Below are 42,674 nucleotides of genomic sequence, written 5' to 3' on the forward strand. Positions count from 1 at the left end.
TCGAGACCATCTCACCCTGGCTGACCCGCTCGAAATAGGGTTGGGGAAAACGCAGGGCGCGGCTGATCAACTGATAGCGAAAGCGGCGCAACATACGCTCGCTCAGGACACCTTTCATTGTGTTGATGCGCATTTTCATCAGGCCGTGGGCCAGCACCGCCGCCAGAAAGGCAAAGCAGAGAATGATCAGGAAATTCGTCTGCTGCAGGCTGTAGCCCCAAACCTGAACCACGCTGCTCGAGGCACCAATCGCGTCATTAATAATGCGCTTGGGCAGCTCAAGCGTGAGATAGAGCAGCGGAAACAACGTCGAGGTCACGGCCAGCAGGATTAACTGGTCGCGTTTGGAGTATTTCCAGATGAAGCGGAAAATCGTGCGTTCTATGGAACCTGTCCCTGCTTTTGATCAATGATCCGGTTTCGAAACGATGCACGGAAAATTAACAGTCTGAATTTACAGTAATCTTGCTTTGCTAGGCAAATAGTTTCCGACAAAGTGCCAATCTTTGCGCATGTGTGAACTAGTTCATTTGCCTACACGCATTTTAGCGCCTAGAGTTCCCTTTAGGACGATATCGGGAGGATACGTTTGCCCGAAAGCTATGGTGCCGTGTTGCTGTTGCTCTGCTTGTTGCAGATCAAACATATGTTCGCGGACTTCTATCTACAGACGCCCAAGATGCTGACCGGGCGTGGAGAGTATTTTCATTTGGGACGCGCGCAACATGCAGGGGTGCATGTTGTGGGCTCGGCCCTTATTTTTTTGCTGTTTGGTGCACCGATCAGCTTTATCCTGATCATATCGGCCCTGGAATGGATCATTCATTTCAACATTGATTTTGCCAAGGCCAGCTATTCTGACAAGAAAAAGCTACAGCCCAATCAGGCCGCGTTCTGGCGGGCAACCGGGCTGGACCAGCTGATGCACAGCCTGACCTATATTGCGATGGTTTGGGCCTGGATCACTTTCGCCGTCTGAGGTCTTAGGCGACGCGGTCCATTTGCGCGATTTGGTAGGCGGACATCCAAAGACGGTCGACTGCATCCAACTCGTCAGGATCAAACTGCTGCTCGGATTCCCAATACCGCCCGGATGGCACGTAGTAGCCGAGGCGTGCTTCGGCCTCTAACGCGTCCTGCACGCCAACGATCGACGGCATCGGTGCGTCTTCCATCCGTGACGCGCGAAGCGATGGATAGAGCAGCCTGCTTTCACCCTCCGACAAGCGCACCATGCGACAGCCCTGCGCGGCGGCAAACACGCCCAATCTGGCCGATTTCGCCTCAAGCGACCGCAATGATATGTCGGCACGCAGCGGATCAGCGGTTCCGTTGCCATAAAAGTGCGTCTTACCCGATCCGGGATAGACCATATCGCAGCCGAAATAGGCAATCACGGACGGAGCGAGGGCAGACAGCGCCCAATAACCAGCGGTAAACGCCATGGTGCCCCCCGCATAGACAAAACCACCATAAGCGTTTTGCCGAGGCACGTAGTCTTCGGCTGTCACGATCCTTTGGTCTTTCGACAGGGTTGCGGGTCGGTTTTCCGGCGGAAAGTCCTCAGGGTGGATCAGGATGTCCCAATCTGGACGAATGCGCCATGCGTTGTTGATGGCCACAATATGCGTGAACGGTGTCCGGTCCCAATCCCGGGCGGCTACCGCTGACGGCGCACTGCCAAGGATCAGGATTTTGTTTGGCGTCTGAGGCATCACGTATCCGCTCCTTTTCGCGTCCACGTGATGTTAGGGCCAATTGTCGGGCTGACTACCCCAAGACCGAAAAACTGCTTTCTTCGTTGATCGGACGGTTGCGCGAATAGAACCCAACATCAATCACACGCTTGATATAAGGCAGTTCAAACTGCAGCGGTTCGGCATCGTGGTCTGCGCCGCCCTCGCAATAGTCGATCAGAGCCGTCATCATCTTGCCCGCAATCGGTGCGTTTTTGTATTGGTTCCCGCTGGTGCCGCAGGCCATGTAGAACCCCGGCAGGCTGGATTTATCGTAGATCGGAATCCAATCGGTCGACGCATCATAAAGATCAACCACACCCCGCGTTTTGGACGGAATACCAAGGCTCGGCACCCGCTGCGCATAGCGCATCGCCTGCGTCGTCCACTGGTCTGTAAAATCGCGGTTATATGACTTGTCGTCCTCGCACCATTGATGCGGATCGCATTCGGGATCCTCGGACCCCACGAGTATATGGTTGCCATGCTCGGGGCGGCAGTAGCAGGCGATATCACTATCCGAGACGATGGTCCCGTTGTTTTCGAAATCGAACCCCTCAGGCGCGGGAACATGGACCACTTCCTGCCGCAGAGGACGGGTTTCGATGGTCATGTCGTCCAGAACACCTGCCATGCCGTTGACAATGGCCGATCCCGGCCCGGCCACGTTTACCACAACCTTGGCTCGAATTTCTTCGCCTGTAGCCAGTTTGACACCCGCCACGCGCCCATCCTCGATCAGGATCTCAACAACCTCGGCCCCAGTACGCAACTCAGCCCCGTTCTGGATTGCCGCATCCATCAGGTTCTGCGCCGAAAGCGCCGGGTCGGTGACATAGCCTGCCTGAGGCCAGAACACGCCGCCCTGCATCTTGCGCCCGTTCGGTTGCCCGAACTCCGGGTCGTCCATCCGGCGGGCGGGGGCGAAGCTTTCCAAAGAATAGACCGGCAAGCGTTCCGTGACCCTCTCGGGCGACCATTCCTCGAACGGGCAATCCAGATCCGCGCTATTTTGCATGTGCTTCTCAAGCATCCCGTTGGCGTCTGTTTTCATGACCAGGCACCCGGTCTCGCGGAACTGCGCCAGATTGGCATCTGCGGGCAGGCCCAGATACTCGGCCCAATCGCGCCAATAATGGTAGCCCTCCCACGCGAAAGCCGTGCCATCGAACGTTGAATAGTGCATGCGGATGATCGCGCAGGACCCTGCGGTCGAGCCATGGCCGACCTGCGTATTGCGGTCCAGCGAAAGGGTTCTCCATCCGGCCTTGGCCATCTCGAACGCGATGGCCGCGCCAATGACGCCTGTCCCGATTATGATTGCATCTGGTTGGCTCATTCTGTCTTTCCTTCCCAAAAGCGCTTGGAATAAGCGCGAAATTCTTCAATTTCCTCGTCCCGAGGCTGAACCCCTGTGAAAGCATGCAAGTAGTGAGGCACCAACGAAAGCCGCGTTTCCATCGGCTCGTTCAGCTGCGCCAGATCATACCCGATCTGCATGTAGTAAAGGACGCGCGCCCGGGTTTCGGCCTCAATGTCCGAATAGCCAAACCGCGCAAACATCGCGTGCAGCGCCTTGAGGCGCCGCGCGTCGGACTGATCCAGCGCATTGCGCACTTTGCCCGATTTGCGGGCCCAGTCCCGAATGGCAAAGTCCAGCGCGGTATCGAACAGATCTGTGTTCACGACGCATCGCTGCACGTTGCAGACCGCACTGGTAATTGTCTCAGCCGGGGCCTCGGACTGCGCGATCAACGCCGCCGTATTGGTCGCCTGCCACCGCGCCAGCAACGCATCCAGAAGCTCCTGCCGCGATTTGAAGTACCAATAAAAAGACGAGCGGGACACGGCCATGCGCTCAGCCAGGTTCATGACCTTGATCTGATCCACCCCGTCCGAGATCAGCACGTCCATCGCCACATTCAGCCAGTCATCTCGCGTGACTTTGATATTGCCGACCAGGGGCTCGGCCTTGGGGTCATCGCGGTGCAGGATCGGTTTGGTGCTCATTCAACTCTCCGGCGGCGCGCCGCCTTCGGCAGTTCGCTTCGCGATGAAATCGTGCAAGGCACCAAGACGATCACTATCGCCTGCGGGCGGTTTGAAATCATTCAGGATACCTTTCCAGACACCTGTTGCACGCTGATTGGCATCGACAGATCCACGCTCGGTCCAGGTGCCAAAATTGGCGTAGTCGTGGACATGCGGCTGGTAGAATTCGGTATTGTAGCGCTCCATCGTCTGGGACGAGGCAAAGAAATGCCCGCTGGGGTCAACCTCACTCAGCGCGGTTTCAAAGCCGATTTCGGCCTGTCCGGCCTGCGCGCCAGCACAGAGCTCGGCCACCATGTTCAGTACTTCGGCATCACAGATCATCTTCTCAAACGACACGGACAGCCCGCCTTCGAGCCAGCCTGCCGAGTGGATGATCACCGTCGCCCCGGCCATCAAACAGCCCCACAGGCCAAACTGGTTTTCATTCGCGGCCTGAACGTCGTTGATGTTCGAGGCCGACCCAGCCGCCGACCGCCATGGCAGGCCCAGGAACCGTGCCAGTTGGCCCGCAGCCAAAGACGCCTGAAAATGCGATGGCGTCCCAAAGGCCGGAGCGCCGGATTTCATGTCGACGTTGCTGGTGAAGGTTCCATAGCAGACCGGCACGCCGGGGTTCGTCAATTGCGTCAGGGTCACAGCCGCCAGAGCCTCGGCATGGGAAAGCGTGATGGCCCCCGCGACCGTGATCGGCGCCATCGCCCCCATCAGGGTAAACGGCGTGACGATCGACATCTGACCATGGCGCGCAAAATCGATCAGCCCTTGCGCCATAGGGATATCCAGCGTGCGCGGGCTGTTGGTGTTGATGATCGTATAACAATGCGCGTTGCCCTGGAATTCATCATCCGAAAGCCCTCGTGCGATAGACAGCATCTCAAAACTGTCCATCACCTGAGGGGTGCCGCGCGAGAAGAAGAAGGGGAACTTATCCGTCAACTCCATCTGCGCCTGCGTTGTGAAATAGTGGCGAAGATGGGTCGGCACATCCTGCGGCTCGACCTGCGGTGAAATCATCTGGAAGACATCGAAGTGATGCGTCAGCTTCAGGAACTCGATGTAGTCCTGACCCGACGCCGGTCGCCTGCCCCGTTCCAGATCGGTTGCGTTCGGCGCACCTGCACCCGGTTGAAATACAAGCGAACCCAGTTCCAGCGTAAAATCGCGGTCTCGCGCCCCGGCGCGACACGCGATGGATTTGGGGGCCGAGGCCACAGCGGCCTCAATCAGATCGCGCCCGATAAAGACCATCTGAGTGTCTTCGTCCACACACGCACCAGCCTTGGCAAAGATGCGGCGGGCTTCAGGCAGCAGAACTCTCACCCCAAGTTCCTGCAACACACGCAGCGCTGTCTCATGCATGTCCGCGATCTGATCTTCGGGGAACACCTCCATCTGCGGGAAAGGGTTGCTCAGCTGGCGGTAGTTCACATCGCGCGAGGGAGGTGGGGCGGCTTCTGCACCCCGCCCGCGCCGTCGCCGACCACGCTCGGATGTTTGTGAGATCACCATCAGCCCCTCATCGCCTTGCCCTGCGGATCGTAAGGAGATGGCGCAACCACGCGCGCAGGCCGTTCCACACCAACCACATGCACGGTCAGTTCCGTCCCGGGTTCGGCTTTTTCGCGATTGATCAGTGCCATAGCCAGAGACTTGCCCGTGTAGTGCCCGTAGCCGCCCGAGGTGACAAAACCCACGCGTTCGCCATTGGACCAAATCGGCTCATACCCGCTGGCGTCGGCATCCGCGGCATCGACCTCAAGCGTCACCTGAAGCTGCGCCGGGCCATTGCCATTACGCTCGACCAAAGCTGCCTCTTTTCCGACGAAATCCTTGTCCCAGTCGATCCAGCGATCCATTCCGGTCATGCCCGGCGTATAGGCTTGGGTGAATTCAGCTGACCAGATTCCGAAACTCTTCTCCAACCGGGTTGAGAGCATGGCATTAAACCCGCACTCGCGGATACCTTCGTCAGCCCCAGCCTCCAACAGCATCCGGCGCAGCTTGATGTGATCGCCATAGCGACAGTTGATCTCATAGCCCTTTTCGCCGGTTACAGACATGCGGGCGACGCGGGCGCGGACCAGACCGATATCGAAATCTCTACAACCCATGAACTTTAGGTCCGAGACATCCTGTTCCGCCAGCTTCTCAACCACCGCCTGCGATTTCGGGCCGACCACGGCAAAGCCGCAATATTCCTCGCCCAGATCACGGATTGTGACACCGTCCATCATATGGTCGTCGAACCAGCGCATATGCCAGGCCCGCAGGTAATAGCTGCCCATGATCCACCAGGTGCCATCGCCCCAGTTCAACACGGTCAGGTCCCCTTTGAGCCGCCCGTTTTCTCCCAGCATCGGGGCCAGCTTGGCTCGGCCCGGCGCGGGCAGTTTTGAGGCCATGACCTTGTCCAACCACGCCTCGGCATTTGGTCCTGAGACTTCGAACCGGGAAAAGCCCGAGATGTCCAGCAGGCCAGCGCCTTCGCGGATCACCTTGCATTCCTCGGCCACGATATCATGGGCGTTCGACCGCTTGAGCGTCGGCGTCTCTTCGAACCGTTTGGGGGCGAAATACAGCGGCACCTCAAGATCCCAGCTGACGCCCCAATTGCACCCGGCTTCGGTCATCGCATCATGCGCCGGGGCCATCTTCAGCGGACGGCCTGCCGGCAGTTGCTCATTCGGGTAGGTCATCACGAAACGGCGCGAGTAGAACTGACCGGTCGTTTCGCGAATGTAGCGTTTGTTCTGCGCGAAATCACCATAGCGGGCGACGTCCATTGGCCACGCGTCGGCCTCGGGCTCACCGTGGATCATCCACTCAGCCAGAGTTTTGCCAACGCCGCCGCCCTGCAAGAACCCAGCCATAACGGCGCAGGCCGACCAGTAACCCCGCTTGCCCGGAACTGGACCTACCAGAGGGTTGCCGTCGGGCGAGAAGGTGAACGCGCCATTGACCCATGTCTTGATGCCGACATTCTGGATCGAGGGATACCGCTCAAAGCCCAGTGTCAATTCGTTCTCAATGCGATCGAGCTGTTCTTGAAACAGCTCCTCACCATAGTTCCAGGGCGCGCCGTCCATGGCCCAGTGTTCATGGTCGACCTCGTAGATCCCGACCAGAACGCCCTTCTGATCCTGCCGCATATAGGTGAAGCCTTCGAGGTCGACAGTCATGGGCATCTCGAACTCGGCCTCGGCAACTTCGGGGACCGTATCAGTAATCAGGTAGTGGTGTTTGAGCGGAGAGACCGGCAGCTCCACTCCGGCCATCCGGCCCACCTGCTTGGCCCAAAGGCCTGCCGCGTTCACTACATGCTCGCAGGTGATTGTGCCCTTGTCGGTTACGACTTGCCAGCCATCGGCGGTCTGCGTCAGGCTTTCGACCTTGGTTTCCTCATAATATTCTGCGCCACGCTTCTTTGCCGCCGTCGCGTAGGCCTGCACCGTGCCGGTCGTATCGATATAGCCTTCGCGATCCGCCCACATCGCGCCCAACACGCCATCGGTGGACATGATCGGACAGCGTTTTTGCGCCTCTTCCGGGGTCAGAAGTTCGCAATCACCTATGCCGATGGATTGGAAGATACGGTAGTTAGCCTGTAGCCATTCCCAGCGTTCCGGGGTTCCAGCCAGCGTCAAACCACCAGTCATGTGCAAGCCGATATTCTGGCCGGATTCCTTTTCGATCTCGCTCAGCAGGTCAATGGTATAGGCCTGCAAGGACGCCATATTCGGGTCCGCGTTCAGCGCGTGAATACCACCCGCCGCGTGCCAGGATGACCCCGAGGCCAGCCTCCGCCGCTCCAACATGACGACGTCCGACCAGCCGAACTTGGCCAGATGATACAAGACCGAGGCCCCAACGACCCCGCCCCCGATGACCACAACGCGATACTGAGATTTCATCCTGCCCTCCGCTGCACGACTCGGGTGAAACGCTAGAGGTACTGTTCACTTCTGTCTAGACATTTCTGTACAGTATCGAGCACAAGCTTGTGTCAGCCAATTCAGGTGCCTTTTAAAGGCTGGCGCTGGGCCGGGATTTGATCCTGTCGAACCAGGCTTGAGTCGCGGTATTAGCTTCCGGGATACGCATTTTGATCACGCGAGCGAAATCGACAAAGACGAACCCGGTTATATCGGCGAGGGTAAAGTCCTCTCCCGCCATAAACGGGCTGTGCTGCAAATGGTCCTCGAGCAAATCGAAGAACGCCCCCACCCTGTCGCGACCCCGTTGCGCAAGCTCGGGGATCTGAGGATAGTTCTCTGGTCCCGGAATAGGACGATCCTTGAAAGCAGGATGGCCGTTGCGCAGGGCTTCGGCAATGGGCATGCCGCCTTGCTGCTCGGCGATTGCGTTCCACATCAGAACACGGCCCTTTTCATCCGGCGTCTTGCCCATCAACGGGGGTTCCGGGCTCTGCGCCTCAAGATACGCAGCAATCCCAAGGTTCTCGGTCAGAACCATGCCTTCATCGGTCACCAGCACAGGGATCGTGGCCCGAGGGTTAACGGCGCGAAAAGCATCGCTCAGCTGCTCTCCCTCTGCAATCGAGATTTGCCGAGTTTCGATCTCCAAGCCTTTTTCGGCAATGAACATACGCGCGCGGCGCGGGTTCGGAGCGGTGGCGCAGTCGTAAAAGATCATCCGTTTTCCCTCTGTCGTGTTTAGCTCAAAGCCTTGGCGACCGCCCGCGCGATCACCCGTTCTTCGTCGGTCTGGATCACGAGCACGGGTATACCGCCATCTGAAATCACCGTCGCGTTTTGGGCGTTGGCCTCGGCATCCAGATGGATGTTGAGAAATCCCATCCCATCCAGCACGCTCTGGCGAATAGGCGCAGCGTTCTCACCAATGCCGCCGCAGAACACGACGGCATCCACCCCTCCCAGAACGGCCGCCATCGCACCCAGCTCCCGCCTGATCCGGAAGACATAGTAGTCTATCGCCTCACGTGCATGTGGGTCATCGCTTTCCAGCAATGTGCGCATATCGTGGCTGATTCCGCTGAGACCAAGCAGGCCACTTTTCTTGTAGAGGATATGCGTTATCGCTTCGGCAGAGTGACCTTGCTCCATCAGATAGAGCAACACGCCGGGATCAAGCTGACCACAACGGGTTCCCATTGGCAGCCCATCAAGCGCGGAAAAACCCATGGTTGAGCCGATACTCTTTCCGTTGGCCACAGCGCACATCGAGGCCCCGTTACCCAGATGCGCGATCACCACCCGGCCTGCGGCCAGATCCGGGAAATCCTCAGCCATCTTGCCGGTAATGTAGTCGTAGGACAGTCCGTGGAACCCATAGCGCCGAACGCCTTTCTCATAGAAACGGCGCGGGATGGCGAAGGCATCGTTTACAAACGGATGGCCGACGTGAAAGGAGGTGTCAAAACACCCAATCTGCAACGCACTCGGGAAGGCCGTTCGCGCAGCGCGGACGGCCGCCAGATTGTGGGGCTGATGCAACGGGGCCAGTGACGAGAGCGTTTCAAGTTGGGCCAGCACGTGATCATCCAGAACCGTGGGCCCTTCGAAGGTCTGTCCGCCGTGGACAATGCGGTGGCCCACACCGACAATTAGATCCGATTGAAGCAGAGGCTCGATGTTCTGCAAGATCGCCGCGACCCCGGCCGCGTGGTCAGCAGGCCCGATCTCACGTGTCTCATGAAACCCGTCGCCGTTGATTTGCAATTGGGCGACCGGCCCCAGATTGTCCACCTGCCCGTGCCACAGCAATTCGGGTTCAGCGTCGGCCTGGTAAACTCCGAATTTGATGGTCGAACTTCCCGCGTTCAGCGTCAGGATGGCCTGCATTGCGTTCCTCCGGTTTGCTTAACCTTTTGGTGGACCCGGACGCGCCTAAGGCGTCACCGCCGGTAGATAAAACAGCGCCCCTCGACCGCGCCCTCGGGCAAGGGCAATTCTGTCAGCGCATTGAAATACATTCGATCACTGGAAACCATCAGGCCACCCGGCGCCAGAAGCGGTTCAATCAAAGGCGAAACAAACCGCGCGAAGGCGTCGTTCTTTTCGCGATTGTGCCCACCCAGATCTGCATGGATCAGGCTGGCCGTCGCACCAAACCGATCCACAGAGGCTGGCAGAGTGTCCCGCACATCGCCCAAAATCACCCGACCCTCGGGCGGGGTTGAGTCGGGATGTGAAGCCACCGCGCGTTCGAACACGAAAACTGGGCGATTCTGAATGTACTGGATCATGTGGTGGTAGGTTCGACCGTTACCCAGGCCCAGCTCGAACACCGGCCCGGACATGCCTCTTGTCTGCTCGATTGCAAAATCCAGGCAGGCGCGTTGCGACACCATGCGGTCAATAAACAGATCAAGTCGGCTTTGGTTTTCGGACACAGGGGATTCTCTCTTTGATACTCAACGCCAGCTTAAATGGTGCTGGTCACGAACTTGATGGCAAAAACTCAACTGTTTGTGTAGTTGTAGAGGCGAAAGTTTCACATTCCCGCGACATTTCAGCCTAAGAACGGGTTTGACGAGTCGGGTGAAACCGCGCGACAGTAAGTCAAAAAAACGGGGAGAATAAAAAGCCGATGCTCATCTACGGCCAAACGGGTGGAAAACCCGAATGACTGCGTTGTTGTCTGTCAGAGATCTCAGCATCGGTTTCGGCACGGCGGACTCAGTCGTGCGAGACGTGAATTTCGATGTGGAGGCTGGACAGACACTTGCTTTAGTGGGTGAGTCTGGCTCGGGCAAAACAATCTCCTGCCGGGCCGTGTTGCGTATCCTGCCGCGCGTGGCTCAGATTCGCAGCGGCTCGATTATTCTGAACGATTCCAAGGGTAAGGCCGACCTGACGCAAATCAACGAGCGGGAGATGCGCAGCATTCGCGGCAACCGCGTCTCGATGATCTTTCAGGAGCCGATGCGATCTTTGTCGCCACTGCACAAGATCGGCAATCAGGTCAGCGAGGTCCTCTGGCTGCATCGCGGCGCGTCCGAGGCGCAGGCGCGCAAGGAAGTCCTGACCCAGTTTGAACGCGTGGGCTTTCCAGACCCTCAGCGGGCCTATGACTCCTATCCGTTTGAGCTGTCGGGAGGTATGCGCCAGCGCGCCATGATCGCCATGGCGATGGTGTCCAAACCCGAACTGCTGATTGCTGACGAGCCGACCACTGCGCTGGATGTGACAACGCAGGCTCAGGTTTTGGGCCTGATCAAGGAACTTCAGCGCGAAACCGGGATGGCGCTGATCCTTGTCACGCACGATCTGGGCGTAGTTGCGAATATGGCCGAGCAGGTCGTCGTCATGCACAAAGGTCGCGTGATGGAAGCAGGCCCCGCCGCCCCCATCCTCACCGCCCCCGCGCATCCCTACACCAAACAGCTGTTCGATGCGGCCCCGGCCATTCCGGATCAGGACGCCGTAGGCATTCCGATGCCTGACGAGGACCTAATCCTTCATATGAAGGGGGTATCTAAGACCTATACGATGCGGTCCAGCAAGGGTTGGCAGGCGGACAAACAGATCCATGCCTGTCGCAGCGTCGACCTGAAGCTTGCACGTGGCAAGACATTGGCGATTGTCGGCGAAAGCGGCTCTGGCAAGACCACCGCCGCCCGGATTGCCCTTGGCGCCGAACTGCCCGACCCAGGCGGAGAGGTTCTGTTCTGCACCGCCCAAAGCGAAGAACCGATCCCGGTCCACCAGATGACCCGCGCCCAGCGCACCGCGTTTCAACGCAAGGCCCAGATGGTGTTTCAGGATCCCTACAGCTCACTCAGTCCACGGATGCGCATTCAGGACGCAATGACTGAGCCACTGGAAATTCACCGTATCGGTTCGGTCTCGGAGCAACGCGACAAGGCGGCCGAGATGCTGCAACGCGTGGGGCTGAACGCGGACATGCTGAAACGCTATCCGCATGCGTTTTCCGGCGGGCAGAGACAGCGCCTGTCCATCGCCCGCGCCATGATGCTGGACCCGCAGTTGATCGTCTGTGACGAGCCGACCTCGGCGCTGGATGTGTCGGTTCAGGAACAAATCCTGACACTCTTGGAAAACCTACAGGACAGCCTGAACCTGTCCTATTTCTTCATCTCTCACGACCTTGCCGTCGTGGCCCGTATCGCTGACGAAGTTGCCGTTATGCGTCGGGGGCTGATTGTCGAACAAGCCCCGCCCGAAACACTCTTCTACAATCCGCGCCATCCTTACACAAAGGCGTTGATTGCCGCTCAACCAGAACCCGACATTAACCGCCCGATTGACCTGCAAATGGTCTCTCTGGGTGCCGGCGCGCCGGACAGTTGGGATGAGGCCTTTCGTTTCTCGGACACCGTGATACCTTCGCTGGTGGAATTGGAACCGGGCCATAAGGTACGTTGCCATGTTTAAGACCACTCGCCCTCTGATCCTGGCCGCCACTCTGGCCTTTGGCTGGACGCTGCCTGCACTGGCCGATGTGCCGGTTCCGCAAGAGAGTAGCTTTTGGTCGGCTGAGGTGAATGCGGGCGATCTGCCCCCGGTTTCGGAACGCCTACCCAAAGACCCTCTGGTGGTGGATCTGGCCGCGAAGGGGCGTGAATTCGGCACCCCCGGCGGCACAATGCGGACCATGGTGACCCGGTCCAAGGATATCCGCCAGATGGTCGTCTACGGTTACGCCCGGTTGGTTGGGTTTGACGGAAACTACAATATCGTGCCCGACATTTTGGCCTCGTTCGAAAATGACGGGAACCGCAAGTTCACTCTGCATTTGCGCGAAGGGCATAAGTGGTCGGACGGCTCGCCGTTTACCTCCGAAGATTTCCGGTACTGGTGGGAAGATGTCGCCAACAACGAATTGCTCAGCCCCTCTGGGCCACCTGATTTTCTGATCGTCGAGGGAAAGGCCCCGACCGTCTCTTTCCCGGATGAGACGACAGTGATCTACGAATGGGATGATCCGAACCCGGACTTCCTGCAAACGCTGGCACAGGCCCGCCCGCCCTTCATTTACCGCCCGTCGGCTTTTCTGAAACAGTATCACGAAAACTATGTTGATCCTGAGGATCTGGCCGCGCAGGTCGATGATGCCCGCGTCAAAAGCTGGGCGGCCCTGCACAACAAACTCGACAACCTCTACAAGTTCGACAACCACAAGCTGCCCACGCTTCAGCCTTGGCTGAACGCAAGCTCGGGCAAGAAAATCCGCCACAACTTCGTCCGCAATCCGTACTACCACCGTATCGACTCCAAAGGGGTGCAACTGCCCTATATCGACGTGGTCGAGATGGAGATTGTGGCCCCCGGGCTGGTGGCCGCAAAAACCAATGCGGGCGAGACCGACCTGCAGGGGCGTGGTCTGGCGTTCCGAGATGCCTCGATCCTGAAAAAGGGTGAGGCGGTTGGCAACTATAAGACATTGCTCTGGAAAACCGGCGTGGCCTCACAGATCGCAATCTATCCGAACCTGAACTACGCGGATGAGGTTTGGCGGGACGTAATGCGAGACGTGCGCGTGCGCCGCGCCCTGTCTTTGGGGATTGATCGCAAGACGATCAACCAGGCGCTCTATTTCAAACTGGCAAAACCGGGCGCGATGGCGGTTCTGCCAGCCTCACCCTTCTACAGTGAGGAAAACGCCCAGGCATGGGCCCAGTATGATCCGGATCTGGCGAACGCGCTGTTGGACGAGGCTGGGCTGAACGAGCGCGACAAGAACGGCATTCGGCTGTTGCCCGACGGCCGCCCGATGGAGTTAATCATCGAAACCGCTGGTGAGCGGCAGGAGGTCGAAAACGCCCTGCAGATCGTCACCGACACATGGCGCGAGATTGGCGTCGATCTTGTGATGCGCCCACTGGATCGCGATATCCTGCGTAACCGGGTGTTCGCGGGCAACACGATGGCTTCGGTCTGGTTCGGCTGGGATGACGGGCTGCCCCAAATCCACACCTCGCCTGCCTATCTGGCCCCGACGGATCAGGTGTTTCTCGCCTGGCCAAAATGGGGACAGTATTATCAGACCGGCGGCGAAGTGGGTGAGGCCCCCGACATGCCCGAGGCTGAGCGCCTGATGACTTTGGTCCATGACTGGGAGACCGCCACAACGGATGAACAGCGCGCTGCCGTCTGGACCGAGATGTTGGAAATCCACGCCGACCAGCTATACGCGATCGGCATTCTCAACGGCGCGCCGCAGCCCATTGTCGTGTCGAACCGTTTGCGCAATGTCCCCGAGCAGGCCATGTGGGCGTGGGAACCCGGCGCGCATTTCGGCGTCCATCGCCCGGATGAATTCTTTTTGGTCGACTGAGCAGGAGCAGCTAAATGATCATGCTGCGATATGCGGTCTATCGCTTCTTCACGATGCTGCTGACACTGTTGGTGGTCTCGGTTCTGATATTTGTAATCATCAACCTGCCGCCTGGCGACTATCTGAGCAATCAGATCGCCGAGCTTCAGGCCTCAGGCCAATCCGCCGGTGTCGCCAAGGCCGAGTTTCTGCGGGCAGAATACGCCTTGGATCGTCCCATGTGGGAGCAATACCTGATCTGGATGGGCTTCTGGCCCGGCCCCCACGGCTTCGAAGGTCTGCTGCAAGGCAATTACGGCTGGTCGTTTGAGTTCGACCGACCCGTCTCTGACATCGTGGGCGATACGCTTTGGCTGACGGTTGTTGTCAATCTTGCCGCGATCTTGTTCGTCTACGCCGTCGCCCTACCCTTGGGTGTGATCGCTGCCGCGCGATCGCGCACGTGGATCGACTATACCTCGGCGTTTGTCGGCTATCTGGGTCTGGCCACGCCGAACTTTTTGCTGGCGCTGATCCTGTTCTACTACGGTCATCAGTATTTCAACCTGCCCATCGGCGGCTTGATGGATCCCAAATTCGAAGGCGAACCGATGAGTTGGGACAAGCTGAAATCCATCCTTGTCCACCTGATCGTGCCGACCTTTGTCATCGGCACCTCGGGCGCGTCGGCCATGATGCAGCGCCTGCGCGCGAACATGCTGGACGAGCTGGGCAAACCCTATGTTGAGACAGCCGTCGCCAAGGGCATGGCCCCATCGCGGATGCTGACCAAATATCCGTTGCGCGTGGCCTTCAACCCGTTCGTCGCCGACATCGGCAACCTGTTGCCCTCAATGGTGTCCGGCTCAGTTCTGGTATCGGTCGTGTTGGGCCTGCAAACCATTGGCCCGACCCTGCTGACGGCGCTGAAGACGCAAGACCAGTTCCTGTCTGCATTCATCCTGATGTTCGTGGCCCTGCTGACCCTGATCGGCACCATGATCTCGGACATCCTGCTGGTCATGCTCGATCCGCGCATTCGGTATGAGGGGCGAGACGCATGACCCAACGCCCTGATGATCGCTATGTCGATGACGCACCGTTCGACCCGCAGGCCTCGGTCCAACAGCTCGAGCGCGCCGATCTGGACGCCCCGAACTGGGTGCTGGTCTGGCGCAAGTTCCGCACGCACAAGCTGGGCTTGATTTCGGGCGTTTTCCTGCTGTTGTGCTACCTGATGCTGCCCTTTGCTGGCTTCATCGCCCCTTATGGCCCCAATGACCGGAACGGAGAGCACCTCTACGCCCCGCCCCAATCGATCAACTGGTTCCACGAGGGCAAGTTCATCGGGCCCTATGTCTACCCCATCACGGCCGAGGCGGATCTTGAGACCTTCCAGTGGAAGTTCATTCCAGACACCGAGGATCCTCGTCCGATCAAGTTCTTCTGTGAAGGGTCCGAGTATCGCTTGGCCGGGTTCATCCCCTCTGACACGCATCTGTTCTGTGCCCCTGATGGCGCGACACTGTTCCTATGGGGCTCGGACCGGCTAGGCCGCGATATCTTCAGCCGCATACTCTATGGCGCGCAGCTGTCACTGACCGTGGGCCTGATCGGCATTTCAGTGTCGTTCCTCCTTGGTATCCTTTTCGGGTCGATGGCCGGGTACTTTGGCGGTCGTATCGACTGGACCATCAACCGAGTGATCGAAGTCCTGCGGTCCCTACCCGAACTGCCGCTCTGGCTCGCCTTATCCGCCGCCGTGCCCTCGAACTGGAGCCCCGTCGCGGTCTTCTTCATCATTTCGATCATCCTCGGCATTCTCGACTGGCCTGGCCTCGCCAGGTCCGTCCGCGCCAAATTCCTATCCCTGAGAGAGGAAGAATACGTCCGCGCAGCTGAGATGATGGGCGCAAGCTCCGGTCGGGTGATCCGCAAGCACTTGCTGCCGAACTTCATGTCCCACCTGATCGCGTCGGCCACACTGTCGATTCCCGCAATGATCCTGGGTGAAACCGCGCTGTCCTTCCTCGGCCTCGGCCTGCGTGCGCCTGCGGTGAGTTGGGGCGTGATGCTGAACGACGCGCAGAACCTCGCCTCGATCGAGATCTACCCGTGGACGGCCATTCCGATGCTGCCCATCATCGTCGTCGTTCTGGCCTTCAACTTCCTTGGAGACGGGTTGCGCGACAGTCTGGACCCCTATCAGCAATGAGCCTGCTGTCCTCTCTTCCGGCGGCCAACAGCTATCGCACCACCGGCGAAGGAACCTTGCCCAGCGCCTTTGCCGTCTCCGAGCTCGCAACCGCCAGCTTCGCAGCGGTCGGTCAGGAGCTGGCCAGATACTTGGCCGCCGCAAACCTGTCACCAACCTCGCCAGAGATCACGGTGGATCACCGCCTCGCTTCGCTCTGGTATCGCTATTCGTTCAAGCCCGATGGCTGGCAGATGCCCAGCCTGTGGGACGCCATCGCAGGCGACTACCGCGCGTCTGACGGCTGGATCAGGCTGCACACCAACTTGCCCCACCACCGCGCTGCCGCCTTGAAAGTTCTGGGCACACAAGCCGACCGCGACGCGGTGTCACAGGCCCTACGAAGCTGGGCTATCGCTGATCTCGAAAGCGCTGTTGTGGCCGAGGGCGGCGTCGCAGCCGCCATGCGCAGCCGCGCGGAATGGTTGGACCATCCCCAAGGTCGCGCCGTCAGCCGTGATCCTTTGATCAGTTGGCAGAATCCACGTCGGATCACTCTACGAGATCGTCCGGCTGCAACGGCCGAACGCCCGCTTGCCGGCTTGCGCGTCCTCGACCTGACCCGCGTTCTGGCGGGTCCAGTCTCAACCCGCACACTCGCCGGATTCGGCGCGGATGTGCTGCGCGTCGACCCTCCGGGCTGGGATGAGCCGGGCGTTATCCCCGACATCTCGCTGGGCAAACGCTGCGCCTATCTGGACTTGAAGTCGACCGAGGGCCTGACCCACCTGCAAGACCTGTTGTCACAAGCAGATGTATTCATCCACGGGTACCGCCCCGGCGCGCTTGAGGCTCTGGGGCTTAGTAAAGCAAAGTGTGACGAACTGGCCCCCAACCGGATCGAGGTCACTCTGGACGCCTATGGCTGGCAGGGCCCTTGGGCCAAACGCAGAGGGTTCGACAGCCTGGTTCAGATGAGCGCAGGTATTGCCCATGCCGGGATGGAATGGGCAAATGCCGACAAACCCACCCCGCTGCCAGTTCAGGCTCTGGACCATGCGACCGGATACCTGATGGCAGCCGCAGTTCTTTCTGCACTGGCCGAGGCAGCCTCAGGTAACTCAATCATGCACGCCCATCTATCTTTGGCGCGCACCGCCGAGTTGCTGGCCATTCTTGGCAAAACCGAAATGAGGCAAGACCCGATAACGGCCAACCAAACCGACTATAGCGAAAAGACCGAACAGTCCGGATGGGGATCAGGCCACCGCCTCAAATCCGCACTGACCATTCGTCAAACAGCGATGAATTGGGACCTGCCCGCCCCACAACTAGGCACCTCCGAGCCAACCTGGCCCTGATGCGCCAACCGCCGCGCGGCACGCGCGGCCCGGCCCAACGCTTTGGAAGGCGTCTCGTCAGACACGCAGCCCAAAGGGGCGGGAGAACCGTCTAGCGGTCGTCGCCGCCCGGTCCGATATCGTCCAGATAGTCCTCGTCAATCGCTGCTTGCACCGCGCCAGTCACTGCCTCGCGCTGTTTCGGGGTCAGATCTTCGGCCTCTTTGCCATCGGCAAGACGAACGGTCACCTCACGATGTGCGAATTTGATGCCTTCGCGAGCAAATAGCTCTCGGATATCCTGATACACCTTCTTGCGCACCAGCCACTGATCGCCCGGCTTGGTCATGAACTTGACCCGGATGATCATCGCCGAATCTTGCATCTCGATTACGCCCTGCGACTTCAAGGGCTGGATGAAGTTATCTCCGATCACCGGATCGCTCAGCAACTCCTGACCCAGTTTCTTGATCAGTTTCCGCACCTTCTCGACATCCGTGTCATAGGTCACGCGCAGAGGTAGCTTCATGATCACCCAGTCGCGCGAATAGTTGGTCAGAACCTTGATCTCCCCGAAGGGAATAGTGTTCAGCGCCCCCAGGTGGTGGCGCAGTTGGAACGAGCGGACCGAGATTTTCTCGACTGTCCCTTTTACATCCCCAATGTCGATATATTCCCCTTTGCGGAAGGCATCATCCAACAGGAAGAAAGCGCCCGAGAAGATATCGCGCACCAAGGTTTGCGACCCGAACCCGACAGCCAGACCAACCACACCGGCACCTGCGAACAGAGGGCTGACGTTGATGCCCAACTCCATCAAAACAATCAGCACAATCGTCACAACAACTACCGCAAGGATCGCCCCACGGAACAAGGGCAGCAAGGTGGCCAAACGGCTCTGCCCGCCTTCACCGCCTTCATCGCCCAGCTCGGCCTCGGACCCATCATCAGACTCCTCGGCGATTTTGCTGTCGATCCAGATACGGAAAAAATTGAACAGGATGTAACCGATGAACAGGATCACCATCACGTCCAACGCGCGCCCGATTGGCAGATCCTCGCTCCAGCTAGCGTCAGGGTTCCAGATCACCACCAGCGCGTAGCTACCAACGACAAAGGCCAGAATGCCAGCCACTCGGCGGGCCAGGTCCTCATAGGTCAGAATGGCGTGTTTGCGTTGTACCGCCTCGGGCGACGGTGCCTCTGCCTCGATCTCTGCCTCGGCGTTGATCTGTTCGATCTTGCGGTTGCGATCGAAATAACGCTCCAGCAGATAGTTCATCGCGCCATAGGCCACGACAACCGACATGAAGATCGCATAGCTGCTGGCCACAATCGGGACCGAGTTTTCATTCTCCAGCACCAGATCCACGGCTAGTTTGCACCAGCTGAAAGCAATGTAGACGATCAGAACCGGCGCCCAGGCAAACGAGATAAACCGCAAGATCCAAGACACCTGACCGGGCACGCGTCCGCCCCGGATCGCGTTCGAGATCGCGCCCGCATTGAACAGGATCATCAGAACATTCAACAGCGCCCCGAACAGGGTCAGGCACCCATAGACCAAAGCGTAGACGTTATAGTTCAGACCGAAATCCGCCACCCAGGTCGAAAACAGAACGACCGAAACGTCATAGGTCGCCACCGCCGATGCCCAGATATACAGCCGCTTGGCGTGGCGGTCCGAAAAGGGCGGCAGGCGATACTGGCTCAGGTAAGGTGACAGCACCATTCGCCACAGGTCCGAGATCGTGCGCGACAGGAAAAAGGCCGTGAAGATCGCGGTCACGGTAAACTGGATCGAGATATCTTCGGCCTCGCCAAAAAACAGATAGCCCACGATCAATGCCATCAACATGGCAAAGATCGTGCCGCCGATCCCCATCACGAAGCGGTACACGAGAAACGGCATCTTCTCGCGATAGCCCTGCGGGTTCTCCTTGATCCGCGCCACGACCCAGCGCTTGGCGATCCGTTTGCCATAGATCTCGGTTGAGAGCCACCGCCCCAACAGCAGGAAGAGGATGTTCCAGCCCAGAACCTCGACATAGGTCTGGATACGGCCATCTGGGCTGGTCTGACGCAGGATATACTCCACTTCGAACACCGAATAGGGCAGTGCCTCAAGGCGTGATTGGACCGATTCACGGAACTTGGTGAATCGCGCCTGTGTCCGCATCAGTTGCGAGGCCTCCGCCATGGGGTCAGCCTCAGCCGATTCCGCTTCGGGCTGCTCACCCGCGGTGGAGACCAGATTGCCCGAACTATCGATGACGATGACGCTGGCACCTGCCTCGGTGGCGCTGCGGATCGCGTCGGCGAGATCACTGTCGTTGGTTGCAGTCTGTTCCGTTGCGGAACCCGAGCCATAGCCCGGTATCAGCGCGGTCTGCGCTGTCGCACTGGCTGGAAACGCCAACAACAAAGCCCAAAATGCAAAAAGCGTCGCGGCCAGAAAGTTCGGTTTCATAGGGTCTTGCATCCAATTTCTTCACTGGCGCACACCGTACAGAACCTGTTGGACGTGTTCAAATCCTCCCGCCCGCCTGTTTTCGCGCTTTGATCGAAACGGCAACGACTGGTGCAAATTGAACCCATATCCTCAATATCCTGTTGCCAAATCGCCATGTTTGGCACATTTGCAGGCGGGCGATTTCCCCTTTGGCAAGCGCGGCATAAGGATATACGGTAACGCTTGCATACGCGCGGATGTAGTACCCAGACCAATAAGACGGGCGACCCTATGAGCCTAGGCAAAAAACAAGACAATCCGGACCGCGCGCCGCGCCTGCTATTTTACAGCCACGATACCTTTGGGTTAGGCCACTTGCGCCGTTCGCGTGCGCTGGCGGCAGCGATGACTGAAGCCGACCCAAGAGCATCCGCGCTGATCCTGACCGGATCGCCTGTGGCCGGGCGTTTCACCTTTCCCCGCCGCGTCGACCATGTGCGCTTGCCGGGGGTAACCAAACGCTCGGACGGATCTTACGCGGCCCGCACGATTGGCATGGGCATTGATGAGGTGACCGAACTTCGCTCGAGCCTGATCAAGACAGCCGTTCAGCAGTTCGACCCCGACGTCCTGATCGTCGACAAGGAACCCACCGGTTTTCGTGGGGAGTTGCTGCCAACGCTGGAATTCCTCGAACAGTCCTGCGACACCAAGCTGGTTTTGGGCCTGCGCGATGTTCTGGACGAGCCTGAGGTTCTGGCCGCCGAATGGGATCGCAAAGACGCGATCGCTGCTACCGAGCGGTTCTATCATGAAATCTGGGTCTATGGGTTGCATTCGATCTACGACCCGACCGAGGGTCTGCCGCTCAGCGCCGCGGCCCGATCACGCCTGCACTGGACCGGCTATCTGCGCCGCGACCTCGGCCCGGTCGGAGAGCCCCCGGAACAACCCTATATCCTGATCACGCCCGGTGGCGGCGGCGACGGCAAAGCGATGGTCAATCTGGTCCTCTCGGCCTACGAACAGGACCCGACCCTGTCGCCCCGCGCGGTGCTGGTCTATGGGCCCTTCCTGTCAGGTGAGTCGCGCGATGAATTCGAAACCCGCGTGGCCGCGCTGAACGGGCGCGTGACGGCGGTCGGGTTCGAATCCCAGATCGAAACGCTTTTTGCCGGGGCGGCGGGCGTTGTTTGCATGGGTGGCTACAACACGTTCTGCGAGGTGCTGTCTTTCGACAAACGCGCCGTCATCGTGCCGCGCACCACGCCTCGTTTGGAACAATGGATACGCGCCTCGCGCGCCGAAAACCTTGGCCTTGTCCGCATGCTGGACGAACAGCGCGACGGCTTGACGACCGACGCCATGATCCGCGCCATCCGCGAATTGCCGCGCCAGCCCCTGCCCTCGCAGGCGATCAGCGACGGCTTGCTGGACGGGCTGGACTATGTAACAGGCCGCATCGATGCGCTGCTGCACCGGGAACAGGAACGAGCGACCGGATGACATCCCAAGACCCGAAACTCGCGGTGCTGGTCAAAGGATGGCCGCGCCTGTCCGAGACGTTTATTGCACAAGAACTGGTCGCCTTGCAGGAGGCTGGCCATCAGTTTGACATCTGGTCCCTACGTCACCCGACCGACACCAAACGCCACCCCCTGCATGACCGGTTCAAGGGGCAGGTGCACTATCTGCCTGAATACCTCTATCAGGAACCACAGCGCGTCTGGGCCGCACGGGCCATCGCCCAGCGCCTGCCAGGCTATGCCGAGGCCTACCGCGTGTGGCGGCAAGACCTGCGCCGCGACCCGACCCACAACCGCATTCGCCGCTTTGGACAGGCCTGCGTTTTGGCGGCTGAGCTACCGGACACGACGCAGGCGCTCTATGCCCATTTCATGCACACGCCCTCATCGGTGGCGCGCTATGCCGCCATCATGCGTGGTGTACCGTGGAGTTTTTCGGCCCACGCCAAGGATATCTGGACCTCGCCCGAATGGGAAAAGCGCGAAAAGCTGCAAGCGGTGACCCATGGGGCCGCCTTTGGGGCTACCTGCACCGCCATAGGCGCCGCCCATCTGCGGGAGCTGGCCGATGACCCCGCACGCGTTGACCTGATTTACCACGGGTTGGACCTTGCCCGCTTCCCAAGCCCGCCAAATCGGAAACTACGTGCAGCGAATGGGCCGTTTCACATGATCTCGGTCGGGCGACTGGTCGAGAAAAAGGGCTTCGATCGGCTGATTGATGCATTGGCCTTGCTGCCCGAGACGCTGGACTGGCACTGGACCCATATCGGCGGCGGCGCTTTGGGGGACATTCTGCGCGCCCGCGCTATGGCAGCCGGCATCGCCGACCGGATCAGCTGGAAAGGCGCTTGCGATCAGCCCGAAGTGATCGAAGCCATGCGCGCAGCCGACCTTTTCGTCCTCCCCAGCCGCATTGCAGAGGATGGCGATCGCGATGGGTTACCCAATGTGTTGATGGAGGCTGCCTCGCAACTCCTGCCGATCCTGTCGACGCCGGTGTCCGCGATTCCTGAGTTCATCTCCTCAGGCACACACGGCATCTTGACGGATGACGACCCAAAGGCGCTGGCCAACGCGATGCTAGCACTGGCGAGCGATCCCACCACCACCGCCGAAATGGCCCGGGCCGCCTATGACCGTTTGCTGGCCGAGTTCCGGATGGACCCGGGTATCGCGCGGCTTTCGGATCGGCTGAACGCTTTGTGCCTGGAAACGGTCTGATGACTCGCGTGGCGTTCTACGCCCCCATGAAATCCCCACACAGCCCGACCCCTTCGGGCGACCGCGAGATGGCGCGGAACCTGATCACCGCCCTTGCCGCCGAGGGGGATCACGTCGACCTTGTCTCCGAGCTGCGGATCTACGACAAACACGGAGATACCTCCAAACAGCACGCCTTGCGCGCGGCGGCCAAAGCCGAAACTCAGCGCCTGATCGCCGAATTGCCGCAAGACACTCAGCTTTGGGTGACCTACCACAACTACTACAAAGCCCCGGACCTGGTTGGCCCAAAGGTCTGCGCGGCGCGGCGGATTCCCTATGTTCAAATGGAAAGCACACGGGCCAGCAGCCGCCTGAAGGGGCCTTGGGCCGGATTTGCGCAATCCGCCCACGAGGCCTGCGATGCGGCCAACGTGATTTTCTATCACACCGCAAATGACCTGATCACGTTGGAACGCGACCGTTTTGGCACTCAGGCTCTGGTCGAGTTGCCACCGTTTCTGCCGATCACTGATTTGCCCCCTCAGGCCGCTGCCGAGGGTCCGATGCTGGCCGTCGGCATGATGCGGCACGGGGACAAGCTGGCCTCATATCAGCTGCTGGCCGAAGCTCTGACGCTCCTTACCGGCGATTGGAAGTTACAGATCGCAGGAGACGGACCGGCCCGAGGCGAAGTTGAAGCACTCATGGCTCCGTTCGGCGAAAAGGTCACGTTCCTTGGCCAACTGGACCAGGAGAGCCTGGGCCACCTCTATCAGAACTCGGGGTTTCTGGTCTGGCCCGGCGTCAACGAAGCCTACGGCATGATCTACCTCGAGGCTCAGGCCGCAGGCCTGCCTGTGGTCGCGCAAGACCGCCCCGGCGTGCGTGACGTGCTTTCGGCTTCGGACTACCCCAGTGTCGGTCAAGGGACGCAAGGACTGGCCCGGCGCGTGCAGTTCCTCTTGCAGAACGGCGAAAAACGGCAACGCTTGGGGATTGAGGCCCGCAAATACGTGGCTGATCGCCACCTGATGCCCGGTGCAACGCGTCGGTTCTGGCAGACCATCCGCCCCATGCTGGAGGTTTCCGCATGACCAGACTGGCCTTGCTGCGACACGGTCATACGCCGTGGAACCGCGCCGGACAGATTCAGGGGCGTAGCGACATCGCGCTGGACCCCGAAGCGCGGGCTGAACTGTCCGGATACGCCCTGCCCGCCTCTTGGGAGCAGGCTCAGATCTGGGCCAGCCCGTTGCGGCGCGCGCGTGAGACGGCGCAGATCGTCTCGGGCCGCGCCCCGATAACCAGCGATGCTTTGATCGAGATGAACTGGGGCGATTGGGAGGGTCTGCGCGGTGTAGACCTGATTGCAGACCCGTCCAGCGGCTACCGGCATATCGAAGACTGGGGTTGGGACTACCGCCCGCCAAATGGCGAAAGCCCGGCTGAGGTTGCAGATCGTCTCGCGCCTTGGCTGGCGGAACTCCAGCAAGACGCCCTGGCCGTATGTCACATCGGCATCATGCGGGTCATTCTGGCGCGCGCCTGGGGATGGGATTTTGAAGGCCCCGCCCCTTTTAAAATCAAGCGCAACAGGCTCTATGTCGTCGACATGGAGACAATGACGCCCGAAGCGGAGCCGGTCCGCCTGATCAAGCGCGAGGCCACGACATGAGAGTGATGCTTGTCGTCACCCATCTGTTGGGAACCGGGCACCTGAGCCGAGCCTTGACGCTGGGGCGTGCCTTTGCGGGTGCCGGCCATGAGGTGATGATGGTTTCTGGTGGCATGCCAGCGCCTCAGCTTGACAGCACGGGCCTGACGCTGTTTGGTCTACCGCCGCTGCGCTCGGATGGGACCAACTTTACCCGGCTGTTGGGTGAGGACGGCGAAGAGGCTGATGAAACCTATCGCAACGCGCGGACCGTGGCGTTGGTTGAGGCCGTCCGCGCGTTCCAGCCGGACGTGCTGATCACCGAGCTTTTCCCCTTTGGCCGTCGCGTTTTAACCGGTGAGTTCGAGGCTGCACTGACCGCCACGCGGGCACTGCCGCACAGCCCCGTCATCCTCAGCTCAATCCGCGATATTCTGGCGCCGCCGTCCAAACCCTCCAAGGCTGAACGGGCCGATGAGATTATTGACACGTTTTATCACGGTGTTCTGGTTCACGCGGATGAACGTATCACACCGCTGAGTGTCAGCTGGCCCGTCTCGGAGCGGCTGTCCGGGTATTTGCACTATACCGGCTTTGTCGCGCCGGTTGCGCCGCAGCCCCATCCGGACGGTGTTGGGACGGGAGAGATTCTGGTTAGCGCGGGGGGTGGATCGGTGGGGCAGCCGATCTTTCGCGCGGCCATCGAGGCCGCCCAAAAGATGCCCAACAGGCACTGGCGCCTGTTGGTGGGCGGGCGTGATGCAAAGTCGCGCATTTCCGAACTGTCCCAGTTGGCCGAAGGCGCACCTGTTGTCATCGAACCCGTGCGCCCGGATTTTCGGCACATGCTCCCTCATGCGGCAGCATCAGTGAGCATGTGCGGCTACAACACCGCGATGGACCTGCTGCAATCGGGTACTCCGGCGGTGATGGTGCCCTTTGATGACGGCAATGAAGTGGAACAAAGCTTGCGCGGGCAAAGCCTCTCTGCGCTTTCGGCGATGGAGGTTCTTCCCAGCAAAGACCTTGACGCGACCCGCCTTTCCGAGGCCCTGGAGCGGGTGATTTCTGACGTACCCCGTTCGACGCAGGGCTTTGGCTTCGACGGAGCACAGCGCAGCGTTGAGATCGCTCAGAGGCTCTGGGACGCGCGCCGATGATGGTAGACTGGCACATATTGGACGAAGAACTGGCCATTTGGCGCGAGCAAGGGCTGTCTTTTCCGCTGTGGTGGCGAGACGACGATGCGATTGCTCCGACCGCTCAGTTGGACCAACTCTCCGCTTTGTCTAAACGGCTTGGGATTTCGGTTCACCTGGCGGTCATCCCGCGTGATGCGACATGCGAACTGGCGTCTTACATGGCGCAACGGCCGAACCTGATACCGGTTGTCCACGGCTGGGCGCATGAAAACCACGCTCCGCCAGAGGAAAAGAAATCCGAATTTCGGCTACACCGTCCCATGGAGACGATCTTGCAGGACGCCGAGGCCGGTATAGCGCGCCTGCGGTCTCTGTTTCAGGATAGATTGCGTCCCATGTTCGTCCCTCCATGGAACCGTATCGCGCCGGAGATTGCCGCGCGTCTGCCCGATCTTGGGTATGAAATCCTCTCGACCGCGACCCCTCGAACATCAGCGCAGGCCGCGTCGGGGCTGGAGCAGGTGAATACCCATATCGACCCGATCGACTGGCGTGGCAGCCGGGGCTTGGCGGATCCTGCTGCGCTGATCCAGAAAACCACCGCGCTGCTGCGGAATCGCCGGGAGGGGCGCTCTGACAACAGCGAACCGCTCGGCGTATTGACCCATCATCTGGTCCACGATCAAGACATCTGGGCCTTTACCGAAGCTTTGCTGAAACACCTACTGGACGGGCCGGCGACCCTCTGGACCGCCCCCAGACACGGAAACGGAGACCCCGAATGAGCCGACTGGATTCCATGCTGCGCCGCCTGACCGCGCAACGCGACGGGCTGAACTGGGCCGCTGCGAAGATCGCTGATCAGAAAGGCGACGTGCTGGACATGGGGTTGGGCAATGGGCGCACCTATGACCACCTGCGTGAAATCCTGCCCGAGCGCCGCATTTGGGTGATGGATCGCGTTCTGCAATGCCACCCCGACAGCACTCCGCCAGAACAGGATTTCCTGCAGGGCGAGGCCGAACCTATGCTGCAAAAGCTTGCCAGCGCAGGCCACAAGATGGCGATGGCGCATTATGATTTTGGACGAGGGATCAAGGCGGATGACGTGGCCGAGGCGGCGCGCCTCAGCCCTATGATCGCGCAGGTGATGCAGCCCGGAGGGTTGCTGATCTCGGGCCAGCCGCTGGTCGGTTTCGATCAGATCGAAGGGCCTGAAACCATCGCTCCGGACCGCTATCTGTTCTACATGGCCTGATCAGGCGACGCGCCGCCCCCGCGACCAGACCGCATTCAGGGCGGGAACACCTGCCCGCATGCGGAATCGGATCAGGTCCGCACGGGCACCTGTGCGCAACACGCCTCGGTCGCCTAGCCCCACGGCCTGTGCCGGGGTTTGGGTCACAGTCCGCAACCCACGCGCCATGTCGTCCCACATCTGCCCGAGCCGCACGGCCGACAGCAGCAGCGCCGAGGGCACGTAGTCAGACGAGATAATGTCCAGATGGCCCAGCTCGGCCAGTTCCTGCGCCGCGACATTGCCCGAATGCGACCCGCCCCGGATGATGTTCGGCGCCCCCATCATCACCTTGATATCGTGCGAGTGGCAGGCTTGGGCAGCTTCGACCGTTGTCGGGAACTCAGCCAGACGAATGCCGTGACCTGCGGACACCTGGACCTGCTCTTCCGTCGTATCATCGTGGCTGGCCAAAACTGCGCCAAAGCGGTTGGCAGCCTTAACGGTCTCAACCTCATGCTTTTCACCATTGCGGTCACGCAGCCCTTTCAGATGGGCCACATGTTGCATGAACGTATCATCGTCCATGGCGTATTTGCCCTTCATATAGGCCTCAAGCTTCGAGAGATCGCGAAACTGCCTCTGACCCGGCGTGTGATCCATGATCGAGACAAGACCAACGCGGTCCTCGGGGCCGAACTCGTCCAACTCCTCGACCAGAGTTTCGGAACACACCTCGGCTCTGAGATGTAGGAAGTGGCTGATCTTCAGCGCATCCTGTTCACGCAGGTCCCAGAGTTCCTGCGACAGGCCGCGCGCATATTTCAGATACCGGGCCGAGCCTGAGGGGATGGACCCGATCCGCATTGCGTCAAACACGGTGGTGATCCCGGTGCTTGCCAGCTCGGCATCATGGGCGAGGATCGCGGCGGCGTGGGGCCAGTCGACCTTGGGGCGTGGCTGAATGTGACGCTCAAGGTTGTCCGTGTGCAGCTCGACCAGACCCGGGCTGATATAGTCGCCTTCGCAATCGATCGCCCACGCAGGGACCGAAGCGCCTGTGTCGATATCCGCAATGCTGTCTCCTACGACCCGAACACTCCCCGTGACGGTTTCGTGCGGCAGAACGAGCGTGGCATTGGCAAGGATCATTTCTTCTGTCATCTGAACTTCACACATTTTGAGCTATTGAACGGGCCACGCAATAGGAGGCCAATGTGACATTCACGCGATACGCGATCTACTATGCCCCCCCTGCCGATGCAGAGTGGACGCAATTTGCAACCAGCTGGCTGGGCTGGGACATGGAGACCGGGGCACCGGTGGCGCATCCCGCCGTGGACGGCATCGAGGTTGCATCCGTCACCGAAGTGCCGCGCAAATACGGGTTGCACGCGACGATGAAACCTCCGTTCCGGCTGCGCGACGGGCAGACGGTTGAGGCGCTCTACGACGCCTGCGCTACGCTGGCCGTACGCCATGCGCCGGTCTCGCTGGACGGGCTTGAGATCGCGCGGCTGGGCCGGTTTCTGGCCCTGCGCCCGGTCGGAGAGACCCATGCCCTGAACGCCCTCGCCGCGGCCTGTGTGCAAGAGCTTGACGGGTTCCGCGCGCCTGCGTCCGAGGCCGAACTGGCCCGCCGCCGCGCGGCGAATCTGACCCCGGAACAGGACGTCAATCTGGTGCAGTGGGGCTACCCTTACGTGTTGGAGGCCTTCCGCTTCCACATCACGCTGAGCGGTAAACTGGCCAAACCCGTTCTGGCGGAAGTCGAAGCGGCTTTGGGCGCGCATCTGGCCCCGAAGTTGCCCGCGCCCTTCCGGATCGAGGATCTGGCCCTGATGGGCGAGGCCGAGGATGGACGTTTTCACCTGATCCATCGCTACGCCCTTTCCGGCTGAAGCCGCGCAAGGATCGCGCTGATCGTATCGTCAAGCACGCCCGAGTTGTCGATCTCGATCACTCGGTGCAACCCTTCGGGCAGCGGCGCTTTGGCGCGTCCAAGGCGCTTGGCTTGTTCTTCCGTAGTTTCGCGCCCGCGCGCTGCAAGGCGTTGTTCCAGAACCTTTGCGTCAGCGGTCAGGGAGATCACAATGAGGTCCCCGAACACTTCCTGCGCTTGCAGCAGAACCGCGCGCGAGAAATTGACCAGAACAGCCCGACACTGCGTGCGCTGTTCCGCGATCTGCACCGGCACACCGTAATGCAGCCCATGCGCTTGCCAGTGCATCGAGAAGGCACCATCCAGCACCATCTGCTCAAACACTTCGACCGAGACCCGGTCGAAATCCTCGCCCTCTTCCCCTTCGGGCCGCGTGATCACGCGGCGCAAGCGCTGGATTCCAGAGGCGCGGGCCTCTAGCGCGGCCATGACGCTGTCTTTGCCCACACCTGATGGGCCAACAACCGCTATGACGGGCGCAAGGCTCATACCGCCTGTCCGGGCGTGAATTCCGAGACATCTAACGAGCGGTCGCACACACGCTCACGCGCCTCGACGTCGTGGAAAATCCCAACAATTGCGGCCCCGCGGACCTTGGCCTCTTCGATCAGCGACAGAACCGTTTCACGGTTCTGCGCGTCCAGGCTGGCCGTCGGTTCGTCCAACAGCATCGCCGGGGAGTCATGCGCAAAACCGCGCGCGATGTTCACGCGCTGCTGCTCACCGCCCGAAAACGTGGTCGGGCTAAGTGACCAGAGCCGTTCGGGAATGTTCAACCGTTTCAGCAATCCCGCCGCCTTGTCCAAAGCGGCTTGCCGGTCAGAGCCCAGCGCCAAAAGCGGCTCGGCCACGACCTCAAGTGTAGGGACCCGAGGGACAACCCGCAGGAACTGGCTGACATAGCCCAGTGTCTCACGCCGCAGCGCCAGAATCTCACGCGGTTGGGCTTTGGCAACGTCCAACCCACCCACCAGCACCGTGCCAGTGGCCGCGAGGTAGTTTCCATAAATCACCCGCATCAAGGTGGATTTGCCCGCGCCCGACGCGCCGGTCAGAGCAACGCATTCACCGGGGGCCACCTTTAGCGAGGCACCCTCCATCACCGGAATGACCGCGCTGCCCTGATTGTGCAGGGTAAAGCTCTTGCTGACGTCTGTAAGCTCAATCATCGCTTCATCTTTTCCCAAATACTCAAACCTGCAGAACGCTGGACACAAGCAGCTGCGTGTAGGCATGTTGCGGGTCGTCCAGCACCTGATCGGTCAGGCCGGTTTCCACCACATGCCCGTCTTTCATTACCATCAAGCGGTCCGCCAACAGGCGCACAACGGCCAGATCATGGGTGACGATGATTGCGCTCAGCCCCATCTCACGCACCAATCCGCGCAACAGATCCAGAAGCCGCGCCTGAACCGAAACGTCCAGCCCTCCGGTCGGTTCATCCATGAACACCAGCCGAGGCCCAGTCACCAGATTGCGCGCGATCTGCAGGCGCTGCTGCATCCCGCCCGAGAACGCAGTGGGGCGATCATCGACCCGAGCCTCGTTGATCTCGACGCGGCCCAACCAGTCGATCGCCTTGTCGCGGATGTCGCCATAGTGACGATCGCCAACGGCCATCAGGCGCTCGCCGATATTGCCGCCAGCACTGACCGACATGCGCAAGCCGTCGCGTGCGTGTTGATGGACAAAGGCCCAATCTGTGCGGCTCAGCATCCGCCGCTCGGGCTCGGACATGGTGACCGTATCCACCCGACCGTCTGTACGAGTGTCAAAGATTACCTGCCCCGCATCGGGTTCTAGGTGACCCGCCAGGCAATTCAACAACGTCGATTTTCCCGACCCACTTTCGCCGACGATCCCCATTACCTCGCCCGGATAGAGATCGAAACTGACATCCGTACATCCGATCCAGGCGCCGTAGCTCTTTTCGATGTCCTTGACTTGCAACAGCGGGGTCATGCCGCGTCCTCTCTGGTCATGGGGCCTTGGTGGCCCGCCTCGCGACGCGACCGGCAGTAGTCCGTATCCGAGCAGACAAACATCCGGTTGCCCGCGTCATCCATGATGACTTCGTCCAGATAGCTGTCCTCGGCCCCGCACAGGTCGCAGGGGTGATCCGCTTTGGAGGCCTCAAACGGGTAGTCCTCAAAATCGAGGCTGACGACTTTGGTATGGGGCGGCACCGCGTAGATCCGCTGTTCGCGCCCCGCGCCGAACAGTTGGATCGCGTCCATTTCCAGCTTCGGGTTGTCGAATTTCGGGATCGGCGACGGGTCCATCACATAGCGGTCAGACACTTTGACCGGATAAGAATAAGAGGTCGAGATCGCGCCGTGCTGGCTGATATCTTCGTAGAGCTTCACATGCATCAGCCCGTATTCCTCAAGGCTGTGCATCTTTCGCGTCTCGGTCTCGCGTGGTTCGAGAAAGCGCAAAGGCTCAGGGATCGGGACCTGATAGACGAGGATCTGATCCTCAGTCAGCTTTGCCTCGGGGATGCGGTGGCGGGTCTGGATGACGGAGGCTTTCTCAGTCTCTTCCGTGGTCGCAACACCCGCGGTGTTTTCAAAGAACTTGCGGATAGAGACCGCATTGGTCGTGTCATCCGCGCCCTGGTCAATCACCTTGAACGTATCGTCGGGCGTGAGCGTTGCTGCCGAGACCTGAACACCACCGGTCCCCCAGCCATAGGGCATCGGCATCTCACGGCTGGCGAAAGGCACCTGATACCCCGGAACCGCCAACCCTTTGAGGATCGCCCGGCGGATCATCCGTTTGGTCTGTTCATCCAGATAGGCGAAGTTATACTCGCTCATAACATTTTGTTCCTTTTGACAAATCGAACGGAGAGCAGATTTTGATCGGCATTACTTTTTTTGAGATCGCGCTTATCGTCGGCATATTGGTATTCATCATCTACATTTGGCGACTGCCCACGCGGAACCGGCACCGTCAGCGGGGTCACGGCGTCGACAACGGCTCGGGCGGCTCGTGGTATAGTGGCAGCAATGATTTTGGTGGCGGCGACTGCGGCGGCGGTGGTGGGGGCGATTGAACCCGAACCGACAAAGCTAAGGCACAGGTTCATAGCAAGCCTCTTTCAGTCAACGCGGCATCTAAAGCCTGTGGCGAGGTGAAATGAATGGCGTCCATACCTACAGCCCGCGCACCTTTGACATTATGCAGGCCGTCGTCGATGAACACGCAGTCTTCGGGCGCGTGGCCGGATCGCTCGCACAGGATCTCGAAAATCCGGGCGTCGGGCTTCATCACGCCTTCCTGACCCGACACGACTAGGGTGCCAAAGACCTCGCCCAACCGTGGTTGCGCCTTCAGCCCCTCGGGCCAGGTTTCCGCGGACCAGTTGGTGATGGCGTGGACCGGCGTGCCTTGCGTCTTCAGGCGCTCCAGAACGTCCCACGTGCCGTGGATCGGTGTCTCGACCGTACGGGCGTAGAGGTCGACATAGGCTGCGAACAGCTCCTGATCGCGCGGGTCAGAAAGCTCCTGCGCCATATCGGCGAAGCGCTCTCCATTGTCGCCCCTTGCGTTGCGCACCAGAAAATCTGTCCTTTTGATGAAGGCATGGGCGGCGTCTTCCGACCCCAGCTCCTCGACCCAGGCCAGATGCGGTTGCCAATCGACAAGTACGCCACCAATATCAAAAACCACCGCTTTCATTCTGCAGCCTCCTTGGGTGCTATTCGTTCTTCCGCCTCGCGGCGCAGCTTGCGCACGAGTTCCAGTTCGGATTGGAAATCCACGTAATGCGGCAGCTTGATGTGTTCGAGGAACCCGGTGGCCTGAATATTATCCGCATGGCTGAGGACGAATTCCTCATCCTGCGCAGCGGCCCCTAGATTGTCCTCGCCCAACTCTTTCCACCGCAACGCCCGGTCGACCAATGCCATCGAGATCGCCTTTCGTTCGGACTGACCAAAGACCAGACCATAGCCACGGGTGAACTGAGGCGGTTCCGTCTTGGAACCCTGGAACTGGTTGACGGTTTCACATTCGGTCAACTCGACCTCGCCGATATCAATGGCGAAACCAAGCTCAGGGATGTCCATCTCGACCGCAACTTTACCGATCCGCAATTCACCCACAAAAGCGTGGTTACGGGCGTAGCCACGTTGAGTTGAATAGGCCATACCCAGAACGAACCCCTCATCCCCGCGGGTCAGAGCCTGCAAACGCAGAGGCCGGTTCGACGGAAACTCCATCGGTTCCCGCGTCAGGTCGCCCGGTGCGTCCTCGCTGAGAGGCTCGTCCTGAATAACACCCTCACCCTTGAGGAAGCTGGTGATATGCGGTGTCGGTTCCTGCCGGGCGTCGCCTTCGGGCGCGGGGGCAACCTCTCCATCGGCGGCCAGTTTGAAATCCAGCAGCCGGTGGGTGTAGTCGAAGGTCGGCCCCAGCACCTGCCCGCCCGGCGCGTCCTTGAACGTGGCCGAGACGCGGCGGTCGCAGGCCATATCCCCCGTCTTGACCGGGTTGGAATAGCCAAAGCGTGGCAGCGTGGTGCGATAGGCGCGGATCAGGAAGATCGCTTCAATCAGATCCCCGCGTGCCTGCTTGATCGCCAGCGCGGCGAGGTCCGGGTCGTACAGGGACCCCTCGGCCATAACCCGATTGACCGCAAGCCTTAGCTGTTCGCGGATTTGCGGGATGCTCAGATCGGCGATGTCGGTATCGCCCCGGCGCTCTTCGGCCAGCCAGGCATGGGCGTTTTCGATGGCCTTTTCGCCACCTTTGACAGCTACATACATCGGTTATCCTTCGGCCTGAATCTGCGTGCTGCGTGGCAAGGCTGCGACCTGATCCCCGCAGGTGAAGAAGAAGTCACAACCCAATGGGTAGAGCATCGCGTTGCCCTGCAGCGCCGCGATATCCGGCAGCGACAGACGCGCCGTGGTCTTGATCCCGGGGCCGCTCAGAACCGCACCCTTGGGTGTGAGCGCATCACTCTCAACAATCAAAGTGGCCGAGCGGTCGGGATATTCGGACGTGCCGATCCTGTAGTCGCTCAGAGGCATCAGGTCAGACCAGCGGCCCACGGCGAAATCCGCTTTCGACGCCTCGACGATTGGAGCACCTGTATGAAACCCGAGCCATTGACGCATGTCCGGCGTATCTGCCGCGCCCGCCAGATAAACCCCTGTATCCGCATCGCACAGAGTCAGCAGCAGAGTACCTGCCGCGACCGATAGCGGTTCCGGAGGTTCCGCCCCGACCAGCGTTCTGATCTCACCGGGGCGCGCCATCACGGTCATCGCGGTCCGAAACGCGTACGCAGAATCGCGCGGGGCGTCCTGAAATCCACCTGAAAAATGCGATTGTGCGTTCATCAGTCCTCTCCCCGGACCAGCGTGAAGAACTCGACCTTGGTGGCCGCCGCTTTTGCCGCACGCGCGTTGCGGGTATCCTGCATCTGGGTCTTGAGCGGAGTGATCACCAGCTCGGTCAGACGATCCGCTGCCTCGGTCTGCATCAGCGCGTCGATCAGTGCGGCGGCCTCAGCCTTGGGCTTGGAACGGCCCTGGACGTAGCCATGCCCCACGGTGCCGTTCTCCAACGCCAACGAGCAGCGCGTGACCGTCATTTCACCCAGATTGAACGGAGCGCCAATCGCGCCTGCACGACCGCGCACCATCACACCGCCAATCTCGGGACTGCGCAGCCATTTGAACGATGGACGATCCGCCACCCTGTCCCAAAGCAGCATCATCGCATCCTCGGGGGCGCGGGCCAGCAGGCCCATCCACTCCTGACGCGTGATCCCGTTGCTTTTCATCTGTTCTGTCATCGAAAGCCCTTGTCGCGGTTGTCTACTGAAACTATACAACTAGACAAATATTATCCTGCATCCGCCTGTCAGGCAATCCATGAGACCGTGAAGTTTTGATGACATGAGCAAAACACCGATTTGGAAGAGCATAGCGCTCAGCCTGACCTCGGATATCGCCGAGGGACGCTTTGGCACGGGTGACCGGCTGCCGACCGAGGCGCAGCTGGCGGCAACCCACGGAGTCAATCGCCATACAGTCAGGCGCGCGCTAGCCGAGCTGGCAGAGCAAGGTTTGGTTCAGCCTCGGCGCGGGGCGGGTGTCTTTGTCACCGCGCGGCCAACGGATTATCCGATTGGCAAACGAGTTCGATATCACAAGAGCATTTCCGCCAGCGGCAAGATACCGGGCAAGCGCATCCTGTCTCTGACCACCCGCGCTGCGGATGAGGCCGAAGCCGAAGCACTGGCTTTGCAGCCCGGCGATCCAGTTCATGTTTATGACGGCTTGTCTTTGGCGGATGGTCAACCCATCGCGCTGTTTCAAAGCGTCTTTCCGGCGCTCAGACTGCCTGAAATCCTCACCCACTTGACCGAAACCCAATCCGTCACCAAGGCGCTTCAACTCTGCGGTATCGAGGATTTCACACGGACATCCACACGGCTAACGGCCCGCGCTGCCACAGCGACGCAGGCGCTGCACCTGAACCTTAATGAAGGCGCGCCGATCCTGCATTCGCTTGGGATCAATGCGGCCCCAGATGGGCAACCGGTCGAGTATGGAAAAACCGTTTTCGCCGGTGAGCGCGTAACCCTGACGCTGCACGAGACCTGATCCGGGGGTGCTCCCACCCGTCTTCAACCTCCTCTCGGAGGCCTCATCCTGTTGGTGGTCGCGCCGCGCAAAGCGAGGCGCTGGGCCTAAGGCCGCCAATGGGTATCGGCGTAGCCGATTCACATGCGGGCGCGGGAGGTTTACTCGTATTTCTCCAGAAACGCCTCAATGTGCAACGCGCGGAAATCCGGCAGCACGTCGCGCAATCTATCGTGGCTCCAATCCCACCAGGCCAGAGCAAGTAGCCTCTCTGACACCTGCTCGGAAAAGCGACGCCGGATCGGTTGCGCGGTCACCCCGGCAACGATCGTGTAGGGGGCGACTTCCTTGGTCACGATCGCACCGGACGCCACAACCGCCCCGTGCCCGATCTTCACCTCGGGCTTGATGATCGCTGCGTGGCCGATCCACGTGTCATGGCCAATCGACGCCTGTCGCCCGGCGCGATGCGCAAACCACTCCGCATCGTCTTCCGCATCCTCCCAATAATCCGCTGAGCGATACAGGAAATGATGTAAGGAGGCTTTCTCAATCGGGTGATCAGTCGCGCCGATACGGGTGAAGCTGGCGATATTGGCGAATTTGCCAATCTCGGCATTGGCAATGTCACAGGTTCGGTCGCAATAGGAGTAGCCACCGAACCGCGAATTGGCGACCCGCGTCCCGGCGCCGATCTCGACATAGGCGCCAAAGCTGCTGTTCGAGATCTGACAGTCTGGATGGATGAAAGGCTGATCAGAGCGCAGGCGCGTCATCGTATTCCCCATCCGCTCAGGACTGCAGCTTGGCCGCGCCGCGCGGCTTGCGCTTTTTACCGGTCTCGCCCTGAATCAGACGCTTGCGCAACCAGCCCGAGAACCAATCCATCAGCATCACCATCAGAATGATGAGAACGATGTAGTACGCGACCTCTTCCCAGTCTTTCTGAGTGATAATCGCCTGCGTCAGCAAGAGACCAATCCCGCCACCGGTGATCGCCCCGATCACCGTCGCGCTGCGGGTGTTGGATTCAAGGAAGTACAAAAGCTGGCTGAGCAGAACCGGAGTAATCTGCGGGATCACGCCAAAACGATAGCGCTGCGGCGCATTGGCGCCGGTCGACTGGACGCCTTCGATCTGCTTGTTGTCGACATTCTCCAGCGCCTCCGAGAAGATTTTGCCGAAGGTGCCGGTATCCGTGACCAGAATGGCCAGCGCCCCTGTCAGCGGTCCCGGGCCAAAAGCACGCGCCAGAACCACGGTCCAGATCAACGCATCCACACCGCGCACGAAGTCAAACACGCGCCGCGTTGCAAAGCGGACCGAGCGCAGCGGGTTGAAGTTCCGCGTCGCAAGAAAGGCCAGAGGGAACGCAATCATGCCCGCGCCCAGCGTGCCGAGAAACGCCATCAGGATCGTCTCGAAAATCGCCCAAGCCACGTCCTGGTGCCGCCACATCTTGTTGGTCCAGAAGTCATTCACGATCGCGCCTGCCTCACCGGATACCGCGAGGCTCACGAGCTCGGGGAAGGACTTGCCGTAATAGGGGCTGTCGAGCGTGAACCAGAACAACTCCCACCCGGTGAAGTACCGGAACACCTCTGACCGGTTGCGGGTCACAGTCAGACGGCCTGCATCGGTTTTGATGGCCAGACGGTTCTTGGAGACATTGATCCAATCCGGAACTTCTCCGGAGGGTAATTCGGCCTGCACACCGGCCGACCGGCTGGGGGTTGCACGCACGGTGCCATAGCCGGGGATGTCATATTCGACGGTCTCAGGCCCGAAACGCACCACATGGCCGTCTTCCAGATCAATCACCGTGGTCTCACCCAGCGCGACCCAATCGGGCGCGGTGCCGTCGGGATAGCTCCCCTTCCGCTCACCCTCGATCGCGGCGGATACCTCACCAGTGCGGTTATCGCGTTCGATATGGGTCTTGTAGCTGTAGCTGTCCGCCACAAGCGTCTTGCCGTTTTCCCAGTTGGCCCGTTCGGTCAAACCCGGAACGTCGAAGGCAAAGAAGACGTAGATCAGATAGAGGGCAACCAGCCCCGGGAGCCCGAAATTCACGATGCGTTTACGGCTGAAAAGGCGGTCCGCTTCGGCCTTCAGGTCGTCAATCGACAGATCGTTGGCAAAGGTACTCATGCCGAGGCTCCTTTTTCCGACCCGTGGGTCAGACGGTCGCGCAGATAGCCAGAGATCTGATCAACGACCACAATAGTAACGAAGAGGAGGATGAAGATGGCCGCGGCCTCATCGTAGCGGCCCTGCCCCCAGGACATGGCGTTGCGCAGCTCATATCCCAGACCACCGGCACCGACAAAGCCAAGGATGGCGGAGGCGCGGATATTGATCTCAAACCGCAGCAAAGCATAGCTGACATAGTTCGGGCCGACTTGAGGGATCACGCCCAGATACATGCGCTGTGACCAGTTCGCCCCGACGGATTGCAGCCCCTCGACTGGTTTGAGCGAGGCGTTCTCGTTGACCTCAGAGAACAGCTTGCCCAAAGCACCTGCCGTGTGGATGGCAATGGCAATCATCGCCGGCACCGGCCCTCCACCCAGAATGAAGATCAGAACCAGAGCAATCACGATTTCCGGGATCGCGCGGCAGATATCCGAGATCCGACGGAACAGCGGGATCAATGCGGGCCAGAGCGCCATACCCCTTGTCGCCATCAGGGCCAGAAGCGTGCCCGCAATCGTCCCGATCAGGGTCGAGGCGGCGGCAATGTTGATCGTCTCGATCAGGGCCGGGAAGAACTCGACCAAATTGGCCGGCATCTCGGCGATCTTTTCCCACGCCTCGGACAGAACCTCGGACGGGTAGTCCAGAATCCGATGCCAGCCGTCTGTGAAACTGCCTGCATTGCGCTCATCAGCCGTGCGGAAGCCCGCTGCCATCAGAGCAACGAACAGGATCAGGAGAATACCACCATAGACCCGTTTGCGCCGCGTCATCGCGGTATAGTCGTCGCGAATCTGATCGACGCTATAGGACCCTGCCGAAAGGTCTGTCATGGAATGCTCCTGAGTGGGAAACGGGGTCCGGCATTTAGCCGGACCCCGCGTATAGAAGAGACAGGCTTAGTTGGACTTCAGCTTGCGTGCTTCGATGATGATTTCATAGGCGTCATGGGTGATCGGATCAAAGCTCTTGGCTTCGCCCGCGGCCACACCGTAGAAGCAATCCCGGTCTTTTTCCGACAGTGTATCCCACAGCTCGGTCACTTTGGCTTTGACGTCGGCAGGCAGGGCCTTGCGGACAACAACCGGACCTTCCGGGATCGGCTCGGATTTCCAGATCTGCACCAGATCGTTCATGTCGATCAGACCGGCATCAACGGCGCGGCGCAGGGCACCCGACTGGTAGCCGTCTTCCCATTCGCCCAGACCGTCGGCCCAGGTCACACCGCCATCAACGTCGCCGTTGTTCACGGCAACGATGGTCTGCTCATGACCGCCGGTGAACTTAACTTCACCAAAATAGTCGCCCGAATCCATCGTCGCGCCGGTGGCGGCAGGAATTTCGATCGACGGGATCAGGTAGCCCGAGGTCGAGTTGGGATCGCCGAAGCCAAAGGTCTTGCCCTGCATGTCTTCCAGCGAGGTGATGCCGCTGTCTTTGCGCGCAAACCCAATCGAGTGATAGCCGTAGCCGCCATCAGTGTTGACCTTGACCAGAACCGGCTCAACCGCTTCAGGATCGGACAGATAGGTTTTTGCGTAACCCGACGCGCCCAGCCAGGCTACGTCAATGGTGCCGCCCAGCAGGCCCTGGATCACACCGTTATAGTCGGCGGGGGCAAACAGCTTGGCAGGAACGCCCAGAGCCTCTTCGGTGTAGACGCGCAGGCATTCGTTGTTATTCAGACGGTCCTGAGCGTTCTCACCGCCCAGAATGCCGATACGCAGCTCGGAAATCTCCTGAGCCATTACAGGCGCGGCCATGGCAGTGGTCGCAACAAGGGCAGCAACTAGTTTTTTCATCTGTCTCTCTCCAGTTTGATGTTCCCGACCTCTCATCGGGCCGGGCGATGAAAGGGGTTGGGGTGGCTCAGACGGTTGCTTCGGCTTCCATCAGGGCCTTTTGCGTGGCGTCCAGCGTTTCGATCTCGGTCGAGGTTGCCTCTTCCGAGAAGCTGGCATCGGCGCCATAGATCTCGCGGGCGACACCGGTGGTCAGTTGCTCGGGCAGGCCGTCAAAGACGATACGTCCGTCGCGCATGCCCACCACGCGGTCGCAATAGCGCCGCGCAGTATCCAGCGTGTGCAGGTTGGCGATGACGGTGCGGCCGTCCTCTTCGTGGATGCGGCGTAGGGTCTGCATCACCACCTGAGCGTTCATCGGGTCCAGCGAGGCAATCGGTTCATCCGCCAGAATGATCTTGGGGTCCTGCATCAGGGCGCGGGCAATGGCCACGCGCTGCTGCTGACCACCCGAAAGCGCCTCGGCCCGTTTGGGCGCATGTTCCGCGATGCCCAGACGATCCAGAATGTCGATGGCGCGGTGGACCTCATCCATCGGGAACAGGTTGAACATCGTGCCCAGTGTCGAGTGACGGTTCAGCGTCCCGTGCAACACGTTCGACACCACGTCCAGACGGGGCACGAGGTTGAACTGCTGGAAGATCATCGCACAATCGGCCTGCCAGGCGCGCTTTTCACGACCCTTCAACTGAGTCACGTCGCGGCCTTGAAACAGGATCTCGCCATCGCTGGCATCCGTCAGACGGTTGATCATGCGCAACAGCGTCGATTTACCCGCACCCGATCGACCGATGATGCCGATCATGCAGGGCTTGTCCACGTCCAGCGTTGCGGTATCCACTGCGACATTCTCGCCGAAGCGTTTGGTCAATTTTTTGATGTGCAGCACGTGCCACCCCCAATTCGTGTTGGCGGGTAGCTACGGATTGCAATCAACGGATATGTGTCGGTTCAGTGAAAGTTTTGTAAACACCGCAGCCCGTACCATAGGGCCTACCCTTCAGGCTCATTCCCGGCTATACGCGCCCGCAACCCAGTTTCCTGCATGAGGCCCGCCATGAGCTTTGACCGTTCCATCAAGATCGCTCCGTCGATCCTGTCCGCCGATTTCGCCAATTTCGGAGCCGAAATTCAGGCCATCGAAGCCCAGGGTGCCGATTGGGTCCATGTCGATGTGATGGATGGCCATTTCGTGCCAAACCTGACCTTCGGCCCTCCGGCGGTCAAAGCGTTCCGCCCCCATGTGAAAACGGTGATGGATGTGCATCTGATGATCACGCCGGTCGATCCCTATATCCAGGCCTATGCCGATGCAGGCGCGGACATCCTGACTGCCCATGTCGAGGCCGGTCCGCATACACACCGCACCCTGCAAGCCATCCGCGCGGCGGGCATGAAGGCCGGTGTTGCCCTGAACCCGGGCACCCCAGCCGAGGCGGTCGATCATCTGCTGGACCTCACTGATCTGGTCTGCGTCATGACCGTGAACCCGGGCTTCGGAGGCCAAAAGTTCATCGACATGACCACCAAAGTCCGCAAGCTCCGCGAGATGATCGGAAACCGCCCGGTGCATATCGAGATTGACGGCGGTGTTGACCCAAACACAGCCCCGCTGGTCGCAGCAGCAGGCGCGGATGTGCTGGTCGCGGGATCGGCCGTGTTCAAGGGCGGGTCGGTAGATCAACCCGAGGTCTATGGCGAGAATATCCGGGCAGTACGTGCGGCAGCTGAGGGTGGGCTCTAGCGCCAACCTAGCCCTGACGCATGCCTGAAATGATCCGACGCATGAGGTCCAGGAGCTGACGCTGTTCAAAAGCATCAAGACCCTCAAGCGCCTGAGCGTTGACGCTGTGGGCGGCGTCATATGCATTTTGACGAAGTCTAGCGGCCTTTTCAGTCAACCAAATCAACTGCGCCCGGGCATCATTTGGGTTTTTGGTTCGCTTGACCAGCCCGTCCCGCTCCATCCGGTTGAGAGTATTTGCAAGGGTTGCCTGCTCGACATCGATCCTGCTGAGCAGGTCCTTTTGCGACACCCCATCTTTCTGCCACAGCTCCAACAGGATCGGGAACTGGCCGACAACGATACCCATTGGTGAGATACGCTGTTGCAGTTCTCTGGCGAACAAACGCGCCATGTGATTGATCAGATATCCGGCTGAGTCTTCTTTCCTGAATTCCATATCAAGCAAATACGCTTGCATAGCATGCTATGCAATATTATATAGCTTGCTATATTAATTCTTGAGAAAGGATCCAGAATGGCACGTATTGTAGAACTCGACAACGTTGCAAGCTTGGCCGATCAGATGGAAACTGACGAAGGCCCAGTTGTTTTGATCAACCTCTTCACGGTTGATGCGAAGGACGAAAACGCTCTGTTAGCCGCGTGGTCGCACGACGCTGAGTTCATGAAGTCCCAACCAGGATACATCTCGACACAGCTACACAAGGGCATCGCCAATAGCTCAACCTTTGTGAATTACGCCGTCTGGCAAGACGTTAAGAGCTTTCGCCAGGCCTTTACCAACCCTGAATTCCAGCGCCGTATCGCCGATTACCCTGATAGCGCGGTAACGCGCCCGCACCTTTTGCGTAAGCTGGCGGTCGACAATCACTGTGTTGCTTAAGTGACGGACGATGAGGGACACATGATCAAAACAATCCACCCGATCGCTGGAGTCGTTGGTTTTCTGACGATTCTGACCTTCTGGACATCGACTCTGTATAGTGAACTTTTTACCTCATACGCGACCGTTGCTTTTGTGAAAGCGAGCGTCGTCAAGGGGCTGTATTTGCTTGTACCTACCATGATAGTCCTCGGGGCGACCGGCATGTCGATGGGACGGCGCCGCAAAGATGCGCCGGCTGTGGCAAAGAAGAAGAGAATGCCCATCATCGCAGCCAACGGGCTTCTGATCCTTGTGCCTGCCGCCATCTACCTGAACGCAAAAGCCGGAACCGGAGCGTTTGACACCAGCTTTTACGTTGTGCAGGTCATCGAGTTGATTGCTGGAGCAGCCAACCTGACACTGATGGCGATGAGCATTCGCGACGGTCGGGCGATGACCGCGCGAAGGCGTAACCTACAGAAAAAGTAGATCACACTTCCTGAATATACAAAGGCCGCCCCTTGTGGGACGGCCCTCTTTTGTTCAACCGAGTTGCTCTCGGCAGATTTTCCTTTGGAAAACCGCCTGCCGCAACCAGTCGCGGCAAGCGCGACTTATTCAGTGATTTTCGACACAACGCCGGCGCCGACGGTGCGGCCGCCTTCGCGGATCGCGAAGCGCAGGCCCTGCTCCATCGCGATCGGCGCGATCAGCTCAA

45 protein-coding genes (1 of these 45 cut by a window edge) are annotated in these 42,674 nt (G+C 59.8%); 18 read left to right on the forward strand and 27 right to left on the reverse strand.

The features are described 5' to 3' along the window. Positions 1-373 carry the 5' portion of an ABC transporter transmembrane domain-containing protein gene (locus ACR0C3_RS14205; protein ID WP_480759077.1) on the reverse strand. 2,624 nt of this gene lie to the left of the window's left edge, so the window shows 373 of its 2,997 coding nt (coding positions 1-373); the start codon lies at positions 371-373; its stop codon lies off the left edge, out of view. A gap of 216 nt (positions 374-589) precedes the next feature. Between ACR0C3_RS14205 and ACR0C3_RS14210 the strand changes: the two genes are divergently transcribed. Next, positions 590-979 carry a DUF3307 domain-containing protein gene (locus ACR0C3_RS14210; protein ID WP_170472196.1) on the forward strand — a complete coding sequence of 130 codons (390 nt, stop codon included), beginning with the start codon at positions 590-592 and terminating at the stop codon, positions 977-979. 4 nt (positions 980-983) lie between these two features. On the opposite strand, the gene ACR0C3_RS14215 is transcribed toward ACR0C3_RS14210, so the two are convergent. The 8 genes from ACR0C3_RS14215 to ACR0C3_RS14250 form a co-directional block, all read right to left on the reverse strand. Next, entirely contained in the window at positions 984-1,715 is a 732-nt protein-coding gene (locus ACR0C3_RS14215; protein WP_480759017.1) for a hypothetical protein, read from the reverse strand. 55 nt (positions 1,716-1,770) lie between these two features. After that, the gene (locus tag ACR0C3_RS14220; RefSeq protein WP_480759019.1) at positions 1,771-3,075 is read right to left on the reverse strand and encodes an NAD(P)/FAD-dependent oxidoreductase; all 1,305 of its coding nucleotides are present in this window, start codon (positions 3,073-3,075) and stop codon (positions 1,771-1,773) included. Then, positions 3,072-3,746 (reverse strand): TetR/AcrR family transcriptional regulator, encoded by a 675-nt coding sequence (locus ACR0C3_RS14225; RefSeq protein WP_480759020.1) that lies wholly within the window; start codon positions 3,744-3,746, stop codon positions 3,072-3,074. The genes ACR0C3_RS14220 and ACR0C3_RS14225 overlap by 4 nt, the downstream gene beginning before the upstream one ends. Then, positions 3,747-5,300 (reverse strand): trimethylamine methyltransferase family protein, encoded by a 1,554-nt coding sequence (locus ACR0C3_RS14230; protein ID WP_480759022.1) that lies wholly within the window; start codon positions 5,298-5,300, stop codon positions 3,747-3,749. After that, the gene (locus ACR0C3_RS14235; protein ID WP_480759023.1) at positions 5,300-7,702 is read right to left on the reverse strand and encodes a GcvT family protein; all 2,403 of its coding nucleotides are present in this window, start codon (positions 7,700-7,702) and stop codon (positions 5,300-5,302) included. The genes ACR0C3_RS14230 and ACR0C3_RS14235 overlap by 1 nt, the downstream gene beginning before the upstream one ends. 112 nt (positions 7,703-7,814) lie before the next feature. Then, the gene (locus ACR0C3_RS14240) at positions 7,815-8,444 is read right to left on the reverse strand and encodes a glutathione S-transferase family protein (RefSeq protein ID WP_480759025.1); all 630 of its coding nucleotides are present in this window, start codon (positions 8,442-8,444) and stop codon (positions 7,815-7,817) included. Between the two features lie 20 nt (positions 8,445-8,464). Next, the gene (locus ACR0C3_RS14245; protein WP_480759027.1) at positions 8,465-9,613 is read right to left on the reverse strand and encodes an acetate/propionate family kinase; all 1,149 of its coding nucleotides are present in this window, start codon (positions 9,611-9,613) and stop codon (positions 8,465-8,467) included. Between the two features lie 53 nt (positions 9,614-9,666). Further along, the gene (locus ACR0C3_RS14250) at positions 9,667-10,164 is read right to left on the reverse strand and encodes a class I SAM-dependent methyltransferase (RefSeq protein ID WP_475218776.1); all 498 of its coding nucleotides are present in this window, start codon (positions 10,162-10,164) and stop codon (positions 9,667-9,669) included. Between the two features lie 232 nt (positions 10,165-10,396). Between ACR0C3_RS14250 and ACR0C3_RS14255 the strand changes: the two genes are divergently transcribed. The 5 genes from ACR0C3_RS14255 to ACR0C3_RS14275 are packed head-to-tail and all read left to right on the forward strand — an operon-like array spanning position 10,397 to position 17,606. Beyond that, positions 10,397-12,169, forward strand: coding sequence for an ABC transporter ATP-binding protein (locus ACR0C3_RS14255; RefSeq protein ID WP_480759029.1), 1,773 nt, complete (start codon positions 10,397-10,399; stop codon positions 12,167-12,169). Further along, on the forward strand, positions 12,162-14,072 hold the full coding sequence (locus tag ACR0C3_RS14260) for an ABC transporter substrate-binding protein (protein WP_480759030.1): 1,911 nt from the start codon (positions 12,162-12,164) through the stop codon (positions 14,070-14,072). Before ACR0C3_RS14255 ends, ACR0C3_RS14260 begins: the two co-directional genes overlap by 8 nt. A gap of 14 nt (positions 14,073-14,086) precedes the next feature. Next, positions 14,087-15,115: an ABC transporter permease gene (locus ACR0C3_RS14265; RefSeq protein ID WP_170377562.1), complete on the forward strand. Its 1,029-nt coding sequence runs from the start codon at positions 14,087-14,089 to the stop codon at positions 15,113-15,115. Then, positions 15,112-16,266 carry an ABC transporter permease gene (locus tag ACR0C3_RS14270; RefSeq protein ID WP_480759032.1) on the forward strand — a complete coding sequence of 385 codons (1,155 nt, stop codon included), beginning with the start codon at positions 15,112-15,114 and terminating at the stop codon, positions 16,264-16,266. The genes ACR0C3_RS14265 and ACR0C3_RS14270 overlap by 4 nt, the downstream gene beginning before the upstream one ends. Next, positions 16,263-17,606, forward strand: a complete 1,344-nt coding sequence (locus tag ACR0C3_RS14275; protein WP_480759033.1) for a CoA transferase — start codon at positions 16,263-16,265, stop codon at positions 17,604-17,606. Before ACR0C3_RS14270 ends, ACR0C3_RS14275 begins: the two co-directional genes overlap by 4 nt. Positions 17,607-17,697: 91 nt before the next feature. Here the strand turns inward: ACR0C3_RS14275 and ACR0C3_RS14280 are convergent, their stop codons facing one another. Next, on the reverse strand, positions 17,698-20,055 hold the full coding sequence (locus ACR0C3_RS14280) for a mechanosensitive ion channel domain-containing protein (RefSeq protein WP_480759035.1): 2,358 nt from the start codon (positions 20,053-20,055) through the stop codon (positions 17,698-17,700). 273 nt (positions 20,056-20,328) lie between these two features. On the opposite strand from ACR0C3_RS14280, the gene ACR0C3_RS14285 reads away from it, so the two are divergent. Genes ACR0C3_RS14285 through ACR0C3_RS14315 form a run of 7 tightly spaced genes read left to right on the forward strand, consistent with a single transcriptional unit; the run spans position 20,329 to position 26,823 of the window. After that, positions 20,329-21,543 (forward strand): glycosyltransferase family protein, encoded by a 1,215-nt coding sequence (locus ACR0C3_RS14285; protein ID WP_480759036.1) that lies wholly within the window; start codon positions 20,329-20,331, stop codon positions 21,541-21,543. After that, positions 21,540-22,787: a glycosyltransferase gene (locus tag ACR0C3_RS14290; RefSeq protein ID WP_480759037.1), complete on the forward strand. Its 1,248-nt coding sequence runs from the start codon at positions 21,540-21,542 to the stop codon at positions 22,785-22,787. Before ACR0C3_RS14285 ends, ACR0C3_RS14290 begins: the two co-directional genes overlap by 4 nt. Beyond that, positions 22,787-23,863, forward strand: a complete 1,077-nt coding sequence (locus tag ACR0C3_RS14295) for a glycosyltransferase family 4 protein (protein ID WP_480759039.1) — start codon at positions 22,787-22,789, stop codon at positions 23,861-23,863. Before ACR0C3_RS14290 ends, ACR0C3_RS14295 begins: the two co-directional genes overlap by 1 nt. Next, entirely contained in the window at positions 23,860-24,444 is a 585-nt protein-coding gene (locus ACR0C3_RS14300; protein ID WP_480759041.1) for a histidine phosphatase family protein, read from the forward strand. Before ACR0C3_RS14295 ends, ACR0C3_RS14300 begins: the two co-directional genes overlap by 4 nt. Continuing rightward, a complete protein-coding gene (locus ACR0C3_RS14305) occupies positions 24,441-25,583 on the forward strand; it encodes a glycosyltransferase family protein (RefSeq protein ID WP_480759042.1) in 1,143 nt (380 codons plus the stop codon). The genes ACR0C3_RS14300 and ACR0C3_RS14305 overlap by 4 nt, the downstream gene beginning before the upstream one ends. Next, positions 25,580-26,350 (forward strand): polysaccharide deacetylase family protein, encoded by a 771-nt coding sequence (locus ACR0C3_RS14310; protein ID WP_480759043.1) that lies wholly within the window; start codon positions 25,580-25,582, stop codon positions 26,348-26,350. The genes ACR0C3_RS14305 and ACR0C3_RS14310 overlap by 4 nt, the downstream gene beginning before the upstream one ends. Beyond that, positions 26,347-26,823, forward strand: coding sequence for a class I SAM-dependent methyltransferase (locus ACR0C3_RS14315; protein WP_480759044.1), 477 nt, complete (start codon positions 26,347-26,349; stop codon positions 26,821-26,823). Before ACR0C3_RS14310 ends, ACR0C3_RS14315 begins: the two co-directional genes overlap by 4 nt. Here the strand turns inward: ACR0C3_RS14315 and ACR0C3_RS14320 are convergent, their stop codons facing one another. Then, on the reverse strand, positions 26,824-27,966 hold the full coding sequence (locus tag ACR0C3_RS14320; protein ID WP_480759045.1) for an alpha-D-ribose 1-methylphosphonate 5-triphosphate diphosphatase: 1,143 nt from the start codon (positions 27,964-27,966) through the stop codon (positions 26,824-26,826). It lies immediately after the preceding gene. 53 nt (positions 27,967-28,019) lie between these two features. On the opposite strand from ACR0C3_RS14320, the gene ACR0C3_RS14325 reads away from it, so the two are divergent. Beyond that, complete coding sequence (locus tag ACR0C3_RS14325) at positions 28,020-28,703, forward strand: DUF1045 domain-containing protein (protein WP_480759047.1); 684 nt, start codon at positions 28,020-28,022, stop codon at positions 28,701-28,703. On the opposite strand, the gene ACR0C3_RS14330 is transcribed toward ACR0C3_RS14325, so the two are convergent. From ACR0C3_RS14330 to phnG, 9 genes are read right to left on the reverse strand one after another with little or no spacing between them, the layout of a single operon-like run. Next, positions 28,685-29,233: a phosphonate metabolism protein/1,5-bisphosphokinase (PRPP-forming) PhnN gene (locus ACR0C3_RS14330; RefSeq protein WP_480759048.1), complete on the reverse strand. Its 549-nt coding sequence runs from the start codon at positions 29,231-29,233 to the stop codon at positions 28,685-28,687. The two genes, ACR0C3_RS14325 and ACR0C3_RS14330, sit on opposite strands and share 19 nt — an antisense overlap. Next, complete coding sequence (gene phnL / locus ACR0C3_RS14335; protein WP_480759050.1) at positions 29,230-29,913, reverse strand: phosphonate C-P lyase system protein PhnL; 684 nt, start codon at positions 29,911-29,913, stop codon at positions 29,230-29,232. Before phnL ends, ACR0C3_RS14330 begins: the two co-directional genes overlap by 4 nt. A gap of 22 nt (positions 29,914-29,935) precedes the next feature. After that, a complete protein-coding gene (gene phnK / locus ACR0C3_RS14340; RefSeq protein ID WP_480759051.1) occupies positions 29,936-30,706 on the reverse strand; it encodes a phosphonate C-P lyase system protein PhnK in 771 nt (256 codons plus the stop codon). Continuing rightward, positions 30,703-31,563: an alpha-D-ribose 1-methylphosphonate 5-phosphate C-P-lyase PhnJ gene (locus tag ACR0C3_RS14345; protein WP_480759053.1), complete on the reverse strand. Its 861-nt coding sequence runs from the start codon at positions 31,561-31,563 to the stop codon at positions 30,703-30,705. The genes phnK and ACR0C3_RS14345 overlap by 4 nt, the downstream gene beginning before the upstream one ends. Continuing rightward, a complete protein-coding gene (locus ACR0C3_RS14350; RefSeq protein WP_480759054.1) occupies positions 31,560-31,835 on the reverse strand; it encodes a hypothetical protein in 276 nt (91 codons plus the stop codon). The genes ACR0C3_RS14345 and ACR0C3_RS14350 overlap by 4 nt, the downstream gene beginning before the upstream one ends. After that, entirely contained in the window at positions 31,832-32,428 is a 597-nt protein-coding gene (locus ACR0C3_RS14355) for an HAD family hydrolase (RefSeq protein WP_480759055.1), read from the reverse strand. The genes ACR0C3_RS14350 and ACR0C3_RS14355 overlap by 4 nt, the downstream gene beginning before the upstream one ends. Continuing rightward, positions 32,425-33,516 carry a carbon-phosphorus lyase complex subunit gene (locus tag ACR0C3_RS14360; protein WP_480759056.1) on the reverse strand — a complete coding sequence of 364 codons (1,092 nt, stop codon included), beginning with the start codon at positions 33,514-33,516 and terminating at the stop codon, positions 32,425-32,427. The genes ACR0C3_RS14355 and ACR0C3_RS14360 overlap by 4 nt, the downstream gene beginning before the upstream one ends. Before the next feature lie 3 nt (positions 33,517-33,519). Further along, positions 33,520-34,095, reverse strand: coding sequence for a phosphonate C-P lyase system protein PhnH (phnH, locus tag ACR0C3_RS14365; RefSeq protein ID WP_480759058.1), 576 nt, complete (start codon positions 34,093-34,095; stop codon positions 33,520-33,522). Then, the gene (gene phnG / locus ACR0C3_RS14370) at positions 34,095-34,553 is read right to left on the reverse strand and encodes a phosphonate C-P lyase system protein PhnG (RefSeq protein WP_480759059.1); all 459 of its coding nucleotides are present in this window, start codon (positions 34,551-34,553) and stop codon (positions 34,095-34,097) included. Before phnG ends, phnH begins: the two co-directional genes overlap by 1 nt. A gap of 103 nt (positions 34,554-34,656) precedes the next feature. Between phnG and phnF the strand changes: the two genes are divergently transcribed. Then, positions 34,657-35,367, forward strand: coding sequence for a phosphonate metabolism transcriptional regulator PhnF (gene phnF / locus ACR0C3_RS14375; RefSeq protein WP_480759060.1), 711 nt, complete (start codon positions 34,657-34,659; stop codon positions 35,365-35,367). A gap of 140 nt (positions 35,368-35,507) precedes the next feature. Here phnF and ACR0C3_RS14380 read toward each other — a convergent pair whose 3' ends face one another. The 5 genes from ACR0C3_RS14380 to phnC all read right to left on the reverse strand — a co-directional run bounded on the left by ACR0C3_RS14380 (position 35,508) and on the right by phnC (position 40,233). Next, complete coding sequence (locus ACR0C3_RS14380) at positions 35,508-36,122, reverse strand: LbetaH domain-containing protein (protein WP_480759061.1); 615 nt, start codon at positions 36,120-36,122, stop codon at positions 35,508-35,510. 16 nt (positions 36,123-36,138) lie between these two features. Then, entirely contained in the window at positions 36,139-37,497 is a 1,359-nt protein-coding gene (phnE, locus tag ACR0C3_RS14385; RefSeq protein WP_480759063.1) for a phosphonate ABC transporter, permease protein PhnE, read from the reverse strand. Further along, entirely contained in the window at positions 37,494-38,375 is an 882-nt protein-coding gene (gene phnE, locus ACR0C3_RS14390) for a phosphonate ABC transporter, permease protein PhnE (RefSeq protein ID WP_480759064.1), read from the reverse strand. Before phnE (ACR0C3_RS14390) ends, phnE (ACR0C3_RS14385) begins: the two co-directional genes overlap by 4 nt. Positions 38,376-38,441: 66 nt before the next feature. Further along, positions 38,442-39,344, reverse strand: a complete 903-nt coding sequence (gene phnD, locus ACR0C3_RS14395; protein ID WP_480759065.1) for a phosphonate ABC transporter substrate-binding protein — start codon at positions 39,342-39,344, stop codon at positions 38,442-38,444. Between the two features lie 67 nt (positions 39,345-39,411). Continuing rightward, positions 39,412-40,233, reverse strand: coding sequence for a phosphonate ABC transporter ATP-binding protein (gene phnC / locus ACR0C3_RS14400; protein WP_480759066.1), 822 nt, complete (start codon positions 40,231-40,233; stop codon positions 39,412-39,414). A gap of 168 nt (positions 40,234-40,401) precedes the next feature. Here phnC and rpe point away from each other — a divergent pair, with 168 nt between their 5' ends. Then, positions 40,402-41,088 carry a ribulose-phosphate 3-epimerase gene (gene rpe / locus ACR0C3_RS14405; protein ID WP_480759067.1) on the forward strand — a complete coding sequence of 229 codons (687 nt, stop codon included), beginning with the start codon at positions 40,402-40,404 and terminating at the stop codon, positions 41,086-41,088. 7 nt (positions 41,089-41,095) lie between these two features. Here the strand turns inward: rpe and ACR0C3_RS14410 are convergent, their stop codons facing one another. After that, positions 41,096-41,527 carry a MarR family winged helix-turn-helix transcriptional regulator gene (locus ACR0C3_RS14410; protein WP_480759068.1) on the reverse strand — a complete coding sequence of 144 codons (432 nt, stop codon included), beginning with the start codon at positions 41,525-41,527 and terminating at the stop codon, positions 41,096-41,098. Between the two features lie 78 nt (positions 41,528-41,605). Here ACR0C3_RS14410 and ACR0C3_RS14415 point away from each other — a divergent pair, with 78 nt between their 5' ends. Both ACR0C3_RS14415 and ACR0C3_RS14420 read left to right on the forward strand, forming a co-directional pair. Next, positions 41,606-41,974, forward strand: a complete 369-nt coding sequence (locus ACR0C3_RS14415; protein ID WP_480759070.1) for an antibiotic biosynthesis monooxygenase family protein — start codon at positions 41,606-41,608, stop codon at positions 41,972-41,974. A 21-nt stretch (positions 41,975-41,995) separates the two neighbouring features. Beyond that, positions 41,996-42,445: a hypothetical protein gene (locus ACR0C3_RS14420; protein ID WP_480759071.1), complete on the forward strand. Its 450-nt coding sequence runs from the start codon at positions 41,996-41,998 to the stop codon at positions 42,443-42,445. A gap of 125 nt (positions 42,446-42,570) precedes the next feature. On the opposite strand, the gene ACR0C3_RS14425 is transcribed toward ACR0C3_RS14420, so the two are convergent. Further along, a partial coding sequence (locus ACR0C3_RS14425; RefSeq protein WP_480759078.1) for an EF-Tu C-terminal domain-related protein occupies positions 42,571-42,674 on the reverse strand: 104 nt, incomplete at its 5' end.

Source organism: Ruegeria sp. CK3 (assembly GCF_056536565.1).

Excerpts from the sequence above, each read along its gene's own strand:
- ACR0C3_RS14255 (WP_480759029.1), top strand. The coding sequence starts at position 10,397 with ATGACTGCGTTGTTGTCTGTCAGAGATCTCAGCATCGGTTTCGGCACG.
- ACR0C3_RS14225 (WP_480759020.1), bottom strand. The coding sequence starts at position 3,746 with ATGAGCACCAAACCGATCCTGCACCGCGATGACCCCAAGGCCGAGCCC.
- ACR0C3_RS14290 (WP_480759037.1), top strand. The coding sequence starts at position 21,540 with ATGACATCCCAAGACCCGAAACTCGCGGTGCTGGTCAAAGGATGGCCG.
- ACR0C3_RS14305 (WP_480759042.1), top strand. The coding sequence starts at position 24,441 with ATGAGAGTGATGCTTGTCGTCACCCATCTGTTGGGAACCGGGCACCTG.
- ACR0C3_RS14285 (WP_480759036.1), top strand. The coding sequence starts at position 20,329 with ATGAGCCTAGGCAAAAAACAAGACAATCCGGACCGCGCGCCGCGCCTG.
- ACR0C3_RS14315 (WP_480759044.1), top strand. The coding sequence starts at position 26,347 with ATGAGCCGACTGGATTCCATGCTGCGCCGCCTGACCGCGCAACGCGAC.
- phnL (WP_480759050.1), bottom strand. The coding sequence starts at position 29,913 with ATGATTGAGCTTACAGACGTCAGCAAGAGCTTTACCCTGCACAATCAG.
- phnF (WP_480759060.1), top strand. The coding sequence starts at position 34,657 with ATGAGCAAAACACCGATTTGGAAGAGCATAGCGCTCAGCCTGACCTCG.
- phnE (WP_480759064.1), bottom strand. The coding sequence starts at position 38,375 with ATGACAGACCTTTCGGCAGGGTCCTATAGCGTCGATCAGATTCGCGAC.
- rpe (WP_480759067.1), top strand. The coding sequence starts at position 40,402 with ATGAGCTTTGACCGTTCCATCAAGATCGCTCCGTCGATCCTGTCCGCC.
- ACR0C3_RS14420 (WP_480759071.1), top strand. The coding sequence starts at position 41,996 with ATGATCAAAACAATCCACCCGATCGCTGGAGTCGTTGGTTTTCTGACG.
- ACR0C3_RS14350 (WP_480759054.1), bottom strand. The coding sequence starts at position 31,835 with ATGAACCTGTGCCTTAGCTTTGTCGGTTCGGGTTCAATCGCCCCCACC.
- ACR0C3_RS14270 (WP_480759032.1), top strand. The coding sequence starts at position 15,112 with ATGACCCAACGCCCTGATGATCGCTATGTCGATGACGCACCGTTCGAC.
- ACR0C3_RS14360 (WP_480759056.1), bottom strand. The coding sequence starts at position 33,516 with ATGTATGTAGCTGTCAAAGGTGGCGAAAAGGCCATCGAAAACGCCCAT.
- ACR0C3_RS14275 (WP_480759033.1), top strand. The coding sequence starts at position 16,263 with ATGAGCCTGCTGTCCTCTCTTCCGGCGGCCAACAGCTATCGCACCACC.
- ACR0C3_RS14355 (WP_480759055.1), bottom strand. The coding sequence starts at position 32,428 with ATGAAAGCGGTGGTTTTTGATATTGGTGGCGTACTTGTCGATTGGCAA.
- ACR0C3_RS14345 (WP_480759053.1), bottom strand. The coding sequence starts at position 31,563 with ATGAGCGAGTATAACTTCGCCTATCTGGATGAACAGACCAAACGGATG.
- ACR0C3_RS14410 (WP_480759068.1), bottom strand. The coding sequence starts at position 41,527 with ATGGAATTCAGGAAAGAAGACTCAGCCGGATATCTGATCAATCACATG.
- phnH (WP_480759058.1), bottom strand. The coding sequence starts at position 34,095 with ATGAACGCACAATCGCATTTTTCAGGTGGATTTCAGGACGCCCCGCGC.
- ACR0C3_RS14240 (WP_480759025.1), bottom strand. The coding sequence starts at position 8,444 with ATGATCTTTTACGACTGCGCCACCGCTCCGAACCCGCGCCGCGCGCGT.
- ACR0C3_RS14310 (WP_480759043.1), top strand. The coding sequence starts at position 25,580 with ATGATGGTAGACTGGCACATATTGGACGAAGAACTGGCCATTTGGCGC.
- ACR0C3_RS14220 (WP_480759019.1), bottom strand. The coding sequence starts at position 3,075 with ATGAGCCAACCAGATGCAATCATAATCGGGACAGGCGTCATTGGCGCG.
- ACR0C3_RS14320 (WP_480759045.1), bottom strand. The coding sequence starts at position 27,966 with ATGACAGAAGAAATGATCCTTGCCAATGCCACGCTCGTTCTGCCGCAC.
- ACR0C3_RS14215 (WP_480759017.1), bottom strand. The coding sequence starts at position 1,715 with ATGCCTCAGACGCCAAACAAAATCCTGATCCTTGGCAGTGCGCCGTCA.
- ACR0C3_RS14330 (WP_480759048.1), bottom strand. The coding sequence starts at position 29,233 with ATGAGCCTTGCGCCCGTCATAGCGGTTGTTGGCCCATCAGGTGTGGGC.
- phnG (WP_480759059.1), bottom strand. The coding sequence starts at position 34,553 with ATGACAGAACAGATGAAAAGCAACGGGATCACGCGTCAGGAGTGGATG.
- ACR0C3_RS14380 (WP_480759061.1), bottom strand. The coding sequence starts at position 36,122 with ATGACGCGCCTGCGCTCTGATCAGCCTTTCATCCATCCAGACTGTCAG.
- phnD (WP_480759065.1), bottom strand. The coding sequence starts at position 39,344 with ATGAAAAAACTAGTTGCTGCCCTTGTTGCGACCACTGCCATGGCCGCG.
- ACR0C3_RS14230 (WP_480759022.1), bottom strand. The coding sequence starts at position 5,300 with ATGGTGATCTCACAAACATCCGAGCGTGGTCGGCGACGGCGCGGGCGG.
- ACR0C3_RS14415 (WP_480759070.1), top strand. The coding sequence starts at position 41,606 with ATGGCACGTATTGTAGAACTCGACAACGTTGCAAGCTTGGCCGATCAG.
- ACR0C3_RS14300 (WP_480759041.1), top strand. The coding sequence starts at position 23,860 with ATGACCAGACTGGCCTTGCTGCGACACGGTCATACGCCGTGGAACCGC.
- ACR0C3_RS14265 (WP_170377562.1), top strand. The coding sequence starts at position 14,087 with ATGATCATGCTGCGATATGCGGTCTATCGCTTCTTCACGATGCTGCTG.
- ACR0C3_RS14260 (WP_480759030.1), top strand. The coding sequence starts at position 12,162 with ATGTTTAAGACCACTCGCCCTCTGATCCTGGCCGCCACTCTGGCCTTT.
- phnK (WP_480759051.1), bottom strand. The coding sequence starts at position 30,706 with ATGACCCCGCTGTTGCAAGTCAAGGACATCGAAAAGAGCTACGGCGCC.
- ACR0C3_RS14245 (WP_480759027.1), bottom strand. The coding sequence starts at position 9,613 with ATGCAGGCCATCCTGACGCTGAACGCGGGAAGTTCGACCATCAAATTC.
- ACR0C3_RS14235 (WP_480759023.1), bottom strand. The coding sequence starts at position 7,702 with ATGAAATCTCAGTATCGCGTTGTGGTCATCGGGGGCGGGGTCGTTGGG.
- phnE (WP_480759063.1), bottom strand. The coding sequence starts at position 37,497 with ATGAGTACCTTTGCCAACGATCTGTCGATTGACGACCTGAAGGCCGAA.
- ACR0C3_RS14280 (WP_480759035.1), bottom strand. The coding sequence starts at position 20,055 with ATGAAACCGAACTTTCTGGCCGCGACGCTTTTTGCATTTTGGGCTTTG.
- ACR0C3_RS14295 (WP_480759039.1), top strand. The coding sequence starts at position 22,787 with ATGACTCGCGTGGCGTTCTACGCCCCCATGAAATCCCCACACAGCCCG.